Origin of the sequence: Nonomuraea sp. AD125B, assembly GCF_041402765.1 — a bacterium.
Classification (GTDB): domain Bacteria; phylum Actinomycetota; class Actinomycetes; order Streptosporangiales; family Streptosporangiaceae; genus Nonomuraea; species Nonomuraea bangladeshensis.
In genome coordinates, this window is record NZ_JBGLOU010000016.1 from 112,664 (window position 1) to 170,334 (window position 57,671).

At 72.0% G+C, this 57,671-nt stretch carries 49 protein-coding genes (2 of these 49 running past the window's edge); 20 read left to right on the forward strand and 29 right to left on the reverse strand.

The window, feature by feature from the left end; genetic code table 11:
- Both ACBR40_RS35840 and ACBR40_RS35845 read left to right on the forward strand, forming a co-directional pair.
- On the forward strand, positions 1-100 hold the final stretch of the coding sequence (locus ACBR40_RS35840; RefSeq protein WP_329590459.1) for a TetR/AcrR family transcriptional regulator. 410 nt of this gene lie to the left of the window's left edge; 100 of the gene's 510 nt are visible here — the last part of the coding sequence; its start codon lies beyond the left edge, outside the window; the stop codon is at positions 98-100.
- A 271-nt stretch (positions 101-371) separates the two neighbouring features.
- Positions 372-1,565 carry an MFS transporter gene (locus ACBR40_RS35845; protein ID WP_344217472.1) on the forward strand — a complete coding sequence of 398 codons (1,194 nt, stop codon included), beginning with the start codon at positions 372-374 and terminating at the stop codon, positions 1,563-1,565.
- A 211-nt stretch (positions 1,566-1,776) separates the two neighbouring features.
- On the opposite strand, the gene ACBR40_RS35850 is transcribed toward ACBR40_RS35845, so the two are convergent.
- The 13 genes from ACBR40_RS35850 to ACBR40_RS35910 all read right to left on the reverse strand — a co-directional run bounded on the left by ACBR40_RS35850 (position 1,777) and on the right by ACBR40_RS35910 (position 16,042).
- Positions 1,777-2,319, reverse strand: a complete 543-nt coding sequence (locus ACBR40_RS35850) for a PIN domain-containing protein (RefSeq protein ID WP_371251605.1) — start codon at positions 2,317-2,319, stop codon at positions 1,777-1,779.
- 14 nt (positions 2,320-2,333) lie between these two features.
- Complete coding sequence (locus tag ACBR40_RS35855) at positions 2,334-2,792, reverse strand: helix-turn-helix domain-containing protein (protein ID WP_350774327.1); 459 nt, start codon at positions 2,790-2,792, stop codon at positions 2,334-2,336.
- 427 nt (positions 2,793-3,219) lie between these two features.
- Positions 3,220-4,173, reverse strand: a complete 954-nt coding sequence (locus ACBR40_RS35860; protein WP_344217476.1) for an electron transfer flavoprotein subunit alpha/FixB family protein — start codon at positions 4,171-4,173, stop codon at positions 3,220-3,222.
- Positions 4,174-4,191: 18 nt separating this feature from the next.
- Positions 4,192-4,971 (reverse strand): electron transfer flavoprotein subunit beta/FixA family protein, encoded by a 780-nt coding sequence (locus ACBR40_RS35865; RefSeq protein ID WP_344217478.1) that lies wholly within the window; start codon positions 4,969-4,971, stop codon positions 4,192-4,194.
- 245 nt (positions 4,972-5,216) lie between these two features.
- Positions 5,217-6,425: a serine/threonine-protein kinase gene (locus tag ACBR40_RS35870; RefSeq protein ID WP_371251606.1), complete on the reverse strand. Its 1,209-nt coding sequence runs from the start codon at positions 6,423-6,425 to the stop codon at positions 5,217-5,219.
- A gap of 54 nt (positions 6,426-6,479) precedes the next feature.
- Positions 6,480-8,300: a serine/threonine-protein kinase gene (locus tag ACBR40_RS35875; protein WP_371251607.1), complete on the reverse strand. Its 1,821-nt coding sequence runs from the start codon at positions 8,298-8,300 to the stop codon at positions 6,480-6,482.
- A 16-nt stretch (positions 8,301-8,316) separates the two neighbouring features.
- A complete protein-coding gene (locus ACBR40_RS35880) occupies positions 8,317-10,446 on the reverse strand; it encodes a serine/threonine-protein kinase (RefSeq protein WP_371251608.1) in 2,130 nt (709 codons plus the stop codon).
- A 134-nt stretch (positions 10,447-10,580) separates the two neighbouring features.
- Positions 10,581-11,093 (reverse strand): YbaK/EbsC family protein, encoded by a 513-nt coding sequence (locus ACBR40_RS35885; RefSeq protein WP_364454136.1) that lies wholly within the window; start codon positions 11,091-11,093, stop codon positions 10,581-10,583.
- Positions 11,094-11,171: 78 nt separating this feature from the next.
- Positions 11,172-12,719 carry a flavin monoamine oxidase family protein gene (locus ACBR40_RS35890; protein ID WP_371251609.1) on the reverse strand — a complete coding sequence of 516 codons (1,548 nt, stop codon included), beginning with the start codon at positions 12,717-12,719 and terminating at the stop codon, positions 11,172-11,174.
- A gap of 10 nt (positions 12,720-12,729) precedes the next feature.
- Entirely contained in the window at positions 12,730-13,572 is an 843-nt protein-coding gene (locus tag ACBR40_RS35895; protein WP_371251610.1) for a M55 family metallopeptidase, read from the reverse strand.
- Positions 13,573-13,574: 2 nt separating this feature from the next.
- The gene (locus ACBR40_RS35900; protein WP_371251611.1) at positions 13,575-14,780 is read right to left on the reverse strand and encodes a DUF6395 domain-containing protein; all 1,206 of its coding nucleotides are present in this window, start codon (positions 14,778-14,780) and stop codon (positions 13,575-13,577) included.
- Complete coding sequence (locus ACBR40_RS35905; protein WP_371251612.1) at positions 14,771-15,157, reverse strand: hypothetical protein; 387 nt, start codon at positions 15,155-15,157, stop codon at positions 14,771-14,773. Before ACBR40_RS35905 ends, ACBR40_RS35900 begins: the two co-directional genes overlap by 10 nt.
- 111 nt (positions 15,158-15,268) lie before the next feature.
- Positions 15,269-16,042, reverse strand: coding sequence for an enoyl-CoA hydratase-related protein (locus tag ACBR40_RS35910; protein ID WP_344217496.1), 774 nt, complete (start codon positions 16,040-16,042; stop codon positions 15,269-15,271).
- 126 nt (positions 16,043-16,168) lie between these two features.
- Between ACBR40_RS35910 and ACBR40_RS35915 the strand changes: the two genes are divergently transcribed.
- The 3 genes from ACBR40_RS35915 (at position 16,169) to ACBR40_RS35925 (ending at position 20,581) form a co-directional block, all read left to right on the forward strand.
- The gene (locus tag ACBR40_RS35915) at positions 16,169-16,453 is read left to right on the forward strand and encodes a HesB/IscA family protein (protein WP_371251613.1); all 285 of its coding nucleotides are present in this window, start codon (positions 16,169-16,171) and stop codon (positions 16,451-16,453) included.
- A 97-nt stretch (positions 16,454-16,550) separates the two neighbouring features.
- A complete protein-coding gene (locus ACBR40_RS35920) occupies positions 16,551-18,569 on the forward strand; it encodes a CehA/McbA family metallohydrolase (protein ID WP_371251614.1) in 2,019 nt (672 codons plus the stop codon).
- Positions 18,570-18,658: 89 nt separating this feature from the next.
- On the forward strand, positions 18,659-20,581 hold the full coding sequence (locus ACBR40_RS35925; protein WP_371251615.1) for an N-acetylmuramoyl-L-alanine amidase: 1,923 nt from the start codon (positions 18,659-18,661) through the stop codon (positions 20,579-20,581).
- Here ACBR40_RS35925 and ACBR40_RS35930 read toward each other — a convergent pair.
- Complete coding sequence (locus tag ACBR40_RS35930) at positions 20,544-21,440, reverse strand: MurR/RpiR family transcriptional regulator (RefSeq protein WP_329590423.1); 897 nt, start codon at positions 21,438-21,440, stop codon at positions 20,544-20,546. The two genes, ACBR40_RS35925 and ACBR40_RS35930, sit on opposite strands and share 38 nt — an antisense overlap.
- A gap of 20 nt (positions 21,441-21,460) precedes the next feature.
- Entirely contained in the window at positions 21,461-24,049 is a 2,589-nt protein-coding gene (glgP, locus tag ACBR40_RS35935; RefSeq protein WP_371251616.1) for an alpha-glucan family phosphorylase, read from the reverse strand.
- A gap of 243 nt (positions 24,050-24,292) precedes the next feature.
- Between glgP and ACBR40_RS35940 the strand changes: the two genes are divergently transcribed.
- The 3 genes from ACBR40_RS35940 (at position 24,293) to ACBR40_RS35950 (ending at position 29,493) form a co-directional block, all read left to right on the forward strand.
- Positions 24,293-26,392: an alpha-1,4-glucan--maltose-1-phosphate maltosyltransferase gene (locus ACBR40_RS35940; RefSeq protein ID WP_344217507.1), complete on the forward strand. Its 2,100-nt coding sequence runs from the start codon at positions 24,293-24,295 to the stop codon at positions 26,390-26,392.
- 71 nt (positions 26,393-26,463) lie between these two features.
- Positions 26,464-28,164 carry a maltose alpha-D-glucosyltransferase gene (treS, locus tag ACBR40_RS35945; protein ID WP_371251617.1) on the forward strand — a complete coding sequence of 567 codons (1,701 nt, stop codon included), beginning with the start codon at positions 26,464-26,466 and terminating at the stop codon, positions 28,162-28,164.
- A 3-nt stretch (positions 28,165-28,167) separates the two neighbouring features.
- Positions 28,168-29,493, forward strand: a complete 1,326-nt coding sequence (locus ACBR40_RS35950; RefSeq protein WP_344217511.1) for an aminoglycoside phosphotransferase — start codon at positions 28,168-28,170, stop codon at positions 29,491-29,493.
- A 4-nt stretch (positions 29,494-29,497) separates the two neighbouring features.
- Here ACBR40_RS35950 and ACBR40_RS35955 read toward each other — a convergent pair whose 3' ends face one another.
- The gene (locus ACBR40_RS35955; RefSeq protein WP_371251618.1) at positions 29,498-30,121 is read right to left on the reverse strand and encodes a DUF4328 domain-containing protein; all 624 of its coding nucleotides are present in this window, start codon (positions 30,119-30,121) and stop codon (positions 29,498-29,500) included.
- 287 nt (positions 30,122-30,408) lie between these two features.
- Between ACBR40_RS35955 and glgB the strand changes: the two genes are divergently transcribed.
- The 3 genes from glgB to ACBR40_RS35970 all read left to right on the forward strand — a co-directional run bounded on the left by glgB (position 30,409) and on the right by ACBR40_RS35970 (position 36,162).
- Positions 30,409-32,574, forward strand: a complete 2,166-nt coding sequence (gene glgB, locus ACBR40_RS35960) for a 1,4-alpha-glucan branching protein GlgB (RefSeq protein WP_371251619.1) — start codon at positions 30,409-30,411, stop codon at positions 32,572-32,574.
- Positions 32,575-32,682: 108 nt separating this feature from the next.
- Positions 32,683-34,614 carry a S8 family serine peptidase gene (locus tag ACBR40_RS35965; RefSeq protein ID WP_371251620.1) on the forward strand — a complete coding sequence of 644 codons (1,932 nt, stop codon included), beginning with the start codon at positions 32,683-32,685 and terminating at the stop codon, positions 34,612-34,614.
- 72 nt (positions 34,615-34,686) lie between these two features.
- Entirely contained in the window at positions 34,687-36,162 is a 1,476-nt protein-coding gene (locus ACBR40_RS35970; RefSeq protein WP_371251621.1) for a S8 family serine peptidase, read from the forward strand.
- A 30-nt stretch (positions 36,163-36,192) separates the two neighbouring features.
- Here ACBR40_RS35970 and ACBR40_RS35975 read toward each other — a convergent pair whose 3' ends face one another.
- Positions 36,193-36,867 carry a nucleoside/nucleotide kinase family protein gene (locus ACBR40_RS35975; RefSeq protein WP_371251622.1) on the reverse strand — a complete coding sequence of 225 codons (675 nt, stop codon included), beginning with the start codon at positions 36,865-36,867 and terminating at the stop codon, positions 36,193-36,195.
- 85 nt (positions 36,868-36,952) lie between these two features.
- On the opposite strand from ACBR40_RS35975, the gene sppA reads away from it, so the two are divergent.
- The gene (gene sppA, locus ACBR40_RS35980) at positions 36,953-38,650 is read left to right on the forward strand and encodes a signal peptide peptidase SppA (protein WP_371251623.1); all 1,698 of its coding nucleotides are present in this window, start codon (positions 36,953-36,955) and stop codon (positions 38,648-38,650) included.
- A 69-nt stretch (positions 38,651-38,719) separates the two neighbouring features.
- Here the strand turns inward: sppA and ACBR40_RS35985 are convergent, their stop codons facing one another.
- The 5 genes from ACBR40_RS35985 to ACBR40_RS36005 are packed head-to-tail and all read right to left on the reverse strand — an operon-like array spanning position 38,720 to position 42,623.
- Positions 38,720-39,175: a flavin reductase family protein gene (locus tag ACBR40_RS35985; RefSeq protein WP_371251673.1), complete on the reverse strand. Its 456-nt coding sequence runs from the start codon at positions 39,173-39,175 to the stop codon at positions 38,720-38,722.
- A gap of 49 nt (positions 39,176-39,224) precedes the next feature.
- Positions 39,225-40,163, reverse strand: coding sequence for an ABC transporter substrate-binding protein (locus ACBR40_RS35990; RefSeq protein ID WP_364454185.1), 939 nt, complete (start codon positions 40,161-40,163; stop codon positions 39,225-39,227).
- A gap of 39 nt (positions 40,164-40,202) precedes the next feature.
- Positions 40,203-40,895, reverse strand: a complete 693-nt coding sequence (locus ACBR40_RS35995) for an ABC transporter permease (protein ID WP_344217531.1) — start codon at positions 40,893-40,895, stop codon at positions 40,203-40,205.
- A complete protein-coding gene (locus ACBR40_RS36000; protein ID WP_091078598.1) occupies positions 40,892-41,572 on the reverse strand; it encodes an ABC transporter permease in 681 nt (226 codons plus the stop codon). Before ACBR40_RS36000 ends, ACBR40_RS35995 begins: the two co-directional genes overlap by 4 nt.
- Positions 41,565-42,623: an ABC transporter ATP-binding protein gene (locus ACBR40_RS36005; protein WP_371251624.1), complete on the reverse strand. Its 1,059-nt coding sequence runs from the start codon at positions 42,621-42,623 to the stop codon at positions 41,565-41,567. Before ACBR40_RS36005 ends, ACBR40_RS36000 begins: the two co-directional genes overlap by 8 nt.
- Before the next feature lie 259 nt (positions 42,624-42,882).
- Here ACBR40_RS36005 and ACBR40_RS36010 point away from each other — a divergent pair, with 259 nt between their 5' ends.
- A complete protein-coding gene (locus ACBR40_RS36010; protein ID WP_371251625.1) occupies positions 42,883-44,442 on the forward strand; it encodes a hypothetical protein in 1,560 nt (519 codons plus the stop codon).
- Between the two features lie 18 nt (positions 44,443-44,460).
- On the opposite strand, the gene ACBR40_RS36015 is transcribed toward ACBR40_RS36010, so the two are convergent.
- On the reverse strand, positions 44,461-45,330 hold the full coding sequence (locus tag ACBR40_RS36015) for a sigma-70 family RNA polymerase sigma factor (protein ID WP_371251626.1): 870 nt from the start codon (positions 45,328-45,330) through the stop codon (positions 44,461-44,463).
- Positions 45,331-45,404: 74 nt separating this feature from the next.
- On the opposite strand from ACBR40_RS36015, the gene ACBR40_RS36020 reads away from it, so the two are divergent.
- Positions 45,405-45,863 carry a carboxymuconolactone decarboxylase family protein gene (locus tag ACBR40_RS36020; protein ID WP_371251627.1) on the forward strand — a complete coding sequence of 153 codons (459 nt, stop codon included), beginning with the start codon at positions 45,405-45,407 and terminating at the stop codon, positions 45,861-45,863.
- On the opposite strand, the gene ACBR40_RS36025 is transcribed toward ACBR40_RS36020, so the two are convergent.
- The 6 genes from ACBR40_RS36025 to ACBR40_RS36050 are packed head-to-tail and all read right to left on the reverse strand — an operon-like array spanning position 45,860 to position 52,049.
- A complete protein-coding gene (locus ACBR40_RS36025) occupies positions 45,860-47,023 on the reverse strand; it encodes a lipid-transfer protein (RefSeq protein ID WP_344217746.1) in 1,164 nt (387 codons plus the stop codon). The genes ACBR40_RS36020 and ACBR40_RS36025 overlap by 4 nt on opposite strands.
- Entirely contained in the window at positions 47,020-47,421 is a 402-nt protein-coding gene (locus ACBR40_RS36030; protein WP_344217544.1) for a MaoC family dehydratase, read from the reverse strand. Before ACBR40_RS36030 ends, ACBR40_RS36025 begins: the two co-directional genes overlap by 4 nt.
- Positions 47,418-48,329, reverse strand: coding sequence for a Zn-ribbon domain-containing OB-fold protein (locus tag ACBR40_RS36035; protein WP_371251628.1), 912 nt, complete (start codon positions 48,327-48,329; stop codon positions 47,418-47,420). The genes ACBR40_RS36030 and ACBR40_RS36035 overlap by 4 nt, the downstream gene beginning before the upstream one ends.
- Positions 48,326-49,480: an acyl-CoA dehydrogenase family protein gene (locus tag ACBR40_RS36040; RefSeq protein ID WP_371251629.1), complete on the reverse strand. Its 1,155-nt coding sequence runs from the start codon at positions 49,478-49,480 to the stop codon at positions 48,326-48,328. Before ACBR40_RS36040 ends, ACBR40_RS36035 begins: the two co-directional genes overlap by 4 nt.
- Positions 49,480-50,451 carry an acyl-CoA dehydrogenase family protein gene (locus ACBR40_RS36045; protein WP_344217551.1) on the reverse strand — a complete coding sequence of 324 codons (972 nt, stop codon included), beginning with the start codon at positions 50,449-50,451 and terminating at the stop codon, positions 49,480-49,482. The genes ACBR40_RS36040 and ACBR40_RS36045 overlap by 1 nt, the downstream gene beginning before the upstream one ends.
- Before the next feature lie 11 nt (positions 50,452-50,462).
- The gene (locus ACBR40_RS36050; RefSeq protein WP_371251630.1) at positions 50,463-52,049 is read right to left on the reverse strand and encodes an AMP-binding protein; all 1,587 of its coding nucleotides are present in this window, start codon (positions 52,047-52,049) and stop codon (positions 50,463-50,465) included.
- 188 nt (positions 52,050-52,237) lie between these two features.
- Between ACBR40_RS36050 and ACBR40_RS36055 the strand changes: the two genes are divergently transcribed.
- The 6 genes from ACBR40_RS36055 to ACBR40_RS36080 all read left to right on the forward strand — a co-directional run.
- Positions 52,238-52,852, forward strand: coding sequence for a TetR family transcriptional regulator (locus ACBR40_RS36055; protein WP_329590376.1), 615 nt, complete (start codon positions 52,238-52,240; stop codon positions 52,850-52,852).
- A gap of 44 nt (positions 52,853-52,896) precedes the next feature.
- A complete protein-coding gene (locus tag ACBR40_RS36060) occupies positions 52,897-53,892 on the forward strand; it encodes a sigma-70 family RNA polymerase sigma factor (RefSeq protein WP_344217557.1) in 996 nt (331 codons plus the stop codon).
- Between the two features lie 42 nt (positions 53,893-53,934).
- Positions 53,935-55,050 carry a steroid 3-ketoacyl-CoA thiolase gene (locus ACBR40_RS36065; RefSeq protein WP_371251631.1) on the forward strand — a complete coding sequence of 372 codons (1,116 nt, stop codon included), beginning with the start codon at positions 53,935-53,937 and terminating at the stop codon, positions 55,048-55,050.
- A 51-nt stretch (positions 55,051-55,101) separates the two neighbouring features.
- Complete coding sequence (locus ACBR40_RS36070; RefSeq protein WP_344217561.1) at positions 55,102-56,124, forward strand: MBL fold metallo-hydrolase; 1,023 nt, start codon at positions 55,102-55,104, stop codon at positions 56,122-56,124.
- Between the two features lie 25 nt (positions 56,125-56,149).
- The gene (locus ACBR40_RS36075) at positions 56,150-56,830 is read left to right on the forward strand and encodes a FadR/GntR family transcriptional regulator (protein ID WP_344217564.1); all 681 of its coding nucleotides are present in this window, start codon (positions 56,150-56,152) and stop codon (positions 56,828-56,830) included.
- Positions 56,831-56,892: 62 nt separating this feature from the next.
- Positions 56,893-57,671 carry the 5' portion of a DNA polymerase ligase N-terminal domain-containing protein gene (locus ACBR40_RS36080; RefSeq protein WP_371251632.1) on the forward strand. Its footprint extends 169 nt past the window's final position, so 779 of the gene's 948 nt are visible here — the first part of the coding sequence; it begins with the start codon at positions 56,893-56,895; its stop codon lies off the right edge, out of view.

The window sequence follows — 57,671 nt, forward strand, 5'->3', positions numbered from 1 at the left end:
AGGGTTGTGGGATGTCGCCAGCCACGCCCCGGAGCTGAACACCGAGTCCGACCTGCGGACCTTGGAGACGCGCCTGCGGGCGCTGCTCGCGCCCGCCTGACGTCCGGCTCCGCCGCCCCTCACGGCTCCCCCTCCAGGCCCCGCCGGTTCCTGGAATTTTCTCCCTCCTCATCCTGTTCCACCCTCCTGTCTCGCCCTTTCCGTCCCATCTGTCCCATACGTCCCGTCGCCAGTGCTCGTCCGGCGTCGGGGGCTTGGTGTGCCCTCTCCCTCTGCGCGAACGTACGCGCGGCATGCCTGCCCTCGCCACGCCGGCCGCTGCCCGCCCGAAATATCCCCATAAGTAACTGTTCTATGGAAGGTGTTGCCGTATGACCCGCGCCCTGAGGAGTGCCCGCTACGGGGCGGTCCTCACTTTCGTCCTTGCCGGCCTGATGGTGGGCACGATGACCGTGCGCATCCCGGCGCTGACCGACAAACTCGGGCTGTCCGAGTCCATGGTCGGCACCGTGCTGCTGGTCTGGGGCGTCGGCGCCCTGGTGACCATGCAGAGCATGCGCCGCGTCATGGCCCGGCTGGGCAGCAGGACGGTCCTGCGGGTCGGCGGCCCCCTGACCGCGCTCTCCCTCGTCGCCGTGGCCTTCGCCCCCGACCTGCCGCTGCTCATGGTGGCCGTGGCGTTCTTCGGGATGGCGTTCGGCATGGTGGACGTCGCCATGAACGCCCAGGGCTCCACGGTCGAGCAGGCGTACGGACGGCCGCTCATGAACGGCATGCACGCGGGCTGGTGCGTCGGCGCGATCACGGCGGGCGGCGTCGGCAGCCTGTCCATCGCCGTCGGCCTGTCGTTCACCGCCAACGTGGCGCTGATCGGCCTGGTCGCACTCCCGCTCATGATCGCGGTCGGCCGTACGCACCTGCCCGAGCCCCCCGCCTCCGAGCGCTCCGTCGCCGCCGGCCGCCGGCGCCTGCCGCCGATCGTCTACCTGCTCGGCGCGATCATGTTCTTCGCCTTCATGGTGGAGGGCACCGTCGCCGACTGGAACGGCCTCTACATGCGCGACGAGCTCGGCGCCCCCGAGGCCGTGGCCGCGCTCGGCTACCCGGTCTTCGAGGCGGGCATGCTGATCGCCCGGCTGACCGGCGACCGGCTGCGCGTCAGGTACGGCGTGCGCGGCATGCTGACCGTCTCCGGCGTGGCCACGGCCGGTTTCTTCGGGATCGTGCTGCTCGCCCCGGCGGCGCTGGTGGCGGTGGGCGCGATGTTCTTCGTCGGCCTCGGCGTCGCGACGATCTCGCCGCTCACGCTGTCCCTGGCCGGAACGGCGACCGCCACCCCCGGCCCGGCGATCGCCCAGGCGGGCGCGATGGGGTACGCGGGCCTGCTGCTGGGCCCGGTGGTGATCGGCTTCCTGTCGGACGCCACCACGCTGCGTACCGCGCTCGGCATCGGCGTCGTGCTCGGCGTGCTGATCGCCCTGGCCAGCCGCCTGCTCCCGAGCCGCGAACCGGCCGCGGTGAGCACGCTCCCCGTCACCAGGGAGCGGGAGCCCGCCGCCGCCTGACCTCCGCGCCAGCCGCCCTCCCGGCGTGCCGGGAGGGCCGCGGCGACGCAGTCGAGGACGCGCCGGAGCTGCTCGTCGCGGCTCAGGCGCGGCCGTCGCGCCGCCGTCACGATCTTGGTGAACATCGGGTGGCCCCCGCTCTTCACGAGCCTGTCGACTTAATCGACAAGCGGGCAGGACGCTGAACGCCCCAGCCCTCCGCCCGGTCTCCTCATCCTGTCCGCAGCGCGGCGACCGACTCGACCAGACCTGCCCTCTCCAGGGCATCGAGCACATCGTTCACCGTCTCCGGCGGGCGGGTCCGCGAGTCGGCTATCTGCTGCACACACGCCCAGACGATGCGTCCGTCCCGATCGATCTGATTCAGCACGAAGTCGTCGGGAGATTGCGCCTCGATGTTCCACGGCGCGAGATGTTCGGCTGGAAAATCCCTGAGGTTGGAGGTGACGATGACTCCTGCTCCCACCTTGATGGCGGCGGCGAGCACGTGCCGATCATCCGGATCGGGCAGTTTCAAGCCTTCCACCAGGGGCTCGTATCCCTCGACCAGGCAGTCGCGCACAGCGGAGTTCATGAGGCGACGCAGCTTCTCCAGCTTCTCCCAGGGGATGTCGGGACGATTGGCGGCGAGGTTGCGCTGCATCTCGTCGAGGATCCCGTGGGTCCATCTGACCTGGATCTGTCCTGTCATCGCCAAGCGGATGAGTAGATCGCGCAGTGTGTTGCCATAGAGCACGTTCGCGTCGTAAACCACGACACACTTCGTGCTCAAATGCCCAGCTCCTGACCCAGCTGAGCAAGCTCGTCGGCAGCGGCACGCCTCTTGGCGTCGTCACGGCGCTTGTAGTTCTGCAGGTCCTCGTAGGTGATCCGCCGGTGCTTCCCGATCAACCGGAAGGGGATTTCTCCCGTCTCCAGCAGTTTGATCAGGTAGGGGCGGGAGACGTTAAGCATGTCCGCCGCTTGCTGCGTGGTCAGCTCCGCGTGCGAGGGTATGACCGTGACCCCTCGCCCTTCGGCTGCCTGAGCCAGGATGAAGGCGAGCAGGCTCACGGCTTCGCGCGGCAGGATCAGAGGGTCTTCGCTGCCGTGCTCACCGGCGACCCGAATGAGCGACTGCTCCGGGTACTGCATGAGGTAGTCCTTGATGCGTCGTACGGCGCGACCGGCCATCTCGGTGTCGATCGTGCCGGGCGGGACTCGCTTGGCCTGAACATCTGCCATCATGCCACCTCCTGATCGCAGTATCCGCAATAAACGAAATAACCGCAAGCACCGCCGAACGATCATGCACTGGAGGTCGCGAGGGCTCACTTTTCGCACGCGCCGGCCACTTCGCGACGCGGAGGGCCTGTCGGGGGCGGCAGAACGTGGCCGCGGCCCGAGGTTCCTCAGCGGCTTCTGGAGTCAGATGAGCCTTCCATGAGCCACAGTGTCGAACGGCCGCCGAAGTCCTGGCGTCGCCGTCTTCGAGGGTCATGCTCGCCGTCACCCCACGCGCCGCCGCAGCGGCGAAGCGGGTCTCGAGTGGGGGTTCGGGGGGCCGTGCCCCCCGAGGTCACAGCCTGAGCCCTCTGCGCGAAGCGCCCCTAGGGAGGTCCTTTGGGCGGCGGGTGCCGGGATGCGGGTTCATGCCGCATCCCGGCGTCGTGCGTCACTTGCGCTTCTTGATCTCCTCGGTGAGCTGGGGCACGACCTGGTGCAGGTCGCCCACCACGCCGTAGTCGGCCAGCTCGAAGATCGGGGCCTCCGGGTCCTTGTTGATCGCGACGATCGTCTTCGCGGTCTGCATGCCCGCCCGGTGCTGGATGGCGCCGGAGATGCCGGCCGCGATGTAGAGCTGCGGCGAGACCGTCTTGCCGGTCTGGCCGACCTGGAACTGGTGCGGGTACCAGCCCGCGTCCGTCGCGGCGCGCGAGGCGCCCACGGCCGCGCCGAGCGCGTCGGCGAGACCCTCGATGACGCTGAAGTTCTCGGCCGAGCCGACGCCGCGGCCGCCGGAGACCACGATCGCGGCCTCCGTCAGCTCGGGGCGGGCGCCCTTCTCCTGCTTGACCCGCTCGACCACGCGCGTGGCCTTGGCGGCGTCGGACAGGGTGACCGCGATCTCCTCCTCGGCGCCGGCGCCGGCGGACGGGGCGGGAGCGGTGGAGTTGGGGCGTACGGCCACGATGGGCGTGCCCCTGCGGACCTTGGCGCGTACGTTGACGCCGCCGCCGAAGATGGACTGGTCGGCCACGAAGCCCTCGCCGAGGCCCACGGCGTCGGTGATGACGCCGGAGTCGGTCTTGACGGCCAGGCGGCCGGCGATCTCCTTGCCCTCGGCCGTGGCGGCCACGAGCACGGCGGCGGGCGACTTGTCGGCCACGAGCTGGGCCAGGGCCTCGGCCTTGGGCGCCACCACGTACTGGACGAGCTCCTCGGAGCCGCCGACGTAGATCTTCTCGGCGCCGTACTCGGCCAGCTTGGCCTTGGCGTCGGCGGTGATGCCGGGGCCGAGCCAGACGGCGGCGGGCGTGCCGAGCGAGCGGGCCAGCGTGAGCAGCTCCAGCGTGACCTTCTTGACCTCGCCTTCGACCTGCTCGACGAGAACGAGAATCTCCGACATTTCAGTAAACCCCCGTTCTCAGATGAACTTCTTGGACGCGAGGAAGTCAGCGGCGTTCGCGCCGCCGTCGCCCTCGTCCTTGACGATCGTGCCGGCGGCGCGCGGCGGGGCCGCGGCGAAGTCGACGACCTCGGACCAGGCGGCGTCCAGGCCGACCTGCCCGGCGTCGATGGAGGCGTCGCCGATGGCGAGCGTCTCGACCGGCTTCTTCTTGGCCGCCATGATGCCCTTGAACGACGGGTAGCGCGGCTCGTTGATCTTCTCGACCACGGACACGACGGCGGGCAGCGTGGCCTCGATCTTGTCGAAGCCGTAGTCGGTGATGCGCTGGACGCGGATCGAGGTGCCCTCGACCTCGACCTTGTTGGCCAGCGTGAGCTGCGCGGCGCCGAGGCGCTCGGCCAGCATGGCGGCCAGCACGCCGGTGCGGGCGTCGGTCGACTCCGAGCCGAGGATCACCAGGTCGAAGCCGATCTTCTTGAGCACCTGCGCCATCGCGTACGAGGTGGAGAGCGCGTCGGAGCCGTGGAGCGCGTCGTCGCTCAGGTGCACGGCCTTGTCGGCGCCCATGGCGAGGGCCTTGCGGATGGTCTCGGTGGCCTTGCCGGGGCCCATGGTCAGCACGGTGACCTCGCCACCGTGCGCTTCCTTGAGCTTCAGCGCCTCCTCGACCGCGTACTCGTCAAGCTCGTTGACCACGCCGTCGGCGGCGTCGCGGTCGAGCGTCTTGTCATCGGACCGCAGCTTGCGCTCGGTCGCCGTGTCGGGGACCTGCTTCACGCAGACGACGATGTTCATGGCCGGTGGCCGACCTCCCGTTTCGCGTGCGCCACCGCGTCGCTGCGGTGGGCGCCGGATGCAATGCTGTCCAGACTGCCAGGTGCCTGTTCGGCCTCCGGCAGAGGGTGGCTTGTCGCGGTCATGTTACCCATGAGTAGCTTACGCGCAAACCGTGCGGAAACACGGTCGGCACGCCGGACTCTGCCCCTCCACCATACCGAACTTCATTCTGTTCGTGCTGACCGCCCCCCGTCGTGACCGGCTCAGGCCGACAACAGGAACACGACCCCCACGACCAGCGCCGTGCCGGCGAAGAGCGCCAGGGTGAAGGTGCTGAACACCGCCGCCAGCCCGAAGCAGAGACCCACGACCCCTGCCACGGCGACCATATCGACGATCACGCGGGACCGCCGGTACGGGCCACGCGTGAACAGCGCCACCCCGGCGTCCGAGACCACGCCCAGCGCGTACGCCGCCAGCAGGAACAACCCCACCTCAGGCAGCACCTTCCAGGCCGCGGCCGCCAGTAACGACACGAACAGCCCCGACCCGATCACCCACCGCCTGCGCACCTTCTCCCGGTGCCGCGCCCTCGACTCCTCGACCCTGCGGCGCCGCGGGTCCTCGCCCGGCCGCCACTCCATGGTCGCGGTGTCGTCGCCGGGCCGCGCCGGCACGGGACGGACGGCACGGGGAGCGGCGGGCACGTGCTCGACGCCCAGAAGGGCGCAGATCTGCGCCGCCGTCGGCCGCTTGGCGGGATCGGTGGCCAGGCACTCGCGTAACAACGGCGCCAGCCACCCGGGCACGCCCTCCAGGTCGGGCGGATGGTGCACGACCCGGTAGGCGACCGCGGCGGCCGGGCCCTGCCCGTACGGCTGCCGCCCGGTGGCCGCGTACGCGAGGGTCGCGCCGAAGGAGAACACGTCGGCCTCCATGCCCGCCTGCCGCCCCTCCAGCACCTCGGGGGCCAGGTAGCCGGGCGTGCCCACCACCGCGCCCGAGGCGGTCACCGACAGCGAGTCCAGCGCGCTGGCGATGCCGAAGTCGATGACGACGGGGTCGCCCTCGGTCAGGATGACGTTGGCGGGTTTGAGGTCGCGGTGCACGACCCCGGCCTCGTGCATGGCGAGCAGCGCGCCGGCCAGCCCGGCGGCCAGCCGCCGCAGGTCCTCGACCGGCGTGGGGACGGCGCTCAGCGGCCGGCCCTGCACGTAGCGGGTCACCAGATAGGGACGCCCGCCCTCCAGGGAGGCGTCCAGCACCTCGGCCACGTTGGGGCCGCCGACCCTGCGCATGGTCTCCACCTCGCGCGCCAGCCGGGCCAGCGCGGCGGCGTCGGCGGCGACGTGCGGGTGCAGCACCTTGACGGCGACCGTACGGCCCTCCGCGTCGAGCGCCAGGTGCACCTCGCCGAAGCCGCCCGACCCCAGGCGCGAGAGGAGTTCGTACGGGCCGAGGCGCTCGCTCATACCTCTACTCTCCCCAAGGGAGCGGCCGGAGACACGCCGGCACCCGTCGCCGGCTCAGAACCAGTTGGTCAGGAAGCCCAGGCCGAGGTCGTCGAGCAGGCTGCCGATGAGCCCGGTGATCAGCCCGGTCACCGTCTGGCTGGCCTGCGCGCTCAGCTCGTCGATGATCTTGCTGGGTGCGCGCCACGGCGTCCACACCGGGTCCTGCCCCAGCGCGAACATCACCGCGAACAGCGCCGCCGTGCCCACCACCACGACCGCGACCAGGGCCGCGCCCGGCGTGCGCAGGACGCCGGTGAGCGAGCGGGTGACCGCCTGACGCGGCGCGCCGCCGCCGGGCAGCACGAACAGGCCGGCCGCCATGGCCCCGGCCCCGTACGCCGCCGCCTCGTTGAGATGCATGCCGCCTGCCCAGTGGAGCGCGCCCCACACGCACACGCCGAACAGCAGCGCCAGCGGCACGTGCACCGCCGTCACGAGCGCCGACTTGATCAGCGCCCAGGGCGTGCCGACCAGCGCGAGCAGCGGGTCGGCCGCGCTGCTGCCGCGCACCTGCCGCCGCTTGACCATGTCGCCGAACAGGTATTCGCCGAGGCGCAGCACCAGCGCCAGCGCGACCGCGATCGCGCCCGCCATGACGGGCAGCATCACGGTCACCGCCACCAGCGTGACCAGCAGCAGCAGCCCCGTGAGCTGGGCGCCGAACAGATAGCGCTTGCGCTCGGCGGGCGGCTGGGCCTGCTGGCGGGGCGCGGGCGGCGGCGTGTAGGGCCGCACCTGCTGCTGCGGCGGCGGCGCGGGGTAACCGGCCACCCGCTGGTCGCCGTAGGGCGGGCGGGCCGGCACGTAGGGCGGCGGGCGCTCGTCCTGCCGGGGCCGCTCCTCGTGGCGCGGACGCGGCGGCGCCTGCTCGCGCCGCTGCCTGGGCGGCGGGGGCGGAGGCGGCTGCGGCTTGGCGTACTCGACCGGCGGCAGCAGGTCGGAGTAGTCGCTCTGGCCCATCACGCGGGTGCCGCTGCCCATGCGCTTGGTGCCGGTCGGCCCGTCGAACGACGTCGTCTCGTTGAACGTCGTCACCGCCGGGTCCAGCGCCCTCGCCATGCGCAGCAGCTCCTGCGCGCTCGGCCGGGAGGCGGCCTCGACGTGCAGCGCGCGGCTCAGCCAGCCGCGCAGCCAGGCGGGCGCCTTGTCGAGCTGCGCCCGCCCTTCCATGATGTTGAAGCAGACCGACTCGAACGTCCCCGTGCCGAACGGCGGCGCCCCCGTGGCCGCGAAGAACACCGTCGAGGCCAGCGCGTGCACGTCGGCCGCCTGGGTGATCTCGGAGTCACGGATGATCTCGGGCGCGAGGTAGCCGGGCGTGCCGACGAACATGCCGGTCTGCGTCAGCCGGGTCGCGTTGACCAGATGGGCGATGCCGAAGTCGATGACCAGCGGCTCCCCGTCGACCAGCATGACGTTGGACGGCTTGAAGTCACGGTGGATCACGTCGGCCGCGTGGATGGCGACCAGCGCCTGGCACAGCCCCTGCGCCAGCTTGATCACCTCGCGCGCGGCGAGCGGCCCGTCGGTCAGGACGGTGTCCTCCAGCGTGCGGCCCGGCGCGAAGCGCGTCACCACATAGGGCTGTCCGCCCACGAGCTCGGCGTCGATGACCTCGGCCACGAACGGGCTCCGCACCCGCCGCATGGTCTCCACCTCGCGGGTGAGCCGGTCGCGCGCCTTGAGGTCGGCGGCCACGTGCGGGTGCAGCACCTTGATCGCGACCTCGCGCCCCTCGCCGTCGAGGCCGAGGTGGACGACGCCCATGCCGCCCTCGCCGATCTTCCTGACCAGCCGGTACGGGCCCAGGCGTTCCGGTGCTTGAATGCTCATCGCCGCCCTTCCCGTGTCATCCCCCGGTGTTCACCCTCAAGCCGTCCAGTTGGTCCGTCACTGGCCCGACGTTCAGCGGAGTCCATCCAGCCCCCCTTGGCTTGTCCCCGAACGTGCCGAAAGCGAGGATCAGCGAGAGCGCGGCGACCGCCGCCAGAACTCCCGCCATCACCATCGCCGCTGTCCTCGAGGGTACGAGCGATGCGAGTGTTCTGCGCATCTGCTTGCCGGGGCCCTCGACCCCGGGCCCCGCGCAGACCGTCCAGAGCGCGACCGCCGCGCCCCAGGCCAGGGCGTTGGACGAGACGGTGTCGGTGACCACCGTGAGCAGCAGCGTCACCGGCAGCCCCAGGATGAGCGCGTAGAGCGTGAGCGCGAGCGTGATGCCCGCCGACTTGGCCAGCGCCGCGGGGTGGGCGAACACCCGCAGCACGTCGAGCGCCGCCGCCCCGGCCGGGCGCCTTCCGGCGAGCTGCGGCTGCGCGATGTCGGCCGCGCGCAGCAGCACCGCGAACGGGACGGCCACGATCGCCACGAGCAGGGGCTCCAGCGCCGCCGCCACGACCATGATGACCAGCAGCATCCAGCCGGCCACGCCGTACGCCCTGGACCGCTGCAGCAGGTTGCCCGGGATCACGCCCGGCAGGTAAGGCTCCCGCTGCGTCGGGTCGTGATGGTAGTGCTGCTGTGCCGGGATGTAGGGCGGCGGCTGCATCGGCATGGGGCCGTGGCGGCCGTACTCGGGAACGTCGGGGGCCACGCGGCCCGCCGGGTCGTAGCCCGGGGCCATCCGGCCGGCGTCGGGCACGGGCCCGGCCACGCCGGGGGTGAGCCGCGCCGCGTCGAGCCCCTGCCCGTGCAGGTTGGGCCCGGACAGGTTGGAGCGGCCCAGCTCCGGCGAACCGGGACGGACCCGGCGAGTGGGCACGTCCTCGTCGCCGGACGGCACCGGGTGGCCGCCGCTCTGCAGGCCGGGCCAGGGCTGCACGGGCTGCTGCGGTGGCGCCGCCGCGGCGTTCTCGCGCTGGATGCGGCGCAGCTCCTCCGGCGTCACCCTGCGGGTGGGCCAGGGGTCGCCGCCGTCGCCGAGCAGGCTCTCCGCGGGCACGTTGGGGTGCGATCCGCCGGGCACGCCGGAACCCGGCGGGTTCGGGGCCTCCTGGCCGGGCAGCAGCGACACGTACGGCTGGTCCTGCGGCGGGATCGTCGGCTGCCGCTCCTGCCCGTCGAGCAGCCGCCGCGGCGTGACCGCCGGCGTGGAGATGTCGTAGGACGGCCGGTCGGCGAGGTGCGGCGGCGGGGTCTCCGGCGGGCGCGGCACCGTCGAGATCTCGTCGGGGACGCTGCCCGGCGGCGGCTGCGGCAGCATCCGGGCGGTCTGCTCGGCCAGCTCGGCCGCCTTGGGCCGCTTGGCCGGGTTGCGCTGGAAGGCCGCCTTGAGCAGCGGCTGCAACGTCGCGGGAGCCGCGCTCACGTCGGCCTTGCCCGCGGTGATGTTGTAGAAGATCATCTCCAGCGTGCCCTTGCCGAAGGGCGGCTGGCCGGTCGCGGCGTAGAGCAGCGTGCCCGCCCAGGCGTGCACGTCGACCTCGGGGCCCGCCTCCTGGCCCTCGATGATCTCGGGGGCGAGGTAGCCGGGCGTGCCGATGAACATGCCGGTCTGCGTCAGCCGGGTCGCGTCGACCGCCTGCGCGATGCCGAAGTCGATGAGGACGGGCTCGCCGTCCAGGATCAGCACGTTGCCCGGCTTGAGGTCGCGGTGGATCACGCCCACCGAGTGCACCGAGGCGAGCGCCGCCGCCACGCCGTGCGCCACCCGGACCAGCGCGGGCAGGTCGAGCGGCCCGTCGTCCTTGACGATCTCGTCGAGCGGACGTCCGGGCACGTAACGGGTGACGATGTAGGGGCGATGACCGGTCACATCGGCGTCGACCACTTCGGCGATGTATTTGCTGCGCACCCGGCGCATGGTCTCGACCTCGCGCGAAAGCCGCCGCCTGGCGACCTCGTCGCCCGCGACCTCGCCACGCAGGACCTTGACCGCCACCTGCCGCCCCTGCGGGTCGACAGCGAGGTGGACAACGCCCATCCCGCCTTCACCGAGCCGCCTGAGCAGCCGGTAAGGGCCTAGTCGGTCATCGTTCATGGCATGAAGCACCATACCGGCTTAATCCCCGCCCACGAGATGAACCATGAGGCCACATTCCCACCTCGTACAACGTCCGGAAGGGCCTCTCCGGTTTCCCGGACGTGGGTCTCGAATCGGCCTCGATTTCTCCTTCAGCCCGCCAGCGGCAGGACCTCGGCGCGCTTCAGCCCGGCGAGCGCCGCGCCGGGCAGCGCCAGTTTCGAGCGGCGCAGCCCGCTGCCGATCACCACCCTCGCGTGCTCGGCGACGTGCGTGTCCACCAGGATCGGCCACTCCTCGGGCAGGCCGATCGGGGTGATGCCGCCGTATTCCATGCCGGTCAGCTCGACGGCCTCGGCCATCGGCGCGAAGCTCGCCTTGCGGGCGTCGAGGTGCCTGCGCACCACGCCGTTGACGTCGGCCCGCATCGTCGCGAGCACCATGCAGGCGGCGTAGCGGGTCTCGCCACCCCGTTTCGCGGCCACGATCACGCAGTTGGCGGACTCGTCGAGGCGTACGCCGTAACGGTCGCAGAACGCCGCGGTGTCGGCCAGATCGGGGTCGATCTCGGCCACCTCGACGCCGTCGACCGCCGTCACGGCCCGTGCCACCGGGCCGGCCAGCAGGTCGGCTCGTCCGGTGGCGGGCTCCCAGTGCAAGCTCATGCCATCTCCTCGTTCGCCTCTCCCGGAAACCCTACGGCGGTCCGGGGAGTGGCGGGGTTCAGGGGACGGCCGGTACCGTCAGGCCGACCGCACCGCGCGCTGGTGCAGTTGGGTGACGGCGGCGCGGGCGGACTCCATGGCCCCCGCCTGCCAGGCGATCAGCTGGGTGAGCCAGTCGCCCGCGAAGTAAACCCTTCCGGCGGGGCGTTGCAGAAGAGTGAAGGACGAATCAAAGACCGGCCAGCGCACCCACGCCCCCTCGATGTGCGGCTGGCGGTGCCAGGCGATCGAGACGTCGGCCAGCACGCCCTGGCGGTACTTCTCGCCGTGGATCTTCTTGCCCTGGGTGAGCGCGCGGCGCCGGCGGTCCTCCGGGGAGAGCGCGCCGTACAGCTCGGCGTCGCGCTCGGTGTTGTAGTAGCCGACGAGCACGCCGCGGCCGGAGTGGTAGCCGTGCGAGGGATACCAGATGTGGGTGATGTCGAGGTCGGTCTCGGTGACGCCGCCGTAGATGCGGTCCTCGCTCTCCCACCAGCGCCGGTCGTACTCCAGGCCGATCTTGCCGGCGGCGACCGGGACGGGCGTCTTCAGCGCGGCCGTGACCTCCGCGCCGAGGTTGTGCGGGATCTTGGCCATGACGTGCGGCGGGAGGGCGGCCACGCAGTAGTCGGCCTTGATCGAGCCGCCGTCCCAGACGACCTCGACGCCGTCGGCCAGCGTCGTGATCCCGGTGACCTTGGCCCCGGTCCTGATCCGGTCGGCGCCGACGGCCTCGACGAGCTTGACGACGATCGCGTCCATGCCGCCGACCGGCTGGAACATGGGGGTGGCCATGTCGTGGCCGAAGTCGTTCAGCACCAGCCGTCCGGTGCCGGCGGCCAGCACGTCGGTGAGGGAGAGGGGCGCGTCGAGCGTGCCCGCGTCGACCCCCGGGTACGTCGCGAAGCCGCGGCGCGCGGAGCCGTCGTACTCCATCTTCGGGCCGAGGTCGCCGAAGCGGCGCAGGAAGTCGAGCAGCCGCTCCCGGTCCTGCGCGGAGACGGCCCGGTCGAGCGCGCCGCGGTCGGTCGCCTTGGCCAGCAACTCGGCGGCGTAGCCGTACAGGTCGGCGCGGGCGGCGCGGACCCGCATGGTCCGTCCGCCGGTGTGGACGTAGGCCATGGCGTTGTGGTTGACGAACACCTCGACGGGGACGCCCAGCTCGCGGCAGTAGTCCAGGGTCAGCATCCAGGGCGCGATGCGGCCGGGGCCGGCGTTGAAGTACTGGCCCTCGCCGAACGCGGCCTGCTGCACCGGGCCGTTCAGCTCCGGCAGGCGGTCGCCGCCGCGCAGCGTCAGGTTCCGGCCGCCCGCCTTCTCCCTGGCCTCCAGCACGGTGCAGTCGTAGCCGGCCTTGCCCAGCTCGTACGCCGCCGTCAGCCCCGCCACCCCGGCCCCCAGGATCACGACCTTGGCCGAGCCCTTGCCGCGCAGCGTGAAGTCGCCCTGCCGGGGTGGGGTGAACGCCTTGTCCTGCTCCGACGGCGCCAGGCCGAGGGCGCCCATGGCCGCGTACATGGCGCCCGCGCCGCCCGCCGCGCCGATCCCGATGAGCAGCCCTCGCCGCGTCAGCGCCGCCCGTTCCACGTCCCGCTCCTCATCCGTACGGGCCGCTGCCGCACGCTATCTGGCCGCCGATCGTGGCGAAGATGCCGAACAGAGCCATGATCTGGGTGAAGTCGTCCGTGGTGAACTCGGTGTGCCGCGAGCCCACCTGCTTCACCCCCGGCACCAGCGCCACGGCGGCCGCGATGGCCGTCGAGTTCCACTCCACCCCCAAGGTGTACGGCGCCTCCACCCGGTACGGAGTGAAATCGCCGAGCCGCCCCAGCGCGCGGGCCGCCGCCTCGCGGATGCGGGCCTGGGCCACGCTCGGCGGCAGCAGCTCGGCCGAGAACTTGTCGATGCCCTTCTTGACCGCCACCGTCTCGACGTCGCCGAGGACCTCGCGGGCCTCCTCGCCGACGGCCTCGTCACCGGTGACCAGCACGACGGGCACCCCGTGGTAGCCGGCGCAGGCCGCCACCAGCCGGGTCTCGCCGCACGGCTCGCCGTTGAGCTGGACGTTCTGGATCTCCTTGCCCATCCACGTGTGGTTGAGCACGCCGTCCTGGACGCCCGCCCGCGCGTGGTAGCCCACGAAGCACGCCGCCGCGAACGACCCGTCGAGGCCCTGCGCCATCCGCTGCGCCTTGCCAGGGCCGCGGATCAGGCTGGCCCGCGGGTCCAGCAGGTCGATGCGGAGGTTCTTGGTGGAGCCGTGGGCGTCGTTGACCAGCACGGTGCCCGCGCCCGCGTCGAACGCGCCCGTGACCGCGGCGTTGGCGTCGGCGGTCATCAGCTCGCAGCCGCGCTCGTAGCCGCGCCCGCCGGTGTGCATCTCCTCGGGATCGGTGAGGCCGGTCACGCCCTCCATGTCCACCGACAGATAAACCTTCACGGTCAGCTCCCCCAGTTCTCCACGCGCCGAGTCTCGGCCTCGGTCATCATCCCGACGTTCTCCGTCATGAACGCGGCCGCCTGCGCCCGCCACGCCTCCGGGATCTCCTCGATCGCGGGAGGGTAGCAGTGGTCGAGCCAGCTCGTGGACTCCTCCGTCGCCTCGAAGAAGTCGAGCGCCGAGCCGAAGAGCGTGTTCTCGATGCCCGGGACGCGGGCCAGGCCGTACTCGATCATCTCCTGGCCGCCGTAGGGCGGCTTGCGCAGCCACTTGCGGGCGAACGGGCGATCGGCGGTGACGGGCGTGTTCAGCGGGCGGCGCTCGACGGCGGCCTGGATGAGCTCCTTGTAGAGGCACTTGCCGCAGTCGCGGCACGGGCCGTCGGTGCCGCGCAGGCACCAGCGGACCTGTTCGCGCAGGTCGGAGTTCAGGGCGAGGCGCATCGTGGTCGCCTCGCTGACGCCGCCGACCGGCAGCACCAGGTGGACGCCGGCGGCGGCGAACAGCCGGCCCCACTTGCCGTGCGGCGACCACATGGGGTTGTCGGGGGTGTAGCGGTGCAGGTAGCGGCCGCCGCCGAGCCAGCGTGAGCCCATCTCGTAGCCGAAGCCGAGGCCGCCGAGGCCGAGCTGGTCGGCGAGGAGCAGCGCCCCCGCGGCGACCGCGTGGTGCTCGGGGTAGCCGGGGCGGGGCTCGGCGAGGGTGTACTCCAGGTCGGAGGTGACGGTGGTGACCTCGCGCCCGGTCTTCGCGGCGAGCTTGGCCAGCACGTCGGAGCGGTAGTGCGGCCACCGGTTGGGGATGCGCCGGTGCGGCACCCGGCGGAAGTGCAGGAAGGGCGACTCGGGGAAGATCGTGGCCGCGGCCACGGAGTCGGCGCCGCCGCTGTAGGAGATCCCGAGCGTCGGCCCCGGCCGCCTCGGCTCGGCGCCGACCGGCCCGGCCTCGACGCCCCAGCCGTCGTGCAGCGCGGCGGCGACCTCGGCCGAGATGGCCCGGTCGAAGAGCACCCGCCTGCGCGTCCAGGGGGCGACGACGGTCCAGGCCGCGACGGCGAACAGGTCGGGATGCGCGTCCCCGGGGACGCCGCCGATCGTGCAGGAGTTGATGGCGAGCTTGACGGGGTGCTCGTCGGAGGCCCTGCCGGTGATCTCGTCCTCGGCGTCGAGGCGGAAGCTCAGGTCGCCGCCGGTCCAGGTCACGCGCATGGGCGTTCCTCTCCGGGGGCCTGGCCGGGCACGGGCGTGCTCTGCCGGGCGCGCAGGTCGTCGATGGCCTGCCAGACCAGGACCTCGTTCTGCAGCACGCCGTCCAGCGCCTTGGCCGTCTCCTGCGCCAGCCGGTGGGTGTCGTCCAGCCGCGCCTTGTCCGCCGCCGCCATGCCGGGGCGCGGCGCGGGCTTCGCCACGGCCTTGCGCAGCCGCTCGACCTCGGCCTGGAGCCCGGTCACCTCGCGCCGGAGCGTCTGGACCTCCCAGAGCGCGTCCCTGATGTCCTGCCGGTGGTCGGCGACGGAGATGTACCGGGAGTCGAACCATGTGCGCACGGCCTTCCGGAGCCGCGCGGGGACCAGGGTGCGCATCATGAGACGTCACGATACTGCTAAAGGCAGAGTAAAAAGTGCGCCAGTGATAACAGGTACAGCTCTGTATGGACCGCCCCCCGGAGCCGGGGAGCGGCCTGTGTAATCAACTGTTTACCGGCCGGTGAACTTGGGCTTGGCCTTCTCCGCGAACGCGCGCATGCCGATCTTGGCGTCGTCGGTCGCGAACAGGCCGGAGAACTGCAGCCGCTCGATCTCAAGCCCGGTGTCGAGATCGACCTCCAAGCCCTGGTCCACGGCCTGCTTGGCGGCGCGCACCGCGATCGACGGGCCGCCCACGAACGTCGCGGCCCACTCCAGCGCCGCCGTGTAGACCTGCTCGTCCGGCACCACCCGGTCGACCAGGCCGATCTCCAGTGCCTCGGCCGCGGACACGTGGCGGCCGGTGAAGATCAGGTCCTTGGCGCGGGCCGGGCCCACCAGGCGCGGCAGGCGCTGGGTGCCGCCCGCGCCGGGGATGATGCCGAGCAGGATCTCCGGCTGGCCCAGCTTGGCCGACTCGCCCGCCACCCGGAAGTCGGCGCACAGGGCGAGCTCGCAGCCGCCGCCCAGCGCGTAGCCGGTGATGGCGGCGATGACCGGCTTGCCGATGCGGGCCACCGTCGTGAAGCACGCCTGCAACGTGCTGGAGTGAGCGGACATGTCCGCGTAGGACATGTCGGCCATCTCCTTGATGTCGGCGCCCGCCGCGAAGACCCGCTCGCCGCCGTAGAGGATGACCGCCTGCACCTGCGGGTCCTCGTCCACGATGCGGGCCGCTTCGGCGATCTCTCGTTGGACCTGGCCGTTGAGCGCGTTCATCTTGGGACGGTCGAGACGGATCGTGGCGATCTGGTCGGCCACTTCGACGCTCACAAACTCACCCATGGTCCGAACCTAACAGGCCGCTCCCCCGCCGCCCGGCCGGGCTCGGGCGCGGCGGCGTTTGCTCCTCCGGCCGGCGGGGAGGCGAAGGTCTTCCCGCAGGTCTTCCCGCAGGTGAGGAGCTCGGACGTGCTGACTGTGACCGACAACGCCGTGGACGCGATCCGCGACCTGATGGACGGCGAGGACGTGCCGCCCCACGCCGGCCTGCGCATCGCCGCCATCCCGGACAGGGCGGGCACGCTGGAGTTGTCCCTGGCTAGCACGCCAGAGGCCGGGGACCAGGTGATCGAGAAGGGGGACGTGCGGGTCTTCGTGGCCGAGGACACCGTGGCGGTCCTGGACGACAAGTCGCTCGACGCCCGGCCGGGGGGTCCGGGGCAGCCGACGTTCCACCTGGACCGGCGGCCCTAGCCCCGGTGGATTTGTCACTACGTACCCACTGATATCGGTCGCACGGCGGCAGATCCCGTGTCACGATGACGGCGCGTCCGATCTCAAGGAGTGCCCGATGTGTCACGATCCGTTGTTACCGGAAGCCGTCGCCCGCGCCGTGGCCCGCTACCGCTCGCTCCGCGACGAGCACGGGGTCACCTGGGGCGAGCCGTCCCTCTCCTACGTCACGCAGGCCCGCGCCACGGTCTTCCTCGACCTCAGGCACCGCTTCTGGGGCCCGGCCATGAGCCTGCTCGCCGCCCGCCACCCCGGACTGTCCGACGGGGAGCTGGAGGACCGCCTCGGCGAGGTGGACGTCGACCTCGTGGTACGCGACGCCCTCGGCGACGAGGTGGCCGACAACCTGCCCGCGCTGCGCCTGACCCCGTCCGGGGCGGCGCTGGAGGCCGTCGGGCGCGTGCTGCTCGACGGCACGCCGCTGCGCACCGCGCTGCTGCTGGACTCGCGCACGGACGACCCGGTCGAGGTGGTCGTGGACGGCGTGCCGCACGTGGTGCCGCCGCGCGGCGCCGAGATCGTCGAGGTGACGGGCGAGGTGGTCGTCGCGGGCCGGCCCGTGGACCTGTCGCCGCTGGCCCGGCGGGCCGGCGCGGCGGCGCTCCGGTTGCGGGCCGGGTTCCCGTGCCGGTGGAGCGTGACCGGCGCGAACGGCCAGGGCTGGTATCCCGAGGGCGTCCCGCCCAAGGTGGACGCGCACGGGAGGCCGTACTTCCACGGCGACGACCTGGTGGTGGCCGTGCCCGCCGAGCCGCTGACCGTGACCGTGACCAGGGGCATGGAGTACGCCTCCGCCGAGGCCGCGGTGACCCCCGTCCAGGGCCGCGAGACGCTGGTCGAGCTGACCCCCGAGCGCCTGTACGACGCCGCGGCCCGCGGCTGGTACGGCGGCGACCTGCACGTCCACCTCAACTGGATGGGCGAGGAGCCGGCCGCGCCCGAGCTGGCCGCCGCCGCGCAGCACGGCGAGGACCTGCACGTGCTCAACCTGGTCGCGGGCAACGTGGCGGCCGAGCGGGTCTACGACGCCGAGGCGCTGGAGCACTGGGCGGGCCGCGACCTGCCGTGGTCGGACGGGCGCCACCTCGCCAGGTTCGGCGTCGAGTACCGCAACGACCTCGTCGGGCACGCGACCGCGTTCGGGCTGCGCGCCGCGCCGGAGCGGCGGCACTCGGGCTTCCTCGGCACGGCCGACTGGCCGCCGAACGCGGTGGCGCTGGAGGAGCTGCGCGAGCTCGGCGGCGTGACCGGCTACGGGCATCCGTTCCACACGCCCTTCGGCGACGACGACCCGCCCGACGTGGTGCTGAGCCGCGGGCGGAACTGCTCGGCCAGGGAGATCGTGGCCGACGCCGCGCTCGGCCTGGTGGACTGCCTGGACGTGCTCAACCACTCCTCGGTCGCCGCCACCGCCGCCGTCTACCGGCGGCTGATCGGCGCGGGCAACCGGCTCGCCGTCACCGCGGGCACCGACGCGGTGCTGTCGTTCTGCCGGCGCGGCACGGCGTCCTCGCCGCCGGGCTGGGAGCGCGTGTACGCGCACGTCGGCGGGCCGCTGACCGCCGAGTCCTACGCGGAGGCGCTCCTGCTGGGCCGCACGTTCGCGACCTCCGGGCCGTGGCTGGAGCTCACGGTGGACGGCCACGGTCCTGGCGACACGCTGGACCTGCCGGTCGGGGCCCGGGTGGAGATCGCCGTGAGCTCGGTGGGGCCCGAGGTCGAGTCGCTGGAGATCCGCACCGCGGACGGCGTGCTGGCGCAGGGCCCGCCGGGGCGGCTCGCGGCCTCGCTGGTGGTCGGCGAGCCCACGTACGTGGTGGCCGTGGCCACGGGCGGGCCGCACCCGCGCGCCTTCCACCCGTCCGGCGCCTACGCCCACACCAGCCCCGTCTACCTGGACGTGGCCGGCGAGCACGTGGCCAGGCAGGCGGACGTGCGCTGGTGCCTCGCCTGGCTTGACCGGCTGACGGAGCTCCTGCGCGAGCACGGCTCCTTCGAGACCGAGGAGCAGTTGGCCGACCACCTGCACCTGTACGAGCGCGCCAGAGCGGTCTACCGGGGACGCCTAAGCCCATGACTGAAAAATGTCTTCGCAAAGATCTCGCCTACGAAGGAAATTGTTGAGACGCTGAACGCGCACCGCACCCCCAGTCCCGAGGAGTGTCCATGCGCAGACTTCTGGCGCTCGGCGTGGCCGTCCTGTTGCCGTTAACCCTTGCCCCCACCGCCCAGGCCCAGGCCCAGGACGCCGCCGACCGGCAGCGGGCCTTCGCCGCCGCCGCGGCCGAGTACCAGGTGCCCGAGAGCGTGCTGCTCGGCGTCTCCTACCTGGAGTCGCGGTGGGACGCCCACGCGGGCAGGCCCTCCAGCGACGCCGGCTTCGGCCCCATGCACCTCACGGACGCCGCCGCCTACACCGGCTCCAACCACCACGACGCGGGCGAGGAGGACGCCCGCGGCGACGACGCCAGACCCCTGCCCGCGCCCGCCGAGCGGCCCGCCCCCGCGGAGATCCCGGCCCGGCTGCGGACCATGGAACGCGCCGCGGCGCTCACCGGCGAGAGCCACGAGCGCCTGCGCTCCGACGACGCCGCCAACATCCGCGGCGGCGCGGCCCTGCTGGCCGACTACCAGAAGTCCCTCGGCGCGCCGCTGAGCGACGACCCCGGCGAGTGGTACGGCGCCGTCGCGAAGTACTCGGGCGCCGAGGAGGCCGGGGCCGCCAAGTTCTTCGCCGACGAGGTCTACTCGGTGATCGCCGAGGGCGCCCAGCGCACCACCGACGACGGCGAGCAGGTCCGGCTGCCGGCCGTGACCGGCCTGCGCAAGATCGAGAAGTGGCTGGAGAAGCTGGGCCTGCGGCCCCCGGTCCGCCCCGACGGCGTCGAGTGCCCGGCCTCGATCTCCTGCGAGTGGATCCCGGCGGCCTACCAGGAGCTGCCGCCGGACGACTACGGCCACTACGACCTGGCGAACCGCCCGGTGAGCCAGAAGGTGGACTACATCATCATCCACGACATGGAGGGCTACTTCCTGCCGTCCATCCGGCTCAACCAGGACCCCAACTACGGGGCGAGCTGGCACTACTCCGTCCGCTCCGCCGACGGCCACATCGCCCAGCACATCAAGACCAAGGACGTCGGCTGGCAGGCCGGCAACTGGTACATCAACGCCAAGTCCATCGGCATCGAGCACGAGGGCTTCCTGGCCGAGGGCAGCACCTGGTACACCGAGGCGATGTACCGCTCGTCCGCCCGCCTGGTCCGCTACCTGGCGCTGCGGCACGGCGTGCCGCTCGACCGCGCGCACATCCTGGGCCACGACAACGTCCCCGGCACGCTGCCGACGACCGTGCGCGGCATGCACGAGGACCCGGGCCCGTTCTGGGACTGGGCGCACTACTTCCAGCTCATGGGCGCGCCGCTGCACCAGCTCGGCGGGCCGCGCTCCGGCAGCGTCATGATCAAGCCGGACTTCGCCACGAACAAGCCCTACTTCTACGGCTGCGACCGCAAGAACCCCGAGGCCGCCTGCCCGCCGCTGCCCGCCCACACGGTGTGGCTGCGCACCGAGCCGCGCGCCGACGCCCCCCTGGTCAAGGACATCGGCAAGCACCCCACGGGCGAATCGCTCTACAGCGTCTACGACCACAGCGCCCGCGCCAGCACCGGGCAGCGCTTCGCCGTCGCCGATCGCCAGGGCGACTGGACGGCCATCTGGTATCTCGGCCAGAAGGCGTGGTTCCACAACCCGGCCTCGGCGCCGACCGCCGTCCCGTCGGCCGGCCTGGTGGTGACACCGAAGCCGGGCCTCGCCACGGTCCCGGTGTACGGGCGGGCGTACCCGGAGCAGGAGGCGTACCCGGCGGACATCCCGTACCAGGCGGTGACGCCGCTGCAGTACACGTTCTCGGCGGGCGAGAAGTACACCCTCGCCGGACCGGCGGCCACCGAGTACTACCGGGCGGTCACCTTCAACCTGGAGGACCACAAGGTGGTGCGCGGCAAGACCAAGTATCTGCAGATCCAGTTCGGTCACCGGGTGATGTTCGTCAAGGCTGACGACGTGCGGGTGTCGTTCTCCGGGTGAACTCGCTGACGGCCCTGCGGGTGCTGGCCAGCGCCTCCTGCGAGGAGTCGTAGGTGCGCTGCGCCACCCCGACGAACAGGCAGTCGACGACGAGGAGCTGGCTGATCCTGCTGGCCAGGGCGCCGGGACGGAACTCCGTCTCGCGCCCGGCCGAGATGAGCACGTGCTCGGCCAGCTCCGCGATCGACGAGCGCGGGTTGTTGGTGATCGCCACGGTGGTGGCGCCCGCCTCCTTGGCCCGCGTGAGCGGCTCGATCACGTCGGGGGTCTCGCCCGAGGTGCTGATGCCGATCGCCACGTCGCCGGGCCGCAGCAGCACGGCGCTGGTGAGCGCGAGGTGGGCGTCCTGGAAGGCGTGGCTGGACAGGCCGATGCGCAGCAGCTTCTGCGCGACGTCCCCGGCCACCAGGCCGGAGGCGCTGACACCGTAGGCGTCGATCCTGCGGGCCCCGACGATGGCGTCCACGACCAGGCCCAGCCGCTCGCTGGTGAGCTGGGCGACCGTGTCGTTGATCGCCTCGGACTCGGCCCGCGCGACCTTCTGGATCACCGCCGACAGCGGGTCGTCGGGGGCGAGGTCGCCGGGCACGAGCCGGTCGGGCTGCGCGGCCGCGGCCGCCAGCGCCAGCCTGAGCTGCGGGTAGCCGGCGAACCCCAGCAGCCGCGCGGTCCGCACGATCGTGGCCTCGCTGGTGCCCGAGGCGGCGGACAGCTCGGTGATGGTGCTCCGCGCCACCGTCGCCGGGTCCTCCAGGATGAGGCGGGCCACGGTCTGGGCGGCCGGCGTCAGGGACGGCAGCACACCTCGGACCGTGGCCACCAGAGTGTCGGCCCGCAGGCCGTTGGCACTGTCGTCCACCCCCCGATTATGCCTGGGCTTTAACGCAATGTGCCGTTCGTCATGCCCACGGGTTCCTCGGGGACCGCGATGAGGCCGAGCTCGGCCGTCGTCGCGACCAGCGGGTGATCCGGGACGACCCGGACGGTATAGCCGAAAGCACCCGTGCGGTCGAGCGGCACCACGCCCGTGTAGTGGGCGCGGCCGTCGTCGTCCACCGACTGGCAGGTCATCTTCGCATACGACGGGTGGACCAGCTCGTCGTGCGGCCCGACCTTGCCGTACGCGGCCTGGACCAGCACGTCGCCGGGCTCCAGGTCGCCGAGCGCCACCGTGGCGTGCACCTCGATCGCGGCCCCCACCTCGGGGGTGTCCGTGTCGCCCGCGCCGGACGCCTCCACGTGCTCCACCCGCACCCCCGGCCAGGCCCGGGTGACCCGGACCCGCCAGGCGGCGAACGCCTTGGCCGGGGCGTGGGCGTCGGCCGCCAGCGCCCGCGCGGACTTGGCGGCCGGGGTGTAGAGGTCCACGACGTAGTCGCGCAGCATGCGCCCGGCCAGCACCTTCGGCCCGAGCGAGGCGAGGGTGTGCTTGACCATCTCCAGCCAGCGCCGGGGCAGGCCGTCGAAGGCCCGGTCGTAGAAGCGGTCGGACACCTCGTGCTCGATGAGGTCGTAGAGTGCGGCGGCCTCCAGCTCGTCACGCCGGTCGGGGTCGGTGACGCCGTCGGCGGTGGGGATCGCCCAGCCGTTGGTGCCGTCGTACCACTCGTCCCACCAGCCGTCGCGGATCGACAGGTTGAGCCCGCCGTTGAGCGCGGACTTCATGCCCGAGGTGCCGGACGCCTCCAGCGGGCGCAGCGGGTTGTTGAGCCACACGTCGCAGCCCTGGGTCATGAGCTGGCCGAGCGCCATGTCGTAGTCGGGCAGGAAGACGATCCGGTGGCGCACGTCGGCCTGGTCGGCGAACTTGACGATCTGCTGGATGAGCTTCTTGCCGCCCTCGTCGGCGGGGTGCGCCTTGCCGGCGATGACGATCTGCACCGGCTTGTCCGGGTCGAGCAGCAGCTCGGTGAGCCGCCGCTGGTCGCGCAGCATGAGCGTGAGCCGCTTGTACGACGGCACCCGCCGGGCGAAGCCGATGGTCAGCACGTCGGGGTCGAGCGCGTCGTCGATCCATCCCAGCTCGGCGTCGGAGGCCCCGCGCTCGCGCCAGGACCTGCGCAGGCGAGCCCGGGCGCCCTCGACCAGGCGGCGGCGCAGCACCCCGCGGATCTCCCACAGGTCGGCGTCGGAGAGCTTCTGGATGCCCTCCCAGCCGCGGGCGCGCTCCAGCAGCGCGGGCAGCTCGCGCCCGGCCAGCTCCATCAGCTCGCGGCCCACCCAGGTGGGGGCGTGCACGCCGTTGGTGATGGAGCCGATCGGCACCTCGTCGAGGTCGAACCCCGGCCAAAGGTCCTTGAACATCTCACGGCTGACCTCGCCGTGGAGCTGCGAGACGCCGTTGACCCGCTGGGCCAGGCGCATGCCCATGACGGCCATGTTGAACCGCCCGGGGTCGGACTCCGCGCCCAGGGCGAGGATGCGCTCGACGGGCACGGTCGGCCAGGACGCCGAGCCGCCGAAGTGGCGCTCGATCAGCTCGACGGGGAAGCGGTCGATGCCCGCGGGCACCGGCGTGTGCGTGGTGAAGACGGTGCCGGCGCGTACGGCCTCCAGCGCCTCGTCGAAGGTGAGCCTCGCCTCGGTCAGCTCGCGGATGCGCTCCAGGCCGAGGAAGCCGGCGTGGCCCTCGTTGGTGTGGAAGACCTCGGGCTCGGGGTGCCCGGTGACCCGGCAGTAGGCCCGGATCGCGCGCACGCCGCCGACGCCGAGCAGCAGCTCCTGCATGAGCCGGTGGTCGGTGCCGCCGCCGTAGAGGCGGTCGGTGATGTCGCGGGCGGCGTTGTCGTTGTCGGCGACGTCGGAGTCGAGCAGCAGCAGCGGCACCCGGCCGACCTGCGCCACCCAGACCTGGGCGTGCAGCACGCGCTCGTCGGGCAGCCCCAGGCGGATCTTGACCGGGGTGCCGTCGGCCTCCTTCAGCAGGGACAGCGGCAGGCCGCCCGGGTCGAGCGAGGGGTAGTGCTCAAGCTGCCAGCCCTCGGGCGACAGCGACTGTGTGAAGTAGCCGTGCCGGTAGAGCAGGCCGACCGCGAGGATCGGCACGCCGAGGTCGCTGGCGGCCTTGAGGTGGTCGCCGGCCAGGATGCCGAGCCCGCCGGAGTATTGCGGCAGGGCGGCGGCGATGCCGAACTCGGGCGAGAAGTAGGCGATGGCCCGCGCGCCGTCGGGCAGCGTCTGGTACCAGCGCGGCGAGGTGATGTATTCGCGCAGGTCGTCGGCGGCGTCGGCGAGCCGCCGCAGGAAGCGGCGGTCGGCCGCCAGCTCGGCGAGCCGTGCGGGCGTGACGGCCCCCAGCAGGGCCACGGGATCGTGCCCGACCTGCTCCCAGAGATCGGCGTCGACCTCGGCGAACAGGTCCAGCGTCTCCGGGTGCCAGGACCAGCGGAGATTGTGTACGAGCTCGCCGAGGGCGGCCAGCTCCGTGGGCAGGACGGTGCGGACGGTAAACCGACGGATAGCTCTCACGTTGTGCACCCTACGGGCTAGGAGGGACCTCTCGTTCCTTCACCCCCATCAGAGCCCTTCAAACCACTTCCGAAGACAAGCATGAAGAGGGCGCAATGGGGCAACTTTCCCTAATGTTGGGTTCTCCCGCGCACTTCTGCGGGAGGTCTATCCGCTGCTGTCCAGAAATAACGTGCGAGGATCGTTCCTGCCACGGAAAACCTCCGGCGGCACCGAGTGTGCCGTCGCAAACCCTTGATTGCGATGATCGGACGAATTCCCATCACGGACATCTCCCCCGTCGTCGACTGCGGGCAGCGGCCCGCCAAGGCGGTCGCCGGCGAGACCTTCGAGGTCTCTGCGACCGTCTTCCGAGAGGGCCATGACGCCGTGGCCGCGGGCGTGGTGCTCACCTCGCCCGATGGGCAGCGTGGCCGGTTGAGACCGATGCGCGAGCTGGGTCCGGGCACCGACCGCTGGGCCACCGAGGTGTGCCTGCCCGCCGAGGGCGACTGGCTCTACCGCGTGGAGGCCTGGAGCGACCCGATCAGCACGTGGCTGCACGACGCCGAGATCAAGATCCCGCGTGGCATGGACGTCGACCTCATGTGCGAGGAGGGCGCCCGGCTGTTCGAGCGGGCGGCCAAGGCCGTGCGCGCGGCCGACTGCCCCTCCGTGCCCACGGGCCAGAACGGCGGCGCCAACGCCACCGGCAGGGCGGGCGGCAACGGCAGGGCGGGCGGCAACGGCGAGCCCTCGTGCGGGCACCGGGCGGCGCTGCTGTCGGTCGCGGCCACGCTGCGCGACGACAACCTCGACCCGCGGGCCCGGCTGTCGATCGCGCAGCTCCCCGACACGGCCGCGCTGCTGGAGGCCCACCCGTTCCGCGAGCTGGTGACCAGGTCGAAGTCGTTCAAGATCCGGGTGGACCGGCGCCGGGCGCTCTACGGCTCCTGGTACGAGTTCTTCCCGCGCTCGGAAGGCGCGGTGGTCAGCCCCGGCATGTCGAGGTCCGGCACCTTCCAGACCGCCGCGAAACGGCTGCCCGCGATCGCCAAGATGGGCTTCGACGTCGTCTACCTGCCGCCGATCCACCCCATCGGCACGACCTTCCGCAAGGGCCGCAACAACACCCTGAGCCCCGAGCCCGACGACCCGGGCTCGCCGTGGGCGATCGGCTCCGAGGACGGCGGCCACGACGCGATCCACCCCGACCTCGGCACCATCGAGGACTTCGACGAGTTCGTGACGCGCACCCGCGAGCTGGGCATGGAGGTCGCGATCGACCTCGCGCTCCAGTGCTCGCCGGACCACCCGTGGGTCAAGGAGCACCCCGAGTGGTTCACGATCAGGGCCGACGGCTCGATCGCCTACGCCGAGAACCCGCCGAAGAAATACCAGGACATCTACCCGCTCAACTTCGACCGGGACCCCGAGGGCATCTACGCCGAGGTCCGCCGGGTGGTGCGGCACTGGATGGACCACGGGGTGCGGATCTTCCGGGTGGACAACCCGCACACCAAGCCGGTGAACTTCTGGGAGCGGCTGCTGGCCGACATCCACACCACCGACCCGGACGTGCTGTTCCTGTCGGAGGCGTTCACCCGGCCGGCGATGATGCGGGCGCTCGCGAAGGTGGGCTTCCACCAGTCGTACACGTACTACACCTGGAAGAACTCCAAGTACGACGTCGAGACCTACCTGTCGGAGCTGGCCAGGGAGACCTCGGCCTACCTGCGGCCCAACCTGTTCGTCAACACGCCGGACATCCTGCACGAGTACCTGCAGCACGGCGGGATGCCGGCGTTCAAGATCCGGGCGGTGCTGGCCGCGCTCGCCTCACCGACTTGGGGGGTTTATTCCGGATATGAACTCGGGGAAAATATCCCAGTCCGTCCGGGAAGTGAAGAATACCTCGATAGTGAGAAATATCAGTACAAGCCTCGCGATTGGATGACCGCCGAGCGCGAGGGGCACAGCCTGGCTCCCTTCATCACTCATCTGAATTTGTTTCGAAGAGCGCATCCGGCACTGCAGGAATTGCGTAACCTACGATTTCACCGGGTCGACCAGCCGGACATCGTCTGCTTCTCGAAGCGTCTGCCGGGGGCCTATGACCCGGCCACCAGGCGGCACGGGCTGGGCGACGTCGTTCTCGCGGTCGTCAACCTGGATCCGCACCACACCCATGAGGCAACCGTTGATCTTGACCTGCCCGCCCTCGGGCTCGACTGGAACGCCGAGTTCGTCGTGGACGACGAACTGTCCGGCGAGTCCTACCGCTGGCGTCAGAGCAACTACGTGCGCCTCGACCCTCACATCCAGCCTGCCCACATTCTCACCGTACGAGCCGCGCCACGGTAGAACTGAATTCAGCGGGGAGTCTTCAACGTGTGTGTCAGCGCCTCCCTCATGAGCCTCCGGCGAGGGCGCTCATGAGCTCCACACCCATTCCCAACACCTTCGACGAGGAAAAGCCGCGCGATCCCTACTGGTACAAGCGCGCCGTCTTCTACGAGGTCCTCATCCGGGGCTTCGCCGATTCCAACGGCGACGGCACCGGCGACATCAAGGGACTGATCAGCAAACTCGACTATCTCCAGTGGCTGGGCGTCGACTGCCTGTGGCTGCTCCCGCTGTACGAGTCGCCCCTGCGTGACGGCGGCTACGACATCGCCGACTTCATGAAGATCCTCCCCGAGTTCGGGGACCTGGGCGACTTCGTGAAGCTCGTCGAGGAGGCGCACCGGCGGGGCATGCGCGTCATCGCCGACCTCGTCATGAACCACACCAGCGACGCCCATCCCTGGTTCCAGGCCTCCCGGCACGACCCCGAGGGGCCGTTCGGCGACTTCTACGTGTGGTCGGACACCGACGAGAAGTACCAGGACGCCCGGATCATCTTCATCGACACCGAGACCTCCAACTGGACCTACGACCCGGTCCGCGGCCAGTACTACTGGCACCGCTTCTTCCACCACCAGCCGGACCTCAACTACGAGAACCCGGCGGTGCAGGACGCGATGCTGGAGGTGCTGCGCTTCTGGCTGGACCTCGGCATCGACGGGTTCCGGCTGGACGCGGTGCCCTACCTCTTCGAGGAGGAGGGCACCAACTGCGAGAACCTGCCGAGGACGCACCAGTACCTCAAGCGCATCCGGGCCGAGGTGGACCGGCTCTACCCCGACCGGGTCCTGCTGGCCGAGGCCAACCAGTGGCCGTCGGACGTGGTGGAGTACTTCGGCGACCCGGTGGGCGGCGGCGACGAGTGCCACATGGCCTTCCACTTCCCGCTGATGCCGCGCATCTTCATGGCCGTGCGCAGGGAGAGCCGCTACCCGATCTCCGAGATCCTGGCGCAGACGCCGAAGATCCCCGAGCACTGCCAGTGGGGCATCTTCCTCCGCAACCATGACGAGCTGACGCTCGAGATGGTCACGGACGAAGAACGCGACTACATGTACACCGAGTACGCCAAGGACCCCCGCATGCGGGCCAATGTCGGCATCCGCCGCCGCCTGGCCCCGCTGCTGGAGAACGACCGCAACCAGATCGAGCTGTTCACCGCGCTGCTGCTGTCGCTGCCCGGCTCCCCCGTGCTCTACTACGGCGACGAGATCGGCATGGGCGACAACATCTGGCTCGGCGACCGCGACGGCGTGCGCACCCCGATGCAGTGGGATCCCGACCGCAACGCCGGCTTCTCCGACTGCGACCCCGGGCGGCTCTACCTGCCCGTGATCATGGACCCGATCTACGGCTACCAGGCCATCAACGTCGAGGCCCAGCAGAAGAACGCCGGTTCGCTGCTGCACTGGACCAGGCGCATGATCGAGATCCGCAAGCGGCACCCGGTCTTCGGCCTGGGCGAGTACGCCGAGCTCAACTCCTCCAACCCGAGCGTCCTGGCCTTCGTCAGGGAGCTGGGCGACGACCGGATGCTGTGCGTGAACAACCTGTCACGCTTCCCGCAGCCGGTGGAGCTCGACCTGCGCAGGTTCGTCGGCGTCTCCCCCGTGGAAACCATGGGAGGCGTGCCATTTCCGGCAATTGGCGAACTACCGTATCTTTTGACGCTTCCTGGGCATGGGTTCTACTGGTTCACACTCCCGCCGGCCGTCATCCAGGAGGAGTAGGACGTGCTGAATGAGCTCCTTGCCGCATGGATCAGCCGCCAACGTTGGTTCGGCGGCAAGGGGCGCCCGATCGACGAGCTGTCGATCGACGCGGACGTCGTGCTGACGCCCGGACTCCGACATCTGATCGTCGCCGTGTGGCAGGACGGCTGCCGCGACCGCTACCAGCTCCTGCTGGGCGAACGCCACGACCTGCCCGACCGGCTCGCCCACGCCCTGATCGGCTCGATCGACGGCGTGTGCCTCTACGACGCCACCCACGACCCCGAGCGCACCGCGTGGCTGCTCGACGGCATGGCGCGCGACGAGACCCGCAGCGGCCTGCGCATGCGGCACGTCGAAGGGGCCGAGATCGACTCCTCGCCGCGCAGCATGGTGCTCGGGGCCGAGCAGTCCAACACCTCGCTGGTCTACGGCGACGCCTACATCTGCAAGCTCTTCCGCCGTCTCATCCCCGGCGTGAACCCGGAGCTGGAGATCGTCACGGCCCTCGCGGAGCGGAAGGCGCCGCACATCGCGCAGCCGTACGGGTGGATCGAGGCCGACCTGGACGGCACCGGGACCACGCTGGCGATCATGCAGGAGTACCTGTCGAACGCCAACGACGGCTGGGACCTCGCGCTGACCAGCGTCCGCGACCTCTACGCCAGCCCGCCGGAGACCTCCGCCGCCGAGGCGGGCGGCGACTTCGCGGGCGAGGCGCGGCGGCTCGGCGTCGCCACCGCCCGCGTGCACGAGGAGCTGGCCGCGGCCTTCCCCACGGCGACGATCGAGACGTACGAGATCAAGCGCATGGCGGAGGCGTTCCGCCGCAGGCTCGTCCGGGCCGTGGTGGAGGTGCCCGAGCTGCGGCCGCACGTGGGCGCGCTCGAAGAGGCCTACCACGAGGTGGAGCTGCTCACCGGCGCGGTGCCCGTGCAGCGGGTTCACGGCGACTACCACCTGGGCCAGGTCATGCGCACGCCCACGGACTGGGTCGTCCTCGACTTCGAGGGCGAGCCAGGACAGCCGCTGGCCGAGCGGCGGGCGCTGTCGTCGCCGCTGCGGGACGTGGCGGGCATGCTGCGCTCGTTCGACTACGCGGCCCGCCACCTGCTGGCCGGCCGCGCCGAGGCGGCCGACCTGGAGGAGCGGGCGCAGGAGTGGGCCGACCGCAACCGCGCCGCCTTCCTGGAGGGCTACCGCGAGGGCGGCGGCGTGATCGGCCGGGCCGACGCGGTGCTGCTGCGGGCGTTCGAGCTGTCCAAGGCCGTGTACGAGGTCGGCTACGAGGCCAGGAACCGCCCGACCTGGCTCCCCATCCCGCTGGCCGCCTTCCGGCCCCGCTGAGCGGTCACGCCCAGCGGGAGGCGCCAGGATGGAGGACGGGAGCGGCCTCCATCCGCCGTGCCTCCTGCTCGCCGGTGATCCGCAGCACCACGAGGATCGCGAACACCGCGGCCACCAGCATCAGCGCGATGCTCACCACGTCGAAGCGGGCCGCCGTGGCGAGCGCGTCCGCCTCCTCGGCGTTGAACAGCAGGCGCGCGGCGACGTTCGACACCCAGGCGCCCACGAGCCAGGCCGCCCACCAGGCGTGGAGCAGCCCCTTGCGGGACGACCACGAGCGGGCGGAGGCGTCCCAGATGTCGTCCACGATCTGCTTGGGGAACCAGAGCGAGACGATCGGGACGATCCAGCCGAGGATCAGCCAGGGACGCGAGCGCCGGTGCCCGTGCGGGGCGAGGATCTCGGCGTTGGCCCGCACCCGGAACAGCCAGACCAGGAACGCCACGATCGCGGCGAGGTAGGCGACGGCCTCCACGACGCCCGAGAAGGCGTAGACGAGGTCCGCGGTGTCGATCTCCGCGTCGGTCACGGAGGTCACGTCGGCGATGATCCGGTCCACGACGCCGGCGTACCAGAGGTCGATGACCGCCGCGACGACGCCGACCAGCGAGTCGGCGACGAGCGCCACGACCGCGAGGATCGCCGGTCCGCGGACCGGGCGTAAGAGCGGAGGAGGCGGAGGATATGACGGATGTGTGGGGGAAGCAGGTGGCGGGTACATTGCTGCAACCTTTCTGGCTAGGTTGACGAGCGGCGCACCAGTATGTCGAGCCAGATAGCGGTAAAGGATGGGTTATCCCATCCCGGCACGGTCTTGTGATGAACCCGGGATTTTGCACTTTCTGTGATTGTGTCGGGTATGCGGGCAGAGCCTGGGATGGACGGTCGTCTTAAGGCAGTGTTGGGAGCATGCCGATGAGGAACGAGCTCGACCGCCTCGCGGGTGGGGCGCACCACGATCCGCACTCCGTGCTCGGAGCGCACCCCACTGCCGGCGGGGTGGTCTTCCGCGCGCTGCGCCCGCTGGCCGAGCGGGTCACGGTGGTGCTGGACGACGACGGCGCCACCTTTGACATGAAACACCAGGCACACGGGGTGTTCGAGGTGCTGGTTCCCGGGCTCGACAAGGTGCCCGGCTACGCGTTGCGGGTGAAGTACGCGGGCGGCGAGCCGTTCACCGTGCGCGACCCCTACCGGCATTGGCCCACCCTGGGCGAGGTGGACCTGCATCTCATCGGCGAGGGACGGCACGAGCGGCTGTGGGAGGCGCTGGGCGCCCGCGTGATGGAGCACGAGGACACCGAGGGGGTGGCGTTCTCCGTCTGGGCGCCCAACGCGCGCGGCATCCGCGTCATCGGCGACTTCAACCACTGGGACGGCACCGCCTACCCCATGCGGTCGCTCGGCCGCTCGGGCGTGTGGGAGCTGTTCGTGCCGGGCCTGGGGGCCGGCGAGCGGTACAAGTACCAGGTCCTGGGCGCGGACGGCACCTGGCGGGAGAAGGCCGACCCCATGGCGCGGCGCACCGAGGTGCCGCCGATGACGGCCTCCGTGGTGGACAAGTCCGACTACAGCTGGCAGGACGACGCCTGGCTCGTCGAGCGGCGCGAAGCGCACGCGCAGGCCAGACCCATGAGCATCTACGAGGTGCACCTGGGGTCGTGGCGGCCCGGCCTGTCGTACGTGGAGCTGGCCGAGGAGCTGTCCGCGTACGCGGACGACATGGGCTTCACCCACGTGGAGCTGCTGCCGGTGGCCGAGCACCCGTTCGGCGGGTCGTGGGGCTATCAGGTGACCTCCTACTACGCGCCGACGGCCCGCTTCGGCACCCCCGACGAGTTCCGCCACTTCGTGGACCGCATGCACCAGCGCGGCATCGGCGTGATCCTCGACTGGGTGCCCGCGCACTTCCCCATGGACGAGTGGGCACTGGCCCGCTTCGACGGCACCCCGCTCTACGAGCACGCCGACCCGGCGCGCGGCGAGCACCCCGACTGGGGCACCTACGTCTTCGACTACGGCCGCCGCGAGGTGCGCAACTTCCTGGTCGCGAACGCGCTGTTCTGGCTGAAGGAGTTCCACATCGACGGCCTGCGCGTGGACGCCGTGGCCTCGATGCTCTACCTCGACTACTCGCGGCGCGAGGGCGAGTGGACGCCGAACGTCTACGGCGGCCGGGAGAACCTCGACGCCGTCGAGTTCCTCAAGGAGATGAACGCGGTCAGCTACCGGGAGGCGCCCGGCATCTCGACCGTGGCGGAGGAGTCGACGGCCTGGCCGGGCGTGTCGCGCCCGGTGCACCTCGGCGGGCTGGGCTTCGGCTTCAAGTGGAACATGGGCTGGATGCACGACACGCTCGAATACCTGCGCCACGAGCCGGTCTTCCGCCAGTACCACCACCACCAGATGACGTTCTCGCTGCTCTACGCCTACTCCGAGAACTACGTGCTGCCGCTCTCGCACGACGAGGTGGTGCACGGCAAGGGGTCGCTGCTCGGCAAGATGCCCGGCGACGAGTGGCAGCGCTTCGCGCAGCTCCGGGCGCTGCTGGCGTTCATGTGGGCGCATCCGGGCAAGCAGCTGCTGTTCATGGGCGGCGAGTTCGGCCAGGGCTCGGAGTGGTCGGAGGAGCGCGGGCTCGACTGGTGGGTGCTGGAGTTCGACGGGCACCAGGGCGTGCAGCGGCTGGTCCGCGAGCTCAACCGGATCTACAAGGACACCCCGGCGCTGTGGGAGCAGGACACCACCCCCGAGGGCTTCCGCTGGCTCGACGCCGACGACGCCTCGGGCAACACCTTCTCCTTCGTCCGCTACGCCAAGGACGGCTCGGCGGTGGCGTGCGTGGTCAACTTCAGCGGCGCGCCGCACGACGGCTACCGGCTGGGGCTGCCGTACGCGGGGCAGTGGCGCGAGGTGCTCAACACCGACGCCTACGACTACTGGGGCAGCGGCGTCGGCAACATGGGCGGGATCGAGGCGGTGGAGGAGCCGTGTCACGGGCAGCCGTACTCGACGACGCTGCGGGTGCCGCCGCTCGGCGCGGTGTGGTTCACGCACGAAGGGACGTCCGCGAACGGCTGAACACCGGGGGTGAGGTCACTGAAAGTTCGGTGAGAACCGGACGGGGGGCCTGTGCCTGGTGGGGAAATCGCCCTAAACTCCGAGATCATCCCCTTCGGAGGAAGACGCGTGCGATTTCGCCACCTGATGGTCTGTTCGGCCGTTCTGGCGCTGATCCCGTTATCGGGGCCGGCCTATGCGGACGACCCCACCCCGACGCCGACCCCTGCCCCCACCGCGATCCCCACGGGCGCACCCTCACCCGCTCCCACCACCCCTGAGGAGAAGGTCGAGGACGGTCTGGGCGCCGGCGGCGGCGCCGAACGGGCCATCGTCGAGCTGACCGACCCGGCGCAGAACGAGCCCGTGGCGAGCCAGGCGGCGGCCCAGAGCGTGGACGTGGTGCTCAAGCCCCAGAACGGGTCGTTCATGGTCGTGCAGGGCACCGCGGAGGAGCTGGCCGCGCTGGCCGCCGATCCGCGGGTCGCCTCGATCCATCGGGACCGGACGTACACGCCGGCCGACGTGGGCCCCAACCTCAAGCTCATCGGCGCCGACCAGGCGCACGCCAAGGGCCTCACGGGGACCGGCCAGGCGGTGGCGGTGCTGGACACCGGCATCGACCGCGACCACCCGTGGTTCAGCGGCCGGATCGTGGCCGAGGCGTGCTTCTCCGCCGTGGAGGCCGGCGTCGAGTCCTTGTGCCCCAACGGGCAGAGCGAGCAGATCGGCGAGGGCGCGGCCGACGCCATGACCGCCAAGTGCCTCGCCGGCGGCACGAACCTGTGCGACCACGGCAGCCACGTCGCGGGCATCGCGGCCGGCTCCGGCGGCGTCGCGCCCGGCGCGAGCATCGTCGCGGTGCAGGTGTTCAGCCGGGTCGACGACGAAGGGGTGTGCGGCGAGCCGTCGTGCGTGCTGGCGTTCGAGTCGTCGCTGCGCCTCGCGATGGACTACGTGGCCGGGCTGGACCAGCCGCTGGCGGCGGTCAACCTGAGCCTCGGCGGCGCGCTGTCGGAGACCGACTGCGACGCGAGCGAGGAGGGCGCGATCTTCAAGCCGAAGATCGACGCGCTGCTGGCCAAGGGCGTCGCGACCGTGGTGGCCGCGGGCAACGAGTCCTTCGACGGGACGTCGTACCCGGCGTGCGTCTCCTCGGCGGTGGCGGTCGGGGCGAGCGACAACGCCGACGCCATCGCGGACTTCTCGAACCGGGGGGCGGCGCTGGACCTGTTCGCGCCGGGCGTGGACGTCGAGTCGGCGGTGCCGGACAACCAGACCGTGGTCTACAGCGGCACCTCGATGGCGACGCCGCACGTGGCGGGCGCGCTCGCGCTGATGAAGCAGTCCGAGCCGGAGACGCCGATCGGCGATCTGGTCGAGAAGTTGAAGAGGACGGGGCGGCCGTACACGTACGAGTCGAACGGCGCGCAGGTCACCACGCCGCGCCTGGACCTGGCGGCGGCCCTGGCAGGGGCGGCGCCGCAGCCGACGATCTCGCAGTCGCCCGTCGCGCCCGACCCGGACCCGTCCGACGGGACCGCCCCGGCCCCCACGGACCCGCCGGCCGACGACCCGCCGTCCGACGACCCGCCTGAGTCGCCGGCCCCGCAGCCGACGACCTCCCCTGTGCCGCTGCCCACCGTGACGGTCACCGTGACGGTGACGCCCACCCCGGCCGCCACGGCCGCGGTCTGCACGCGCGGCACGGCGGCCAAGAAGCTGTCGGCCAAGAAGTGGGCCGTCGAGATCCACCGCAGCAGCGGCAAGCTGTCCGATGCCACGCTCACCTGCTATCTGAAGCTGATCGCGAAGTCGAGCAAGGTGTTCCCCGAGCTGACGAAGGCCTCGTCGCTGGGCAAGGCGTACCGGGTGCTGAAGAACGGCACGACCAACAAGGCCAAGCTGGACAGCGCCCTGCTGACCGCCTGGCTGAACTGGGCGCACGGCACGAACGGCACCACGGCCCTCACCGCCGCCGAGAAGGTGCGGATGGTGAGCAAGCCATCGGCGTCCGCGCTGAAGAAGGCGACAAAAAACGTTCTGAACACCGTCAAATAACATTCGTCACTCACATCGCACAAGACGCAGGCGGGGAGGAACCGGGCCGAACGCCGATTCCCGGAGGAACCCGTGAGGCTACGGTCCCTGCTCGCCTGCGTCGCCGCCCTGGCCGCCACGTCGGCGGCGCTCTGCGCGCCGCCCGCCCTGCGCGCCGACACTCGCCCCGTCCGGGAGGCGCCCGTCCCGCGTGACGGCGCCGTGGCGCTGAACGCGCACTCCAGGGGCGCCAGCGGACCCGTCGTCAGCGACGAGCTGGTGGAGGAGATCCAGACGAGAAGCCGGGTCCGCTGCATCATCGAGCTCAAGCCGGACCAGAACGTCGGGGTCGTCGCGAACGACATCGAGAAGGCGTCCGAGAGCGGCCGGGTGCTCAAGGCCAACGGCTCCTCCACCTTCTTCGTCGCCGAGGTCGACCAGCGCACGCTCGACGAGCTGCGCAAGGACCCCCGCGTCCGGGCCGTCTACAAGGACGAGCTGAGCGCCGCGGCCCCGATCGGCGCGCCCGCCATGCCGCGGGGCCTCGACGTCAGCACCGACCTGATCGGCTCGAACCGGGCCAACGCCGCCGGCTGGACCGGCCGCGGCACGACGGTCGCCGTGCTCGACACGGGGATCGACCGCCGCCACCCCTTCTTCGCCGGCCGCGTCGTGGGCGAGGCCTGCTTCTCCTCCTCCGACGCCCGCAGCGGCACCGTCTCGCTCTGCCCGAACAACCGGCCGAACCAGACCGGCGCCGGGGCGGCCGACGCGACCACGGCCCGGTGCGTCGTGGACGGCGCCAACGCCTGCTACCACGGCTCCCACGTGGCCGGGATCGCGGCCGGCCGCCTGGTCCCCGGCGCGCCGTCGAACGGAGTGGCCCCCGAGGCGGGCATCCTCGCCGTCCAGGTGTTCAGCCGGCTGGAGAATCCGCTGTCCTGCGCCTCCCTGGGGGCCAGCTCGCCCTGCCTGCTCAGCTACACCTCCGACCAGAAGCTGGCCCTGGAGTACGTGGCGCGGGTGGCGAGGGCCTACCGGGTCGCCGCGGCCAACCTGAGCCTCGGCGGCGGCGAGCCGTTCAGCCGGGCCTGCGACGCCGACCCGGCCGCGTCGGCGCTCAAGCCCCAGTTCGACGCGCTGGAGAGGCTCGGGGTGGCCACCGTGGTGGCGGCGGGCAACGAGGGCTTCACCTCCGGCGTCACCGCCCCGGCCTGCATCTCCACGGCCGTCGCCGTGGGGGCCAGCGACGCCGCCGACGCGCTGACCTCGTTCACGAACCGGGGCCCGCTGGTGGACCTGTTCGCGCCGGGGGTGGCGATCCGCTCGGCGGTGCCCGGGGGCTCGTACGTGGCCATGACCGGCACCTCCATGGCCGCGCCGCACGTCGCCGGCGTGTTCGCGCTGATGCGGCAGGCCTACCCGCGCTTCTCGGTGGCGCAGACCCTGCAGCGCCTGCAGGCCACGGGCCGGCGCCTGCGGTACAGCGCGGGCGGGACGTCGATCACCACCGCCCGCGTCGCCGCCGACCGCGCCACCGCCGCCGCCACCGCCCGCACCGCCGCCTGACCTCGGCTCACCTGCGGGATCACCGCGGTTCTAGCGGGGGGTGAGGAGGAGTGCGGCGGTGTCGAGGACGAGGTCGGCGGTGTGGCGGGTGGCGCGGATGGCGGCGGCGTTGGGCTCGTCCACCTCCGCCACCCAGCGCTCGGCCGCCTCCGGGGCCTTGCCGAAGCGGATGTGGCGGCGGACGAGGCGGTCGAGGCGGACGCGGTCGTCGAGGTCGGCGTACCAGACCTCGGTCATGGCGGCGCGCACCAGCGGCCACGGGTCCTGCGGGAGGAGCAGGTAGTTGCCCTCGCTGACGACCACGCGGGCCTCGGGCGGGACGGGGACGGCGCCGGCGAGGGGCTGTTCGAGGTCGCGGTCGAAGGACGGGGCGTAGACGACCGTGCCGGTCTCGGTGTGGAGGCGGCGCAGCAGGGCCAGGTAGCCGCGGGCGTCGAAGGTGTCGGGCGCGCCCTTGCGGTGCCGCCGGCCGAGGCGTTCCAGCTCGACGTCGGCGAGGTGGAAGCCGTCCATCGGCACCCACACGGCGGGCAGGCCGGTCGCGGTGAGCCGGTCGGCCAGCCAGTGGGCCAGGGTGGACTTGCCCGCTCCCGGGCAGCCCGCGATGCCGAGCACGACCCGCCGGCCGCCGGCGGCCAGGTCGTGGACGCGCTCGACCAGGGTGTCGGCGGGCGTGGGGCCGGCGTCGTCGGTGTTCGGTCGCACGGATCCATTGTTCCCGGCGGCCGGGTGTGGACTTCGTATGAACTGCCCAGACACGAACGGAAATGTGTCGCTTAGGGTGAGTTGTATGGACGCAGGCAAGGCGATCTTCGAAACCGTCGACAGGCTTCGCCAGCGGCGCACCGGCCCGCTGATCCTGGAGCTCGATCTCACCGAGGGCGTCACGGAAGGGCCGCCGACGGATCCGCTGGCCGCCGTGTTGTCCATGCGCAAGACGCGCCTCGCGGACGTCATCGGCGGGCTGCGGCGGGCGCGGCAGGACTCCCGGGTCAAGGGGCTGGTCGTCAAGATCGGCGGGCCGCCGCTGGGGCTCGCCATGGTGCAGGAGCTGCGCGAGGCCGTCCTCCACTTCCGGGCCAGTGGGAAGCTGACCGTCGCGTTCGCCGAGACGTTCGGCGAGTTCGCGGGCGGCACCGTGCCCTACTACCTGGCCAGCGCCTTCGAGCGGGTCTACCTGCAGCCGAGCGGGGACGTCGGGCTCACCGGCGTCGCCGTGGAGCAGCGCTTCCTCAAGGGCGCGCTGGGCAAGCTGGGCGTCGGCTACGAGGTCGGCCAGCGGCACGAGTACAAGACCGCCGCCAACACCTTCACCCAGGACCACATGACCGAGCCGCACCGGGAGTCGATCGGCCGGATCGTGGAGTCGATCACCGAGACGATGATCGACGGGATCGCGGACGGGCGGCGGCTGGACCCGGAGAAGGTGCGCGAGCTGATCGACCGCGGCCCGTTCACGGCCGGCGAGGCGCAGGAGGCCGGGCTGGTGGACGGGCTCGCGTACCGGGACGAGGTGTACGACGAGCTCAAGCGGGCCGCGGGCGCGGAGGCGAACCTGCTGTACGTCTCCCGCTACGCCCGCGCCGCCGCCGTCAGGAAGCTGCCGCACCCCGGGGCCGACGGGATCGCGCTGGTCCACGGCATCGGCATGATCAAGTCGGGCCGCAGCGGCCGGAGCCCGCTCGGCGGCGGCGGGGCCATGGGCTCCGACACGATCAGCGCCGCGCTGCGGGCCGCCCGCCGCGACGAGCACGTCAAGGCCGTGGTGTTCCGGGTGGACAGCCCCGGCGGCTCGTACGTGGCCTCCGACACGGTCTGGCGCGAGGTGGTGCTGACGCGGAAGGTCAAGCCGGTCATCGTCTCGATGGGCGACCTGGCGGCCTCCGGCGGCTACTTCGTGTCGATGGCCGCCGACGTGATCGTGGCCCAGCCGGGGACGCTGACCGGGTCGATCGGCGTGTACGGCGGCAAGCCCGTCTTCGCCGACCTTCTCCAGCGGATGGGGATAAGTACGGAAATGGTGGCCGAGGGGGCCAACGCCGGCATGTTCTCCCCCTCGCGCGCCTTCTCCCCCGAGCAGTGGGAGCGCGTCAACGCCTGGCTCGACCGCATCTACGACGACTTCGTGGGCAAGGTGGCGAGCAGCCGGGACCTCAGCAGGGAGCGTACGCACGAGCTGGCCCGCGGCCGGGTGTGGACCGGCGCGGACGCGCGGGCCAACGGCCTGGTGGACGAGCTCGGCGGCCTGGAGGACGCCCTGGCCCTCGCCAGGAAGCGGGCCGGGCTGAGCGAGAGCGCGCCGGTGCGGATGTACCCGCGGCTCAACCCGCTGGAGCGGCTGCGCGGCCCGGACTCCAGCGAGGACAAGTCCGCCGCCCTGGCCAGGATGCGGCTCGACGCCTGGGGGCCGCTGTCCCGCCTGTCGGCCGAGCTGGGCCTGCCCGCCGCCGGCCCGCTGATCCTGCCCGAGTGGTACACGATCCGCTGACCGGCACCGGCCGGCGTCGGGCCGCTGACGGAGCCGCTGACGGGCCGGTGACGGAGCCGCCGCCGGCCCTCACACGGGGCGGTAGCGGCCCCGCAGGCGGACCAGCGGCTGGAGCGACGGGTCGACGTAGGTCACGCCGAGCACGGCGGCGATGAAGAGCGTGTGGTCGCCGGCCGGGACCACCTTCGTGGTCTCGGCCTCCAGCGCGGCCACCCCGCCCTCCACCACCAGCGCCTCCGTGTGCGCCCCCCGATGGTGCGGCAGCCCCGCCACCAGCAGGCGGGCGCTGGGCCTGCCCGGGGTGGCGAAGCGGCTGGCGACGGCCGCCTGCCCCGCCGACAGCAGGGAGGCGGCCCAGCGGTCCCGCCGGAGCAGGACCTCGTGCAGATAGCCGCCGCCGGCCAGGCTGACGAGCACGAGCGGGGGCTCCAGCGACACCGACATCAGCCCCGACACGGTGGTGCCGAGGTCGTCGCGCCCGTCGCGTACGGTCACCACGGCGACCCCGCCGGCGAGCTGCGCCATCGCCTCCGTGAACTCGCCCGTGAACTCGCTCACCGCGCGCGCACGCCGATCAGCCCAGGCCGTTGGTGGTCAGCCATTCCTTGGCCACCGTGGCGGGCTCGTCCTTGTTGACGGAGATCTGCTGCATCATCTGGAGCAGCGAGTCGGTCGTCAGCTTGGCCGAGACGGAGTTGAGCGTGGTGCGGATCGTGTCGCTCGCGCCCGCCTTGAACAGCAGCGGCGTCACGTTCTGGGCCGGGAAGACGTTCTTGGTGTCCTGGAGCGGCACCAGGTTGTTGGCGGTCATCTTGGGGTCCGTGGTGAAGACGTTGCCGACCTGGATGGTGCCGTCCTTCAGCGCGTCCGCGGTGGTGGGGCCGGTCGGCTTCCACTCCTTGAACTCGATCCCGTAGACCTCCTTGAACCGGGCCTCCCAGCGCTTCTTGAACTCCGGCGGCCCGCCCACGACCAGGGTCTTGGAGACCTTGCCGAGGTCCTCCATCGTGGTCACGGACTGCTTGGCCTGGAAGTCCTTGGTGACCGACAGGCTGTCCTTGTCCTCGGCCGGGGAGGAGTCGAGCACCTCCAGCTCGGCGGGCAGCTTCTCCTTCAGCGCCGCGTTGACCTCGTCGGTCGTGGCGGCCGTGGCCTTGAGGTCGATGAAGGCGAGCAGGTTGCCGTTGTACTCGGGGACGATGGTCAGGCCACCGCTCTTGACCTGGTCGTAGACCGCCTCGCGGCTGCCGATGCGCGGCTTCTCCTCCACCTGCACGCCCTTGGACTCCAGGGCCTGGGCGTAGATCGAGGCGAGCAGCACGCTCTCGTCGAAGTCGAAGGAGCCGATGACGGCCTTGCCCGCGTCGGCGGCCCCGCCCGAGGCCGAGCCGCTGGGGGCCGCGCTGGAGGTGTCGAGCGGGTTGCCCGCGTTGCCGGACCCGCCGCCGCCACAGGCGGACAGCGCGAGCACCGCCGAGATCAGCACCCCCGCGATGCCGTACGTGCGTCTCATCTTGCTATTCCCTTCTAAAGCGGGCGGTAATACAGGAGACTATCGGATTTTCTGTCGCCGGCTCACCCCCGGCGAGACCGCCACCCTCTGCGCGAGCGCGAACAAGATCTGCACAACCAGTGCGAACAGCACAATCAGTACGGAACCCCCGACGACGCTCGCGTAATCCTTCGTCGCGAAACCGTCGATCACGTACCGCCCGAGCCCGCCCAGCCCCGTGTACGCCGCCACCGTCGTCGTGGCGACGACCTGGATCGCCGAGAGCCGGCACCCGAGCAGGATCAGCGGCAGCGCCACCGGCACCAGGGCCCGCGTGAGCACCTGCCCGCCGCGCAGCCCCATCCCGTACGCCGCGTCGCGCAGCTCTGGATCGACGCCTCTGATGCCCTCGTAGGTGTTGACCAGGATCGGCGGCACCGACAGCAGCACCAGCGGGATGATCACCGGCCAGATCGACGCCGTGCCCAGCAGCAGCACGAACATCACCAGCAGGCCCAGCGTCGGCAGCGCCCTGGCCAGGTTCGCCGAGACGACCACGATCACCTCGCCGCGCCCGGTGTGCCCGATGAGCAGCCCGACCGGCACCGCGATCACCACGGCCAGCGCCAGCGCCAGCGCCGAGAACTCCAGGTGCTCCAGCAGCCGCATGGGGATGCCGCCAGGGCCCGACCAGTTGGCGGCCGTGCCGAAGAACTCGCCCAGCCAGGAGAAGAAGCTCGTCAGCCAGCTCACGACGCCATCCCCTTCCGCGCGCGCACCCAGGGGGTCAGCAGCCGCTGCGCCAGCACGATCAGCGCGTCGGCGACCAGCGCCAGCGCCACGATGAGCACGATGCCCACGATCACCGGCGGCATGAACGGGTTCTGGTAGGCCCGCGTGAACAGCCCGCCGAGCCCGCCCTGCCCGATCAGCGCGCCCACGCTGACCAGGCTGATGCTGGAGACCGCGACCACCCGCAGCCCGGCCAGCACCACGGGCACCGCGATCGGCAGCTCGACCCGCAGCAGCCGGCGCAGCGGCGTGAAGCCCATCGCGACCGCCGACTGCCGTACGTGGTCCGGCACCGAGCGCAGCCCGTCCACGACGGCCGGGATGAGCACGGCCATGCCGTAGAAGGTGAGCGGGATGATCACCGTGGTCTGCGACAGCCCGGTCACCGAGATCAGCAGCATGAAGACCGGCAGCGACGGCAGCGCGTAGATCACGTTCATCAGGCCCGACGTGGGCTGGTAGAGCCAGCGCCAGCGCGCGCAGGCGAGGCCGAGCGGCAGCGCCAGCACCAGCGAGAGCACGATCGGCACCAGGGACATCGTGAGGTGGTCGGTCAGCAGGTTGCGGATGCTGTCGGCCCGGCCGGTGTCCCAGTTGCGGCCGATCCACTCCCAGATGGAGGGCGGGCCGTCAGACATCGGCGGCCTCCGCGAGCGCCTGGTCCAGGCTCTCCCTGGTGGCCACGCCGACCACCCTGCCCCCCTCGTCCACGGCCACCGCGCAGCCGGACGGCGACAGCAGCGCCGCGTCGAGGGCCGCGCGCATCGAGTCACGCCCGTGGACGTACGTGCCGTGGCGCTCCAGCTCGCCGGGACGCGCCCCGGAGGCCCAGCCGAGCGGCCGGCCCTCGCCGTCCACGACCAGCAGCCACGGCTCGGCGGCGCCGCGCTCGGCGCCCTCCGTCACGGTCAGGTCCGTACGCAGCCGCAGCCCGTCGGTCGGGACGAACCCCAGCCGCCGGATGCCCCGGTCGTGCCCCAGGAACTCCCGGACGAAGTCGTCGGCCGGCTCCGTGAGCAGCGTCTTGGGATCGGCGACCTGCGCCAGCCGCCCGCCCACGCGCAGCACCGCCACCCGGTCGCCGAGCTTGATGGCCTCGTCGATGTCGTGGGTGACGAAGACGATGGTCTTCTGCAGCTCCGACTGCAGCCGCAGCAGCTCCTCCTGGAGGCTCGTCCGCACGACCGGGTCCACGGCGCTGAACGGCTCGTCCATGAGCAGCACCGGCGGGTCGGCGGCCAGCGCCCGCGCCACGCCCACGCGCTGCTGCTGCCCGCCCGAGAGCTGGAACGGGTAGCGCCCCGCCAGCGACGGGTCCAGCCCGACGCGCTCCAGCAGCTCCATGGCACGGGAGCGGGCCTTCTTGCGGTCCCAGCCGAGCAGGTAGGGGACGGTGGCCACGTTGTCCACGATCTTGCGGTGGGGGAACAGGCCGGCCTGCTGGATGACGTAGCCGATGCCGCGCCGCAGCGTCGGCGGATCGATGCCCTGGACCGGTTTCCCGTCGAGGAGGATGCGGCCCTCGCTGGCCTCGATCATGCGGTTGATCATCCGCAGGGACGTCGTCTTCCCGCATCCGGAAGGGCCGACCAGGACGGTGATCTCCCCTGTGGGCGCCTCCAGGCTGAGGGAGTCAACCGCCACCGTGCCGTCCGGATAGCGTTTGGTGACAGCGTCGAATGTGATCACGCGTGACCTCTCGCTCGTGGCAGGGCCGCGACCCCCGTGCCACGACCGCCGCATGATCTCTCGTGCACGACAGACTACGGCGAGGACTACGGGCGTGTCGTGCCGGGCTGCGCTTAAGCGCTTCACTGACCAGCCTTATTTACTTAAATCTGGATCTGGTAGTGCGCCGAACCTGTCGGTGTTGGCATGATTACCTCCACAATCTCCCTGACGCGCACCCCTCTCACCCGCAGCGTCCGCACCCAGAGGATCCGGCCCCGTGTCCCAGCCGCTCACCGATCAGCGCCCACGCGCCGAACTGATCGCAGAGCTCTACGACCGCCATGCCGCCGGGCTGTTCGCGTACTGCGCCGACCAGCTGGGCGACCTCGGTTCCGCCTCCGACGTCCTGCTGGCGGTGCTCAACGCCGTCCCGGCCGCGGAGCCGCCCCGCGCCGCTCTCTACGCCTTCGCCCGCCGCGAGATCCACCGCCGCGACGTCGTCTACGCCCCGCCCGCCGTCGACCCCCTCATCGACCCCGCGACCGCTCTCGTCGAGCGCACCCTGCGCGAGCTGCGCCTCCACCAGCGCGAGGTGCTGGTGCTGTGCGCGGTCTGCGGCCTCAGCAAGGCCGAGCTGGCCTGGGTGCTCGACGTCGCCCCCGACACCGCCGAGGAGCTGGCCGTGGGAGCCGGGCACCGGTTCCGCCAGGCCCTCGGCACGGCGCTGGCCTCGATCGGCGCCCGCGTGCCCAAGCCCGTCGCCGACATCTACGGCGCGCTCGCCGTCGCGCCGCTCAAGGACGTGCTCGGCCGTCTGCCGTGGCCGCAGCCGCCCGGCGCGCTGCGCATCCACTTCGCCGGCTCGCGTACGGCCCAGCCCGCGCCGCTGTTCGTCAAGCCGCGCTGGCCGAGCCCGCCGGTCTGGCCGCAGCCGCTGGCCGACGCCGACCCCGCGACCAGCACCGTGATCTTCCCGGCGGAGCTGCTGTCGCCGCCGGCGGCCTCACGGGTGTCCGAGCACGAGGCCACCACGGCCCCGATGCCCCGGCTGCGCGGCCCGGTCGGGCCCCCGCTCGGGCCCCCTCCCGGCCTCACCCGGCCGCTCAGGGACCCGCTCGGGGCCTTCGACGACGGCCGGCGCGCCAAGCGCACGCCGGTCCCGCCGCTGCCGCCGAGCGAGGAGCGGCCGTTCTTCATGGCCGCGCCGGCCGAGGACGGGCTGCAGCCCTTCGCCACCGGCGACGTGCTGCTGCCCAAGGACTCCCCCGAGCCGTACGCGACGGGTGACGTGCTGCTGCCGGGCGAGCCGCCGTTCACCCCGCCGGCACCGCCCGCTGGACGGGGCGGGCTGCGCCGGCCGGAGCCGGTGCGCCGCTCCCAGCCGACCCCCGCCGACGACGTGCTGGTGCACAAGGGCCCAGCCCGCCCGCTCCAGCCCGGCGACCCGCGGCAGGAGGAGGACGGACCAGCCAGGGAGACCGCGCCGCTGTTCCAGCCGCGCGCCAAGCCCTCGGCCGAGCCGGTCTACCGCCTGCCGTGGGAGGACGAGCCCGCAAGACGGGACGAGCCCGCGAAAAGGGATGAGCCCGCGAGGAAGGATGAGCCCGCGGGCAAGGACGCCCCGGCCCCTGCCCCGGCGCGGGACGCGTTGGAGCCGCGTCCGGTCCGTGCCCGGCCCGTCCCCAAGCGCCGCCCCGAGCTGAAGCCGCGTCCGGAGAAGAAGCGCCGCCGCAAGGAGCGCCACTACGACTGGGTCTGGGAGCTGGTCGGCTTCCTGGTCTGCGTGGCGATCGCGATGATCGTCTTCTTCTCCGTGCCCACCATCTTCAACCCGTAGCCCCTCCCCGAGGGCCGGCTACCCGCCCAGCAGCGCGGCCAGCCGGTCCTCGTCCTGGAGGATGTCGAGCGCGACCACCCTGCCGCCGGCCACGGTGAACGCCATGACCGACAGCGGCCGGCCCTCCGGCGCCGTGACCACCCCGGCCACGCCGTTGACCAGCACCGGCCGCACGTACGCGGCGAAGCGCCGGAACATGAACGCCCGCCCGGCCACCTCCAGCGCCCCGCGCACCTCCAGCCAGGTCCGCGGCGCGCCGCCCGCGTCGGCCCGCAGCACCACGTCCGGGTCGAGCACCGCGACCAGGGCGTCGAAGTCGCCGGCCCGCGAGGCGGCCATGAAGGCGTCCACGACCTCGCGCTGCCTGGCCAGGTCGGGGTCCGGCGTGACGGCGCCGTCCCGCACCCGGCGGCGGGCGCGGCTGGCGAGCTGCCGGGTCGCGGCGGGGGTGCGGTCCACGATCGGCGCGATCTCGTCGAAGGGCACCGCGAACATGTCGTGCAGCACGAACGCCAGCCGCTCGGCCGGCTCCAGCGTCTGGAGCACCACGAGCAGCGCCAGCCCCACCGAGTCCGACAGCAGCGCCTCGTGCTCGGGGTCCACGCCATCGGGCGAGGTCACCACGGGGTCGGGCATGGTCGGCTCCAGGGGCTCCTCACCCCGTGTACGGCGGGAGCGCAGCAGGTTGAGGCAGACCCGGCCCACCACTGTGGTGAGCCAGCCGCCCAGGTTCACCACGTCGCGGACGTCGGTCCGCTCCAGCCGCAGCCACGTCTCCTGCACCGCGTCGTCCGCCTCGCTGAGCGAGCCCAGCATCCGGTAGGCCACCGCGCGCAGATGATCCCGGTGCGCCTCGAACATGGCAATAAGTTCTTTTTCTTCGTTCATCGGTCACATTCTCCTTCGCCGCCGGTTCAGAGCGAGTGAGAGACCTCTTCAACCGGAGAACGTGGAGACCACCAATGGAAGCACGTATGGGCAACCCCGCCTTCGTCGTCCCCGGCGCGATGCAGGCGCTCCAGGCACTCGGCAAGAGCGTGGCGGACACGGGCCTGCCGAAGGGACTGCTCGACCTCGTCTACATGCGTGCCAGCCAGATCAACGGCTGCGGCGTCTGCCTGGAGCTGCACGGGCGCGACCTGAAGAAGAACGGCGAGAGCGACGAGCGGATGTGGGCGCTGGCCGGCTGGCGTGACGCGCCGTACTTCACCGACGAGGAGCGGGCCGCCCTGGCGCTCACCGAGGCCGTCACCCGCCTCGCCGACCGGCCGGAGGCGGTGTCCGACGAGATCTGGAACGAGGCCGCCGACCACTTCGACGAGCGGCAGCTCGGCGGCCTCGTCCTGGCGATCGCCTCGATCAACGTGTGGAACCGGCTCAACGCCTCCACCCGGCAGGTCGCGGGCGCCTGGACCCCCTAACCGGCCGACAGGATCAGGCCGCTGGTCGGTACGCCGGTGCCCGCCGTGACCAGGACGTTCGCGACGCCGCCGAGCTGGTTGGCGGCGGTGCCGCGGATCTGGCGTACCGCCTCGGCGATGCCGTTCATGCCGTGGATGTACGCCTCGCCGAGCTGCCCGCCGTGCGGGTTGACGGGGAGGCGGCCGTCCAGCTCGATGCCGCCGTCGGCGATGAAGGCGGGCGCCTCGCCCCGGCCGCAGAAGCCCAGCTCCTCCAACTGGGCCAGGACGAACGGGGTGAAGTGGTCGTACAGGATGGCGATCCTGATGTCGGACGGGGACAGGCCGGACATCTCCCAGAGCCGCCGTCCGACGACCCCCATCTCCGGCAGGCCGCTCATGTCGTCCCGGTAGTAGCTCGTCATCATCTGCTGCCCGGCCGCCGAGCCCTGGGCCGCGGCCTTGATGACGGCGGGCGACCTGCGCAGGTCGCGGGCGCGCTCGGCCGAGGTCACCACCAGGGCCACCGCGCCGTCGCTCTCCTGGCAGCAGTCGAGCAGGCGCAGCGGCTCCACGATCCAGCGCGACGCCTGGTGCTCCTCCAGCGTGATGGGCCGGCCGTGGAACCAGGCGGCGGGGTTGGTGGCGGCGTGCCTGCGCATGGCCACCGCGACCCGGCCGAAGTCCTCCGACGTCGCGCCGAAGGTGTGCATGTAGCGGCGCGCGAACATGGCGACCCAGGCCGCCGGCGTCATCAGCCCGAACGGCACGTGCCAGCTCATCTCCAGCCCCTGCGAGGTCGGCTGGCCGCCGAGGCGGGCGTCCGGCTGGCCGAAGCGGCGTCCCGAGCGCTCGTTGAAGGCCCGGTAGCAGACGACCGTGCGGGCCGTGCCGGTGGCCACGGCCATGGCCGCGTGCGCGACCGTCGCGCAGGCCGCGCCGCCGCCGTACTCGACGCGGGAGAAGTACGTGAGGTCGCCGACGCCGACCTCGCGGGCGACCGCGATCTCCTGGTTGGCGTCCTGGCTGAAGGTCACCATGCCGTCCACGTCGGCCGGCGACAGCCCGGCGTCGTCCAGCGCCGCGAGCACGGCCTCGGCGGCCAGCCGCAGCTCCGAACGCCCGGACTCCTTGCTGAACTCGGTGGCGCCGATCCCGGCGACCGCCGCGCGTCCGCTCAACACGGGTCCTCCCCCTCGGGCAGGGTCAGGGTGACGGTGCCGACCGCGTGGTCGCCCAGGCTGACCGCGCCGCGCACCTCGACGGTCAGCTCGCCGTCCGCGCGCGAGACGACGGCGCCGGTGAAGCTCAGCCGGTCCCCCGCGTACGCGGGGACGCCCAGCTTGACGTCGATGCGCCGGATGACCGCCGCCGGGCCCGCCCAGTCGGTGACGTACCGCTCGACCAGCCCCATCGTGGTCAGGATGTTGAGGAAGATGTCCTTCGAGCCCTGCGCGCGGGCCAGCGCCGGATCGTGGTGCACCGGCGTGGGGTCCATCGTGGCGAGGGCCGTGGCGATGACCAGGGTGGGCGTCAGGTCGATCGACAGCTCCGGCAGCACGTCCAGCTCCTCGCTCACGGCTCCCCCGGCGTCCACATCGGCAGGACGAGCTCGTCGTCCATCGACCGGTACGTCACCCGCAGCGGCATCCCCACCGCCACCTCCTCGATCGGGCAGTCCACGACGTTGCCCACGACCCTGACGCCCTCCGGCAGCTCCACCACGCCCACCACGAACGGCGTCTCCCGCCCCGGCACCGGCGGCCGGTGGTGCACGACGTAGCTGTAGAGGGTGCCGTGGCCGGACGCGACGGCGTACGAGCGGTTGGCCGAGCGGCACTGGGGGCACAGCGGGCCCGGCGGGTGGCGCAGCAGGCCGCAGTCGGCGCAGCTCTGGACGCGCAGCTCGCCCTGGCGTACGCCCTCCCAGAAGAAGGCGGTGTCCTGGTTGACGGCGGGCCGCAGCGGATAGGGCTCGCGCTTCGGTCGCTTCTCCCGTGGGCGGAACTTCAGCACGCGGAACAGCATCTCGGCCACCGGCTCGTCGTCGCCGGCGTACCAGGTGATGTTCCAGGTGGCGAAGAAGCCGACCCCGAGCGCGGTCCGTTTCGGGCCGGCCAGGCTGGTGAAGCGGGTGGCGGGGGTCAGGACCTCGCCCACGCGGGCGTAGCGGTGGTGGACCTGTTCGCAGTTCGTGGCGACGACGCCCGTGTAGCCGGAGGCGTTGAGCGCGGCCATGAGCTCGTCCACCGGCGAGCGGTCCTTGACGGCGCGGCGCAGGCCGGGCATGGTCCACACCTGCGCCATCGCGGGCGGGGCGAGGCCGCGCTCCAGGTAGGCGGGGTTCTCGTCGCCCATGGCGGCGAGCCAGTGGCGGATCATCGGGACGTTCACCGGGTCGGCGGCGGGCGTGCCGCGCAGCTCGCCCAGCGCCGTCTGCTTGGCCGCCAGCTCGTGCAGCTCCTCGTCGGTCAGCGCGTCCGTCATCGGGGCGGCCTCGGCAGGCTCAGGCCGAGCATCGCGATCAGCTCCCGCTGCACCTCGTTGACGCCGCCGCCGAAGGTCAGCACCACCGCGCCCTTCGCCCCGAGGTCGGTCCGCTCGATGAGCTCGGCCGTCCCGGGGTCGGCGGGGTCGCCGTGGCGGGCCAGGACGTCGCCGACGATCCGGCCGGCCTCCTGCATCCGCTCGGAGCCGTAGATCTTGGTGGCCGAGGCGTCGGGCGCACCCAGCCAGCCGAGGTCCATGTTGGCCGCGACCTGCCAGTTGAGCAGCTCGTTCGTGCGCAGGGCCGCCCACAGGCGGGCGAGCGCGCGGCGCACGTCGGGCTCGTCGTCCAGGCCCATACGGCGGGCCCAGTCGCGGAACCGGTCGTAGGTCTGGCCGAGGTTGCCGGCGGGGCCGAGCGTGACCCGCTCGTGGTTGAGCTGGTTGACGATCAGGTCCCAGCCCTTGTCCACCTCGCCGACCACCATGTTCACCGGGACGCGGACGTCGGAGTAGTAGGTCGAGTTGGTGTGGTGGCGGCCGTCCATGGTGACGATCGGGGTCCAGGAGTAGCCGGGATCGTCCGTGGAGACGATCATCATGGTGATGCCCTTGTGCTTCTTGGCCTCGGGGTTCGTCCGGGCGGCCAGCCAGATGTACTGCGCGTAGTGCGCGCCGCTGGTGAAGATCTTCTGGCCGTTGACGACGTAGTGGTCGCCGTCGAGCACCGCCGTCGTCCGCAGGGACGCCAGGTCGGTGCCGGCCTCGGGCTCGCTGTAGCCGATCGCGAAGTGGCACTCCCCGGCGAGGATGCGCGGCAGGAAGAAGTCCTTCTGCTCGGGGGTGCCGTACTGCATGAGCGTCGGGCCCACCGTCTGCACCGTGATGATCGGGTACGGCACGCCCGCGCGGGCGATCTCGTTGGCGAAGATCTGCTGCTCCAGGGGGCCGTAGCCGGCGCCGCCGTACTCCTTGGGCCAGCCGAGGCCGAGCTTGCCGTCGCGGCCGAGACGGCGGCAGTGCTCCATGTACGTCTCGCCGAACGGGTCCTCGGCGATCGCGCGCCGGTCCTCCTCGGTCAGGCAGCCCTGGAAGTACGCGCGCAGCTCGTCGCGGAGCCTGCGCTGCTCCGGGGTGAGGTCGATGAGCATCAGACGAGCGCTCCGATCAGGTCGAGCTGGGCGTCGGCGCCGCCGAGCAGGTAGGACAGGTGCTTGGCCTGGGCGAAGTAGCGGTGCAGCGGATAGGTGACGTCGAGTCCGAGGCCGCCGTGCAGGTGCTGGCAGGTGTGCAGGGCCTTGACCGCCTCGGCCGCGTGATAGGCGGCCAGCGCCAGGTCCTCCTCGGCCGGCAGGCCCTCGCCGAGCCGCCAGAGCGCCGACCACATGGCCACGTCGAGCGCCCGGCCGGCGATGTAGACGTCGGCGATCTGCATGGTCACGGCCTGGAACTCGGCCAGCGCGCGGCCGAACTGCCGCCGCGTCCTGATGTGGGCGGTGGTCAGCTCCAGCGCCCCGGCGAGCACGCCGCTCGCCTGCGCGACGATCGCGGCGGTGTAGAGGCGGCGGACGTCGGCCGCGGCCTCCGGCCCCGCCACCCGCTCGGCGGGGGCGCCGTCGAGCACGACGGTGGCGGCGGGCTCGCCGGTCGAGGTGCGCTCCGGGGTCGTGCCGGGGAGCTCGGCCAGGAACAGGCCCTCGCCGGCGGTCACCAGCGCCGCCGCGCCTGGGTACATGACGGTGACCTTGCGCCCGGTGAGCGTCCAGCCGCCGTCGTCGTGGGCGATGGTCTCCGGCGGGGCGGCCAGGGCGCGGCCGGGCTCCCGCACCGCGAGCGCGATGCCGTCCGCGTGCCGCCGCTGCTGCTCGGGCGTGCCGTGGCGGGCCAGGGCCAGGGTGCCGGCGAGCGCGGGCAGCCCGGGGAGCGCCGCCGCCTTCACGCCCACCTCCCGCAGCACCACGGCCATCTCCACCGGCCCGAGCCCGGCGCCGCCCGCCTCCTCGGGCACGCACAGGCCGAGCAGCCCGGCCTGCCGCAGCCGCTCCTCGTCCGCCTCCTTGGCCAGCACGTCGGCGGCCAGTCTCCGCACGTCCTGCTGGGTCTCGTCCAGGTTGAAGTCCACGTGTTGTTCCCCTACGTCTCCAAGAGGTGCTGCCTGCCGTGCCGTACGAACTCCTCCTCGATGGCCTTCACGTCCGCGCCGGTGAGCGGGCGCAGCCCGGACGGGGTGCGCCACCACACCGGGTCACCGGTACGCCAGCCCTCGCGGGCGAGGACCCGTTTGACGACCTTGTGCGAGGGCGTCTGGGGCAGCCGGTCGGCCACGCGCACGTACCGGGGCAGGGACTTGGCGCCGAGGTCGGGCCGGGCGGCCAGGAAGGCCGTGAACGCCTCCGGGTCGAAATCGCCCGCCAGCACCAGCGCCGCCATCACCTGGTCGCCCGCGGCCGCGTCGGGCACCGGGTAGACCGCCGCCTCCACCACGCCGGGGAACTCGCGCAGCGCGGCCTCGACGGGGGCGGCCGACAGGTTCTCGCCGTCCACGCGCAGCCGCTCGGTGCCGCGCCCGGCGAAGAACACGTGGCCGTCCGCGTCCCGCCAGGCGAGGTCGCCGGACCAGAACGCGCCGTCGCGCAGCCGCTCGGCGTCGGCCTCGGGATCGTTGTAGTAGCCCTCGAACAGGCCGGGCCCGGCGGTGTTGACCAGCTCGCCGACGGCCTCGTCCGGGTTGAGCAGCCGGCCGTCCTCGACCCGTCCCGGCGGGCAGGGCTCGCCGGTGTACGGGTTCAGTATCGCCACGCCCTCGGGCAGGCGGCCGAGGCTGCCGGGCGGGCCCGCCGGGTCGGGGCTGATCGAGACGGCGGTCTCGGTGGAGCCGAAGGCGTCGATGACGTGGCAGCCGTACCGCTCGCCGAAGCGCCTGATCGCGACCGCGCTGCCCTCGTTGCCGAAGGCCAGTCTGAGCGGGTTGTCGGCGTCGTCCGGGCGTTCCGGGGTGGCCAGGGCGTAGGAGAGCGCCTTGCCGACGTAGTGGAGGTACGTGCAGCCGTACCGGCGGAGGTCGGGCAGCAGGCCCGAGGCGGAGAAGCGGCGGCGCAGCACCAGGGCGGCCCCGGAGGCGACGGCGGGCGCGTAGGCGGCCATGAGTGCCCCGGAGTGGAACAGCGGCATCGAGCAGTAGACGACGTCGTCAGGGGTGAGCAGCGCGCCGAGGCTGGTGCCGGGGACGGCCAGCTTGCGCTGGGTGATCCGGACGGCGCGGGGGCGGCCCGAGGTGCCCGAGGTGAAGATCAGCAGCACCAGCTCGCCGGGGTCGGGCGTCCGCTCGGGGAGCGGGTCCTTGGCGGTGGCTTCGCAGAGCGGCCGGGCGGGCAGGCCCAGGGAACCCGCCAGTTCCTCGTACGGCGCGTCGAACAGGACGAGGCCGACGTCGGTCGCGCGGGCGTCGCGGCCCAGCTCGGCCGCCGACCGGGTGGGGTTCAGCGCGACGACCGGACGCCCGGTCAGCGCCGCGCCGCCCACCAGGAAGAGCAAGCCGGGCACGTTGTCGCTGAGCACCCCGACATGCGATCCGATGCCGCGGCCGGCCAGCCAGGAGCCCGCCGCGCGGCAGGCCGCGACGTGCTCGCGCCAGGTCCAGGCCGTGTCCTCGAACAGCAGGCCAGGTCGTCCGTCCTCGGCCCGTGCGGTCAGCAGGGCCGCGAGGGTGTTCGCGGTCATGCCGCCTCCACACCAAGCGCTCGGTCAGCAAATCGCAAACTAGAACAGATTCTAGTTAATGTCCAGTGGCCAATCATCCCGAAAAGTCGCGTTATATCCCCGTAACGCGAGGGACATGCGCTGATAGGGGTTCTTTGTGACCGCCGAGTAACAAGCCGCGGCACCGGTGCATCAGATAACGTGTTCTTATGCGCACCCCGTCCGCGACGGTCGCCACCTCCTCCGACGGCGAGGGGAGCGTCCGCACCCGCAGCCAGACCCAGCGCCGTAAGCGCATCGTCCAGGCCGCCGCCGCCCTCGCCTCGCGCGGCGGGGTCGAGGCCATGCAGATGCGCACGGTGGCCGAGCGGGCCGGCGTCGCCCTCGGCACCCTCTACCGCTACTTCCCGTCCAAGATGGACCTCGTGGTGGCGGTGGTCGGCGAGGAGATCGACCTGCTGGAGAGCAGCATCGAGCGCCGCCCGCCGGGCGCGGCCACGCCCGAGGGCCGGGCCGTCGACGTGCTGATGCGCGCCACCCGCGGGCTCATGCGCGAGCCCGAGCTGGCCGACGCGCTCATCCGCTCGCTGATCATGGCCGAGGTGCAGACGCCGTTCGGCGACCGGATGGCCGGGCTGCTGCTGCGGGTCTCCGCGGAGGGGCTGAGCTTCGAGCAGGCGAGCGAGGAGCAGCGCGACCTCGCCGGGTCGCTGGCCGGCATCTGGGTGCACGAGCTGCTGGAGATGCTGCGCGGCCGGCGCACCTACGACCAGATCCAGCGCCGCATCGAGACCGCCGCCTCGCGCCTGCTCGCCGACATCTGATGCTGGGGCCGCGAATTGTCGGTGGCGGCGACTATACATAGGGCATGAGCGACAAGCCGACGAATGAGGACTTCCTCCAGCAGGCGGATCCCATGCGACGCGAGCTGCTGGCGCACTGCTACCGCATGACGGGGTCGGTGCACGACGCCGAGGACCTCGTGCAGGAGACCTATCTGAAGGCGTGGCGGGCCTACGACGGCTTCGAGGGCCGCTCCTCGCTGCGCACGTGGATGTATCGCATCGCGACCACCACCTGCCTGACGGCGCTGGAGAGCCGCGGCCGGCGTCCGCTGCCGAGCGGTCTCGGCGCGCCCAGTTCCGAGGCGACCGCTCCCCTGGCCCAGGACAACGAGGTTCCGTGGCTGGAGCCGGTGCCCGACGCGCTCGCGGGCGTGGCGGGCGACGACCCGGCCACGATCGTGACGGCGCGCGAGAGCATCCGGCTCGCGCTGGTCGCCGCGTTGCAGCACCTGCCGCCCCGGCAGCGCGCGGTGCTCATCCTGCGCGACGTGCTCAGGTGGAAGGCCGCGGAGGTGGCCGAGGCCGTCGGCCTGTCCACCGCCGCCGTCAACAGCATCCTGCAGCGGGCGCGGGCCCAGCTCAGCGAGCGCTCGCCGAGCCTGGACGACCCGGTGGAGCCGCTCACCGACGAGCAGCGGGCCCTGCTCGACCGCTACGTCGCCGCGTTCGAGAACTACGACGTGGACGACCTCGTGCACCTGTTCACCGAGGACGCGATCTGGGAGATGCCGCCCTTCACGGGCTGGTACCAAGGCCCGCGGACCATCGCCGAGCTCACCAGGACGCAGTGCCCCGCGGAGCGCGCCGGCGATCTCAAGCTGGTGCCGGTCGCGGCCAACGGGCAGCCGGCGTTCGCGGTCTACTTCCGCGAGGACGGCGGCTACCGGCAGTTCGCGATCATGGTGCTGACGCTGTCCGGCGGCGCGGTCCGGCACGTGGGCATGTTCTTCGAGGAGGGGCTCTTCGAGACCTTCGGGCTGCCCACCGCTCTGACCCCCCAGGCTTCCGCGGCTAAGTAGAACGCGTTACTGTCTCTCCAGAGCATCGTTCTGGAGGCGACTGTGAGCACACCTGTGATCGTCGAAGCCGTCCGCACCCCCATCGGCAAGCGGGCCGGCTGGCTCGCCGCGCTCAAACCGCAACAGGTTCTCGCCGGCGCGCTCAACGGGCTGATCGAGCGGTCGGGCCTCGACCCCTCGGCCGTCGAGCAGGTGTTCGCCGGCTGCGTGACGCAGGCGGGCGAGCAGGGCGGGCACGTCGGCCGGGGCTCCTGGCTCTACGCCGGGCTGCCGCACCAGGCCGGCGTCACCACCGTCGACGCGCAGTGCGGCTCGTCGCAGCAGGCCGTCCACCTCGCCGCCGCCCTGATCGGCGCGGGCGTGATCGAGGTGGGCATCGGCTGCGGCGTCGAGGTGATGAGCCGCGCGCCGCTCGGCAGCAACGTGCTGCCCGCCAACCCGCGTCCCGACGACTGGGACCTCGACCTGCCCGACCAGTTCACCGCCGCCGAGCGCATCGCCGCGCGGCGCGGGCTCACCCGCGAGCGGCTCGACTGGTTCGGGGCGCGCTCGCAGCACCTGGCCGCCAAGGCGTGGGCCGACGGCCGCTTCGAGCGCGAGATCGTGCCGGTCGGCGACGTCCGCAGGGACCAGGGCCTGCGCGAGACCACCGTGGACGGGCTGGCCAAGCTCAAGCCGGTGATGGAGGGCGCGCTGCACACGGCGGGCACCTCGTCCCAGATCTCCGACGGCGCGGCCGCCGTGCTGGTCATGAGCGAGGAGGCGGCGCGGCGGCACGGCCTGCGCCCCCGGGCCCGCATCCGCGCGCAGGCGCTGGTCGGCGCGGAACCCTACTACCACCTCGACGGGCCCGTGGACGCGACCGCCAAGGCGCTGGCCGACGCCGGGATGACGATCGGCGACATCGACCGGTTCGAGGTGAACGAGGCGTTCGCCTCCGTCGTGCTGTCGTGGGCGAGCGTCCACGAGCCCGACATGGACCGGGTCAACGTCAACGGCGGCGCGATCGCCCTCGGCCATCCGGTCGGCGCGACCGGCGCGCGGCTCATCACCACGGCGCTGCACGAGCTGGAACGCGCCGACGCGACGACCGCCCTCGTCACCATGTGCGCGGGCGGCGCGCTCGCGACCGCGACGATCCTCGAACGGATCAGTTGAGCTGTATCACGTACCACCCATAGCACTAGGTAAGTAAGGAATCGGGGACGGATGAAGACCAGACGCAGGCCGTACGCGGAGCAGCGCCCGCAGGATCTCGGCGGCGGGGTGTGGAGCGTGCCTGTGCCGATCCCCGGCAACCCGCTCGGCTACACCCTCGTCTACGCCGTCGAGTCGCCGAAGGGCCCGGTCCTGATCGACGCCGGCTGGAACCATCCGGAGGCGTGGCAGGCGCTGAGCGGCGGTCTCGCGACGCTCGGGATCGACGTGAGCACGGTGCGGGGGGTGGTCGTCACCCACTTCCACCCCGACCACGCCGGGCTGGCCGGGCAGGTCAGGGAGGCTTCCGGGGCCTGGATCGCGATGCACGAGAACGACGCGGCGATGGTCAGGCTCATGCACGACTTCGCCGGCGACGAGCACACGGCCTTCCAGTCCGACATGCTGCTCAGGGCCGGGGCCGACCCCAGCGAGGCCAGGGCGGCCTCGGGCGAGCGGCCGGCCCCGCCCGCGGTGCCCGACCGCGAGCTGCGCGACGGGGACCTCGTGGACCTGCCGGGGCGCAAACTGCGGGCCGTCCACACGCCCGGCCACACCCCTGGGCACATCTGCCTGCACCTGGAGGACGCCGACCGGCTGTTCACCGGCGACCACGTCCTGCCCGACATCACCCCACACATCGGGATTTATCCGTACGATCGGGAGGACGTCGATCCGCTGGGCGACTTCCTGGAGTCGCTGGAGCGGGTGGGCGAGCTGGGGACGCTCGACGCCCTCCCCGCCCATGAGTGGATATTTCCAGATGTGGCGGCACGGGCCGCCGAGATCCGTCACCATCACGAGGAGAAGCTCGACTCGCTGCTCGCCCTCCTGGCCGGACAGCCCGAGCCGCAGACCATCTGGGAGGTCGCCGCGATGATGACGTGGAACAAACCGTGGGACACGCTGCCCCCCATGCTGCGGGGCATGGCCGCCGGGGAGGCGGCCGCTCATCTGCGCACCCTTGAGGCCCGCGGCCGGATCCGCCGCCTGCCCGGAGTCGAACTCGTCCGCTTCCAGGCCCTAGACTCCTAGACATCCGATGTCTAGGGGGAGAAGCGTGGCGGTCACCGACGCGGCCATCGACAAGATCAAGCAAATGATCGTCTCGGGGGAGCTCGCCCCGGGCGACCGGCTGCCGAAGGAGGCCGACCTGGCCGAACGGCTCGGCCTCTCGCGCAACTCGCTGCGGGAGGCCGTGCGCGCGCTGTCCCTCATCAACGTCCTCGACGTACGCCAGGGCGACGGCACCTACGTCACCAGCCTGGAGCCCGGCCTGCTCCTCGACACCCTGTCGTTCGTGCTCGACCTGCACCAGGACGACACGGTGCTGCAGTTCTTCGAGGTCCGCCGCATCCTGGAGCCGGCCGCCACGGCGATGGCGGCCGAGCTGATGAAGGACGACGAGATCGAGGAGCTGCGGGTCATCCTGGAGTCGCTGCCCGAGCGGCCCACGATCGAGGAGCTGGTGGCCAACGACCTGCGCTTCCACCAGCGCATCGCCCAGGGGTCGGGCAACAGCGTGCTGTGCTCGTTCATCGAGAGCCTGTCGGGCCCGACGAACCGGGCGCGGGTCTGGCGCGGGCTCACCCAGGAGGGCGCGCTGCAGAAGACCCGCGAGCAGCACATGGCGATCTACGAGGCGATCGCCGCCCGCCAGGCCGACATCGCCCGGTCCTGGGCCACGGTGCACGTGGCCGGCGTGGAGTCGTGGCTGCGCCGGGCGCTCGAACTCGACTGATCGCCGACACATCGGAGGATTGATGATGATGAACGAAGGGAGCGGCGGGTAGAAGCCGGGGCGTGCCGGACAAACTTGAGCGATATCGCAGCAAGCGCGACGCCGCCCGCACCCCCGAGCCCGTCCCGGCCGAGCCCCCGGCCGCCGGGGACGGGCACGCGTTCGTCATCCAGGAGCACCACGCCCGGTCGCTGCACTGGGACCTGCGCCTGGAACGCGACGGCGTCCTCGTCTCCTGGGCCGTCCCCAAGGGCCTGCCCGCCGACCCCCGGACGAACCACCTGGCCGTCCACACCGAGGACCACCCCATGGAGTACCTCACCTTCCACGGCGAGATCCCCCAGGGCGAGTACGGCGGCGGCACCATGACCGTCTGGGACACCGGCACGTACGAGACGGAGAAGTGGTCCGACCGCGAGGTCAAGGTGGTGCTGCGCGGGGCCCGCGCCTCCGGGCGGTTCGTACTGTTCAGGACGCGGGGCAAGAACTGGATGATCCACCGCATGGACGAGGCGGTACGCGACCCGTTCCCCGCGCTCGACCCGATGCTCCCCGCCGAACGCGCCCGCCCGCCCAGGGACGCCGCCTCCTACGCCTTCGAGTTCGCCTGGGGCGGCCGACGTCTCCTGGTGCCCGTCGACGGCGGCCGGACGGACGCCGCCCGCGAGCATCCCTGGCTGCGGCCCCTCGCCGAGTCGTTCGGCAGCCGGAGCGCCGTACTGGACGGCGAGGTCGCCACGCTCGGCGGGGCCGAGCTCCTGGTCCTCTACGACCTGCTGTACGACGACGGCCACGCCCTGCTCGACCGGCCGTACACCGAGCGCAGGGCCGCGCTGGAGGC

Excerpts from the sequence above, each read along its gene's own strand:
- ACBR40_RS35845 (WP_344217472.1), top strand. The coding sequence starts at position 372 with ATGACCCGCGCCCTGAGGAGTGCCCGCTACGGGGCGGTCCTCACTTTC.
- ACBR40_RS35855 (WP_350774327.1), bottom strand. The coding sequence starts at position 2,792 with ATGATGGCAGATGTTCAGGCCAAGCGAGTCCCGCCCGGCACGATCGAC.
- ACBR40_RS35860 (WP_344217476.1), bottom strand. The coding sequence starts at position 4,173 with ATGTCGGAGATTCTCGTTCTCGTCGAGCAGGTCGAAGGCGAGGTCAAG.
- ACBR40_RS35865 (WP_344217478.1), bottom strand. The coding sequence starts at position 4,971 with ATGAACATCGTCGTCTGCGTGAAGCAGGTCCCCGACACGGCGACCGAG.
- ACBR40_RS35870 (WP_371251606.1), bottom strand. The coding sequence starts at position 6,425 with ATGAGCGAGCGCCTCGGCCCGTACGAACTCCTCTCGCGCCTGGGGTCG.
- ACBR40_RS35875 (WP_371251607.1), bottom strand. The coding sequence starts at position 8,300 with ATGAGCATTCAAGCACCGGAACGCCTGGGCCCGTACCGGCTGGTCAGG.
- ACBR40_RS35880 (WP_371251608.1), bottom strand. The coding sequence starts at position 10,446 with ATGAACGATGACCGACTAGGCCCTTACCGGCTGCTCAGGCGGCTCGGT.
- ACBR40_RS35885 (WP_364454136.1), bottom strand. The coding sequence starts at position 11,093 with ATGAGCTTGCACTGGGAGCCCGCCACCGGACGAGCCGACCTGCTGGCC.
- ACBR40_RS35900 (WP_371251611.1), bottom strand. The coding sequence starts at position 14,780 with ATGCGCGTGACCTGGACCGGCGGCGACCTGAGCTTCCGCCTCGACGCC.
- ACBR40_RS35905 (WP_371251612.1), bottom strand. The coding sequence starts at position 15,157 with ATGATGCGCACCCTGGTCCCCGCGCGGCTCCGGAAGGCCGTGCGCACA.
- ACBR40_RS35910 (WP_344217496.1), bottom strand. The coding sequence starts at position 16,042 with ATGGGTGAGTTTGTGAGCGTCGAAGTGGCCGACCAGATCGCCACGATC.
- ACBR40_RS35920 (WP_371251614.1), top strand. The coding sequence starts at position 16,551 with ATGTGTCACGATCCGTTGTTACCGGAAGCCGTCGCCCGCGCCGTGGCC.
- ACBR40_RS35925 (WP_371251615.1), top strand. The coding sequence starts at position 18,659 with ATGCGCAGACTTCTGGCGCTCGGCGTGGCCGTCCTGTTGCCGTTAACC.
- ACBR40_RS35940 (WP_344217507.1), top strand. The coding sequence starts at position 24,293 with ATGATCGGACGAATTCCCATCACGGACATCTCCCCCGTCGTCGACTGC.
- treS (WP_371251617.1), top strand. The coding sequence starts at position 26,464 with ATGAGCTCCACACCCATTCCCAACACCTTCGACGAGGAAAAGCCGCGC.
- glgB (WP_371251619.1), top strand. The coding sequence starts at position 30,409 with ATGAGGAACGAGCTCGACCGCCTCGCGGGTGGGGCGCACCACGATCCG.
- sppA (WP_371251623.1), top strand. The coding sequence starts at position 36,953 with ATGGACGCAGGCAAGGCGATCTTCGAAACCGTCGACAGGCTTCGCCAG.
- ACBR40_RS35985 (WP_371251673.1), bottom strand. The coding sequence starts at position 39,175 with ATGGCGCAGCTCGCCGGCGGGGTCGCCGTGGTGACCGTACGCGACGGG.
- ACBR40_RS35990 (WP_364454185.1), bottom strand. The coding sequence starts at position 40,163 with ATGAGACGCACGTACGGCATCGCGGGGGTGCTGATCTCGGCGGTGCTC.
- ACBR40_RS36000 (WP_091078598.1), bottom strand. The coding sequence starts at position 41,572 with ATGTCTGACGGCCCGCCCTCCATCTGGGAGTGGATCGGCCGCAACTGG.
- ACBR40_RS36015 (WP_371251626.1), bottom strand. The coding sequence starts at position 45,330 with ATGAACGAAGAAAAAGAACTTATTGCCATGTTCGAGGCGCACCGGGAT.
- ACBR40_RS36020 (WP_371251627.1), top strand. The coding sequence starts at position 45,405 with ATGGAAGCACGTATGGGCAACCCCGCCTTCGTCGTCCCCGGCGCGATG.
- ACBR40_RS36035 (WP_371251628.1), bottom strand. The coding sequence starts at position 48,329 with ATGACGGACGCGCTGACCGACGAGGAGCTGCACGAGCTGGCGGCCAAG.
- ACBR40_RS36040 (WP_371251629.1), bottom strand. The coding sequence starts at position 49,480 with ATGCTCATCGACCTCACCCCGGAGCAGCGCAGGCTCCGCGACGAGCTG.
- ACBR40_RS36050 (WP_371251630.1), bottom strand. The coding sequence starts at position 52,049 with ATGACCGCGAACACCCTCGCGGCCCTGCTGACCGCACGGGCCGAGGAC.
- ACBR40_RS36055 (WP_329590376.1), top strand. The coding sequence starts at position 52,238 with ATGCGCACCCCGTCCGCGACGGTCGCCACCTCCTCCGACGGCGAGGGG.
- ACBR40_RS36060 (WP_344217557.1), top strand. The coding sequence starts at position 52,897 with ATGAGCGACAAGCCGACGAATGAGGACTTCCTCCAGCAGGCGGATCCC.
- ACBR40_RS36070 (WP_344217561.1), top strand. The coding sequence starts at position 55,102 with ATGAAGACCAGACGCAGGCCGTACGCGGAGCAGCGCCCGCAGGATCTC.